Origin of the sequence: Streptomyces sp. NPDC021093, assembly GCF_044333135.1 — a bacterium.
GTDB lineage: Bacteria > Actinomycetota > Actinomycetes > Streptomycetales > Streptomycetaceae > Streptomyces.
The window spans coordinates 286,172-328,504 of sequence record NZ_JBIRQJ010000012.1; the positions used below are offsets into that span (position 1 = coordinate 286,172).

The 42,333-nt window shown below is 70.5% G+C and carries 31 protein-coding genes (1 of these 31 running past the window's edge); 17 read left to right on the forward strand and 14 right to left on the reverse strand.

Annotated features, from left to right (window positions below):
* The 4 genes in view from ACH4SP_RS33920 to ACH4SP_RS33935 are tightly spaced (each overlapping or abutting the next) and all read right to left on the reverse strand, a layout consistent with a single transcriptional unit that may run on beyond the window.
* Nucleotides 1-192: the 5' portion of a hypothetical protein gene (locus ACH4SP_RS33920; protein WP_398420732.1), read on the reverse strand. It extends 495 nt beyond the left edge of the window; the window shows 192 of its 687 coding nt (coding positions 1-192); its start codon is at nucleotides 190-192; its stop codon lies beyond the left edge, outside the window.
* Nucleotides 189-749, reverse strand: a complete 561-nt coding sequence (locus tag ACH4SP_RS33925) for a hypothetical protein (protein WP_398420733.1) — start codon at nucleotides 747-749, stop codon at nucleotides 189-191. Before ACH4SP_RS33925 ends, ACH4SP_RS33920 begins: the two co-directional genes overlap by 4 nt.
* Entirely contained in the window at nucleotides 746-2,824 is a 2,079-nt protein-coding gene (locus ACH4SP_RS33930) for a hypothetical protein (RefSeq protein WP_398420735.1), read from the reverse strand. Before ACH4SP_RS33930 ends, ACH4SP_RS33925 begins: the two co-directional genes overlap by 4 nt.
* The gene (locus tag ACH4SP_RS33935; protein WP_398420737.1) at nucleotides 2,824-3,303 is read right to left on the reverse strand and encodes a hypothetical protein; all 480 of its coding nucleotides are present in this window, start codon (nucleotides 3,301-3,303) and stop codon (nucleotides 2,824-2,826) included. Before ACH4SP_RS33935 ends, ACH4SP_RS33930 begins: the two co-directional genes overlap by 1 nt.
* 789 nt (nucleotides 3,304-4,092) lie before the next feature.
* Between ACH4SP_RS33935 and ACH4SP_RS33940 the strand changes: the two genes are divergently transcribed.
* Together ACH4SP_RS33940 and ACH4SP_RS33945 are read left to right on the forward strand one after the other, a co-directional pair.
* Nucleotides 4,093-4,878, forward strand: coding sequence for a maleylpyruvate isomerase N-terminal domain-containing protein (locus tag ACH4SP_RS33940; RefSeq protein ID WP_398420738.1), 786 nt, complete (start codon nucleotides 4,093-4,095; stop codon nucleotides 4,876-4,878).
* A gap of 250 nt (nucleotides 4,879-5,128) precedes the next feature.
* Nucleotides 5,129-5,413 (forward strand): transposase family protein, encoded by a 285-nt coding sequence (locus ACH4SP_RS33945; RefSeq protein ID WP_398420740.1) that lies wholly within the window; start codon nucleotides 5,129-5,131, stop codon nucleotides 5,411-5,413.
* Nucleotides 5,414-5,678: 265 nt separating this feature from the next.
* Here ACH4SP_RS33945 and ACH4SP_RS33950 read toward each other — a convergent pair whose 3' ends face one another.
* Genes ACH4SP_RS33950 through eccCa (ACH4SP_RS33970) form a run of 5 tightly spaced genes read right to left on the reverse strand, consistent with a single transcriptional unit; the run spans nucleotide 5,679 to nucleotide 15,901 of the window.
* On the reverse strand, nucleotides 5,679-6,035 hold the full coding sequence (locus tag ACH4SP_RS33950; RefSeq protein WP_398420742.1) for a hypothetical protein: 357 nt from the start codon (nucleotides 6,033-6,035) through the stop codon (nucleotides 5,679-5,681).
* The gene (locus ACH4SP_RS33955; RefSeq protein ID WP_398420744.1) at nucleotides 6,032-10,777 is read right to left on the reverse strand and encodes a putative T7SS-secreted protein; all 4,746 of its coding nucleotides are present in this window, start codon (nucleotides 10,775-10,777) and stop codon (nucleotides 6,032-6,034) included. The genes ACH4SP_RS33950 and ACH4SP_RS33955 overlap by 4 nt, the downstream gene beginning before the upstream one ends.
* Nucleotides 10,777-11,466 carry a hypothetical protein gene (locus tag ACH4SP_RS33960; RefSeq protein WP_398420746.1) on the reverse strand — a complete coding sequence of 230 codons (690 nt, stop codon included), beginning with the start codon at nucleotides 11,464-11,466 and terminating at the stop codon, nucleotides 10,777-10,779. Before ACH4SP_RS33960 ends, ACH4SP_RS33955 begins: the two co-directional genes overlap by 1 nt.
* Nucleotides 11,463-11,900: an SseB family protein gene (locus tag ACH4SP_RS33965; RefSeq protein ID WP_398420748.1), complete on the reverse strand. Its 438-nt coding sequence runs from the start codon at nucleotides 11,898-11,900 to the stop codon at nucleotides 11,463-11,465. Before ACH4SP_RS33965 ends, ACH4SP_RS33960 begins: the two co-directional genes overlap by 4 nt.
* Nucleotides 11,901-11,941: 41 nt before the next feature.
* A complete protein-coding gene (eccCa, locus tag ACH4SP_RS33970; protein ID WP_398420750.1) occupies nucleotides 11,942-15,901 on the reverse strand; it encodes a type VII secretion protein EccCa in 3,960 nt (1,319 codons plus the stop codon).
* Nucleotides 15,902-16,175: 274 nt separating this feature from the next.
* Between eccCa (ACH4SP_RS33970) and eccD (ACH4SP_RS33975) the strand changes: the two genes are divergently transcribed.
* On the forward strand, nucleotides 16,176-17,846 hold the full coding sequence (eccD, locus tag ACH4SP_RS33975; RefSeq protein ID WP_398420803.1) for a type VII secretion integral membrane protein EccD: 1,671 nt from the start codon (nucleotides 16,176-16,178) through the stop codon (nucleotides 17,844-17,846).
* Nucleotides 17,847-17,903: 57 nt separating this feature from the next.
* Here eccD (ACH4SP_RS33975) and ACH4SP_RS33980 read toward each other — a convergent pair whose 3' ends face one another.
* Both ACH4SP_RS33980 and eccE read right to left on the reverse strand, forming a co-directional pair.
* Complete coding sequence (locus ACH4SP_RS33980; RefSeq protein WP_398420752.1) at nucleotides 17,904-18,581, reverse strand: hypothetical protein; 678 nt, start codon at nucleotides 18,579-18,581, stop codon at nucleotides 17,904-17,906.
* Nucleotides 18,578-19,666 (reverse strand): type VII secretion protein EccE, encoded by a 1,089-nt coding sequence (eccE, locus tag ACH4SP_RS33985; protein WP_398420805.1) that lies wholly within the window; start codon nucleotides 19,664-19,666, stop codon nucleotides 18,578-18,580. The genes ACH4SP_RS33980 and eccE overlap by 4 nt, the downstream gene beginning before the upstream one ends.
* A 204-nt stretch (nucleotides 19,667-19,870) precedes the next feature.
* Here eccE and eccB point away from each other — a divergent pair, with 204 nt between their 5' ends.
* The 6 genes from eccB to ACH4SP_RS34015 all read left to right on the forward strand — a co-directional run bounded on the left by eccB (nucleotide 19,871) and on the right by ACH4SP_RS34015 (nucleotide 25,471).
* On the forward strand, nucleotides 19,871-21,382 hold the full coding sequence (gene eccB / locus ACH4SP_RS33990) for a type VII secretion protein EccB (RefSeq protein ID WP_398420754.1): 1,512 nt from the start codon (nucleotides 19,871-19,873) through the stop codon (nucleotides 21,380-21,382).
* Nucleotides 21,379-22,686, forward strand: coding sequence for a type VII secretion-associated serine protease mycosin (gene mycP / locus ACH4SP_RS33995; RefSeq protein WP_398420756.1), 1,308 nt, complete (start codon nucleotides 21,379-21,381; stop codon nucleotides 22,684-22,686). The genes eccB and mycP overlap by 4 nt, the downstream gene beginning before the upstream one ends.
* A gap of 158 nt (nucleotides 22,687-22,844) precedes the next feature.
* On the forward strand, nucleotides 22,845-23,237 hold the full coding sequence (locus ACH4SP_RS34000) for a hypothetical protein (protein WP_398420758.1): 393 nt from the start codon (nucleotides 22,845-22,847) through the stop codon (nucleotides 23,235-23,237).
* Nucleotides 23,238-24,035: 798 nt separating this feature from the next.
* A complete protein-coding gene (locus ACH4SP_RS34005) occupies nucleotides 24,036-24,752 on the forward strand; it encodes a hypothetical protein (RefSeq protein ID WP_398420759.1) in 717 nt (238 codons plus the stop codon).
* A gap of 22 nt (nucleotides 24,753-24,774) precedes the next feature.
* Nucleotides 24,775-25,140 carry a WXG100 family type VII secretion target gene (locus ACH4SP_RS34010; protein ID WP_398420761.1) on the forward strand — a complete coding sequence of 122 codons (366 nt, stop codon included), beginning with the start codon at nucleotides 24,775-24,777 and terminating at the stop codon, nucleotides 25,138-25,140.
* Nucleotides 25,141-25,171: 31 nt separating this feature from the next.
* Nucleotides 25,172-25,471, forward strand: coding sequence for a WXG100 family type VII secretion target (locus tag ACH4SP_RS34015; RefSeq protein ID WP_398420763.1), 300 nt, complete (start codon nucleotides 25,172-25,174; stop codon nucleotides 25,469-25,471).
* Nucleotides 25,472-25,798: 327 nt separating this feature from the next.
* Here ACH4SP_RS34015 and eccCa (ACH4SP_RS34020) read toward each other — a convergent pair whose 3' ends face one another.
* Nucleotides 25,799-29,935 (reverse strand): type VII secretion protein EccCa, encoded by a 4,137-nt coding sequence (gene eccCa / locus ACH4SP_RS34020; RefSeq protein ID WP_398420765.1) that lies wholly within the window; start codon nucleotides 29,933-29,935, stop codon nucleotides 25,799-25,801.
* Between the two features lie 530 nt (nucleotides 29,936-30,465).
* Between eccCa (ACH4SP_RS34020) and eccD (ACH4SP_RS34025) the strand changes: the two genes are divergently transcribed.
* From eccD (ACH4SP_RS34025) to ACH4SP_RS34050, 6 genes are all read left to right on the forward strand, one after another.
* Nucleotides 30,466-32,085: a type VII secretion integral membrane protein EccD gene (gene eccD, locus ACH4SP_RS34025; RefSeq protein ID WP_398420766.1), complete on the forward strand. Its 1,620-nt coding sequence runs from the start codon at nucleotides 30,466-30,468 to the stop codon at nucleotides 32,083-32,085.
* Nucleotides 32,086-32,277: 192 nt separating this feature from the next.
* On the forward strand, nucleotides 32,278-32,568 hold the full coding sequence (rpsO, locus tag ACH4SP_RS34030) for a 30S ribosomal protein S15 (RefSeq protein WP_362416654.1): 291 nt from the start codon (nucleotides 32,278-32,280) through the stop codon (nucleotides 32,566-32,568).
* A 391-nt stretch (nucleotides 32,569-32,959) separates the two neighbouring features.
* Nucleotides 32,960-35,170, forward strand: coding sequence for a polyribonucleotide nucleotidyltransferase (locus tag ACH4SP_RS34035; protein ID WP_398420768.1), 2,211 nt, complete (start codon nucleotides 32,960-32,962; stop codon nucleotides 35,168-35,170).
* A gap of 2 nt (nucleotides 35,171-35,172) precedes the next feature.
* Nucleotides 35,173-36,552: a M16 family metallopeptidase gene (locus tag ACH4SP_RS34040; protein ID WP_398420770.1), complete on the forward strand. Its 1,380-nt coding sequence runs from the start codon at nucleotides 35,173-35,175 to the stop codon at nucleotides 36,550-36,552.
* A 23-nt stretch (nucleotides 36,553-36,575) separates the two neighbouring features.
* Nucleotides 36,576-37,328 (forward strand): 4-hydroxy-tetrahydrodipicolinate reductase, encoded by a 753-nt coding sequence (gene dapB / locus ACH4SP_RS34045; protein ID WP_398420772.1) that lies wholly within the window; start codon nucleotides 36,576-36,578, stop codon nucleotides 37,326-37,328.
* Between the two features lie 17 nt (nucleotides 37,329-37,345).
* Nucleotides 37,346-37,837, forward strand: coding sequence for a hypothetical protein (locus tag ACH4SP_RS34050; protein ID WP_398420774.1), 492 nt, complete (start codon nucleotides 37,346-37,348; stop codon nucleotides 37,835-37,837).
* A 62-nt stretch (nucleotides 37,838-37,899) separates the two neighbouring features.
* Here the strand turns inward: ACH4SP_RS34050 and ACH4SP_RS34055 are convergent, their stop codons facing one another.
* The gene (locus tag ACH4SP_RS34055; RefSeq protein ID WP_398420776.1) at nucleotides 37,900-38,451 is read right to left on the reverse strand and encodes a hypothetical protein; all 552 of its coding nucleotides are present in this window, start codon (nucleotides 38,449-38,451) and stop codon (nucleotides 37,900-37,902) included.
* A gap of 131 nt (nucleotides 38,452-38,582) precedes the next feature.
* Nucleotides 38,583-38,822: a hypothetical protein gene (locus tag ACH4SP_RS34060; protein WP_398420778.1), complete on the reverse strand. Its 240-nt coding sequence runs from the start codon at nucleotides 38,820-38,822 to the stop codon at nucleotides 38,583-38,585.
* 496 nt (nucleotides 38,823-39,318) lie between these two features.
* Between ACH4SP_RS34060 and dapA the strand changes: the two genes are divergently transcribed.
* The gene (gene dapA / locus ACH4SP_RS34065; RefSeq protein ID WP_398420780.1) at nucleotides 39,319-40,218 is read left to right on the forward strand and encodes a 4-hydroxy-tetrahydrodipicolinate synthase; all 900 of its coding nucleotides are present in this window, start codon (nucleotides 39,319-39,321) and stop codon (nucleotides 40,216-40,218) included.
* 133 nt (nucleotides 40,219-40,351) lie between these two features.
* Nucleotides 40,352-42,037, forward strand: a complete 1,686-nt coding sequence (locus ACH4SP_RS34070) for a ribonuclease J (RefSeq protein WP_398420781.1) — start codon at nucleotides 40,352-40,354, stop codon at nucleotides 42,035-42,037.
* Nucleotides 42,038-42,333 lie beyond the last annotated feature (296 nt).

Consider the following 42,333-nt stretch of genomic DNA (forward strand, 5'->3'; position numbering starts at 1 on the left):
GGAGGAGCATGCGGTGGTGGCTGTAAGCACCGCGCAGGACGCGAGGAGCGCCGACAGCCGGACCGTGTGGCGCCGGTGCTTGTGCGGGTGGGCGCTCATCCGCTCTCTCGTGCGGTCCGTGCCCGCGGTGCCGTGGTCCGCGGATGCGTCGATCGTCTGGTCACCTTCCCGTTCCACTTGTTCGCTGGTCATACCGTGCACCCCAGTTCCTTCTTGAGGGCGAGGGTGTAGGCCTTGCCGAAGGCGAGGATGTCCTTGCGGCGTTGGGCGGTGTCTTCGGAGCCGGAGTAGAAGGCCAGGTAAGGGCGTACGCGAGGAGTTTTCGGTCCGTTGCACTTGGTGTCGATGACGATCGACCGGTCGCCCAGCACGGTCATGTCGAAGGGAAGTCCCTTGACCACTTCGAGGTTCTTGAACTTGTACGACTCGATCGGATCTCTGGGGTCGAGGAACTTCTCGCTACGAGATACGTTCGCGTAGATCGTGTCCTTCTTGTCGACACGCAGGTCGCAAATGGCTGGCATGCTGGTACTGGTGAGATCTGTTCCTCGGAACTTCTGCTCGATGCTCTTGCCGTCAGGGAGCGTCGGCGCCATGACGTCCGGATTCATGGTGATGTGGCAGAACTTCTTAGGGATGGTGTAGTCGCGTCCCTGCGAGGAGCAGGATGTCGTGGCTGCGAGCACCGCGCAGGACGCGAGGAGGGCCGACAGACGGACCGTCCGGTGCTTGTACGAGGGAGCGGTCACCGCTCTCTGCCCGCGCGGTCCGCTCCCGCGTTCCCGTGGTCCGCGGAATCGCTGATCACCCGGTCCGTGCCCTGGGGGGAAGCGAATTCTTCCTGCCCCTTCGCCCACTCGCCGTTCTCCTGGCGCCAGACCTCTGCCAGCTTCGCCAACTGGGCAGTTCGCCTTGCGGAGTTGCTCTGTCGCTCCTCCGTGGCCTCCGAGCCGATCCGATCCCCCTCCTCCTGCGCCCAGTAAGCCGTGACCACGTCCACCCCGCGCTGTGCCATGTCACCACCGAAGACATTGGCCGCGCCGCCCACCGCGTGGTAGGCCCACCTCTGCTTCCACGAGACGTCCCGCAGGTCCTCGTCCTGCTCGGCGTTGATCGTCAGCTTCCGTGCTTCCTCCAGGAAACCGACCGTCGCACCCGCGCTGCGCAGACTCTCGCCCGGGTGTTCCTTGTTGGTGTGGATCTCGGCGGTCATCGCGTTGTTCATCTGCTCGTTGAGGACCGCGTAGGAATCCTGGTTCCGGGACACCTGCTTCGTCACCTCCAGGAGCTCGCCCTTGTCGAGCGGGGACTGCAGCGGCGCGCTCATCGATTTGTGCACCGTCTCCCCGTGATTCCCCATCGCCCACGCCATGTCCTTGCGCAGTTCCGGCGGGAAGTCGTTGCCCGTGCCCGCGAGGATGCCCAGGGAGCGCTTGAAGGCCGCGTCCTGCTCCGCCGTGTGCGGTACGGGATTCACGCCCTGCGTCTCCGGGTCGCTGACGCCCGACACCGCTGCGAACATGGCCGCCCCCGTCGCCTCCAGTGCCCTGTTCGGGCCGTCCTTCAGCGGGGAGTCGTCGAACGGCTTGCGTTCCTTCAGTACCCACTCCGCGTTGTCCTGCGGATCCTTGCCGTTGAAGAACTCGGTTGCCGCGTCCGGGCTGTTGGAGAGCGCCGTCATGAATCCGGTCATGGGGTCGCGGCCGAATTCCTCGTCCCCCATGAAGTTCATCTTCGGCATCGGCGGACCGCCCGTGCCGCCGCTCCAGTAGTTCCCCGGGAGCCTCATCTTCTTCTCGGTCTCGACCAGGGACTTCCCGTAACTGTTCAGGAACTTGTCGTCGTAGTCTCCGACCCGCATCAGGTTGCTCATCAGCTGGAAGCCCCACACCTGGCTGCCCCGGGTCTTGATCTGCTCGTTGCCGAGGCCCACCATCTCCCGCTCCCAGTTCTGCATCGCCGGGCTGTCGGAGCGGGTCGCGCCGGCGAGGGTCATGCTCAGGTTCTGCTGGAAGTCGCCGAGCTGGTCGAGCCGGGACCGCTGGAGGGTGCCGCCGTCGGAGCCGTCCGCGATGTCCGCCCAGAAGTCGAGAGTGCCACGGGGGCCCAGAATCGTGGCGAACCGTTCCTGGAAGAGCGGGTCGTCGCGGAAATTGCGCAGCGTCGAATTGACCCGGTCGAACTCCTCGCCCGTCAGGTCGTCGCCCTTCTTCTTGATCAGGGCGGCCACCTCGTCCGCCTTCTTCAGCGCCTCGGCGCCGGTGTCGCGGTCCGTGTACGAGGTGCCGGAGAACCCGAACTCCGCCTGGTCCACCAGGGCACGCAGCACCCGGGCCGCACTTGCGTCGCTCTCCGTCGCCCGGTTCAGGATGCGCTGCACGTCGTCCCGCAGGTGGTCGACGTCCTGCTGGGAGTGGTCCGCGACCTTGGTGCCCTTGGCGGCGCGGTCCGGGTGGATGTTCATGGAGACGGTGAAGCCGCCGCCGCCCGTGCCGCGCACCGTGAGGTTCTTCGCGGCGTTCCGCTGGATCAGTTCTTTGAGCTCGTCCCGGTAACCCACCAGTTCGTCGTGGGTGTCGCGCAGGATGCTGTGGATCGACTTCGCCTGGGTGTGCGCGTCAGTGAACTCGCCCGCCGTTTTGGTGATGAACTTCCGCGAGACGGTGGCGTTCACCCCGGCCCAGTTCGCCTTCGTCGCCTTGGCCTCCATGTCGTCCCGCGCCTGCGTTTCGAGCGTCTTGAGAGCCGAGACGACCTTCGCCCAGTCGCCTAAGTTCTTGCTCAGCGCGGAGAAGTTGCCGCCGTACAGTGCCTCGAAGTCCATCAGCCCTTGTCCCCCTCGCGCTTGCCGCCGTCGGCGAACCCCTCGTCCAGAACCGCGATGCCGCTGACGGCCTCCAGCACCTGGCGCTCGGCGCCCTTGTTCACCTTCTGGGTGAAGTTCATGTGGTTGGAGATGTGCGCACAGGCGTCGAGCAGCGTCTTGAGCTGCTTCTCCCACCGGTCCTGCACGTGATCCAGCCCGCCGCCCAGCGCGAAGCCCTGCGCCGTCAGGTCCCGGGCCGCGCCCTGGCTGCTCGACCAGGCGTCCCGTCCGTGGTTTCCCAACCCGTCGAACAGCTTGTACGCGCTGGCGCCGACCTCGGCGAGGTCGGTGTGCGTGGCCGCCAGGTCACCCTGCCCGCCCGCACCCCCAGCACCTCCGCCTCCACGGCCTGCCTCCGGGTCCGCGTTGAGCTGCATCCCGACCGGCGGCTGTGCTAATGCCTCGGCCTTCAGTTGCTGCCACTCGTCCCACGCCATGCGCCTGTTCCCTTCGCCCGTTCCTTCCTGAGCCTGACTCGGGCCAACATAGTCCGTTGATCAACAGTGGTTCGGGGCAGGATTCGACGTCGAGGGCTGAGGGGGAGGACAGTCGTGGTCGGCCATCGTGGTCGCAATAGTGAACATGGACCACTTCAAGCCAGGACGCGTGGAGCAGGGGCGTAGTAAACGGCTTGAAGTGGCCGACCATCAGCGATTCTTCTGCCCTAAGCATGGGTTGGCGGTGTTAGGGATGTGAGCAGGGTGGCTCCACCGTGATGAATGTAACTTACATGCAATGCGATAGCAATCGACAGGAACAAAGCAAATGGGCGGGTTGCTGAGTAGCGGGAAACGTGAAGTCCGGGGTGATGGAGGGGCATGGGTGCGGTGTGATTTGACGGACCGTTAACTCACTTTGTGTCCGGCGGCGTTGGGGTGTCGGGGGGCGGTGCTGCGTGCGGAGGTCATGCGTCGGAGGCCTGTCACGACCACGCGGCCGAGCGCGGCCCAGTGCGCCTGAGCGCGACTGAGTACCTCGAAAGGCCCGGAAGCCAGGACGAGATGACGGCAGGAATGAGCCAGGCCCGAAGGTCTCGCGTCGGGTCCATCGGTGCACGACCTGTGGGCCTGACGCCCCTGAAATGCGCCCGTGCCCGTCTTGGCTGAGACTCGCTCGATCCGAGCAGAACACCGCGTCGTCCGAGGGTGCGGGGCCCGCACTGGGCCTACCCCGCCGCCAGTGAGAATCGCTGTTCGATCATCGGAACGTGGTGATGGAGAGGCAGCGTGACCACGCCACTTGAGTTCGCCGCCCTCCTGCGACTGATCGACGAACGGTCGACCGCCTTCCGCGCCGCGGTCGCCGCCGCGCCCAGCCTCGACGCGCAGGTGCCGACCTGTCCTGAGTGGACGCTGTTCGATCTGGTGCAGCACCTGGGGGAGGGCCGCCAAGCCTGGGCAGCCACGGTCGCCGCAGGCCCTGCCGCCGCCAAGTCCGCACCGGAGGGCGCCCCGGCTGCACCCCAGGGCCGCGAGGCCCTGCTGGACTGGTCGGCTGCGTCGACGCAGCAACTGCTGGACGCGCTGCGGGAGGCCGGCCCGGATCGTGGCTGCTGGACGTGGTGGGGCGCGTCGCAGTCGCCGCAGACGTCCGGCGCAGTCGCCCGGTACCAGTTCCAGGAGATCGCGGTGCACACCTACGACGCCCAGCTCGCCGTGGGCGCCCCGCATCCGCAGTCGCTGCCGGACGAGGTGGCACTCGACGGCGTCGACGAGTTCCTGTCCACCTGCTGCGCAACGACGAGCCCCTGGCCGCACAAGCCTGCCGCGGTCGCCACCCACGCCACCGAGGGCCACTCCTGGCACCTCTCACTCTCCTCCGACGGCGCCCGGATCACCCACCTCCCCACCACGGCTGTCGGGGAGGCCCCGAACGCGCCCGACGCCTCCCTCCAAGGCACGGCTGGCGAACTGGTCCTGGCCCTGTACGGTCGCACCCCGGTGGACTCCCTGAAGCTCGACGGCAACCGACGCCTGCTCGACCTGCTCTGGGCCTGGGAGCCGGAAGCGTAGAACACCGGGTCCGGGCAAGGCCGCCAGCAACTTCCCACTGCTCGGCAGCACACCAGGGCGGGTGTCACCCCGAATCATGTGCCGGTACGGCCCCCCGCCCGCACCATCCCCATCAACTCGGCAGCGTCACCCACGACTTGACCCCGCGATGCGGAGGCAACGCCTCACCGACACCCACGAAGCTGCGCAACCTCATCCGCGACATTAAGTCCGGCAAGGTCGACCACCTCCTCGGACTGTGATCCGTGCCTTGCCGACTCTGCCCGGATCGGCTCAGGACCTCACCGCCGCGCGAGAGCACGGGATCATCGAAGCCCTCATCGATGCGCACCTCAAGCGCTGGGCGGACAAGGCATACCAAGGAGTCGGCGGACCCGTCCGGGTGCCCTTTCGAGGCCGCCGCCTCAAGGGATGGAAGCGCCGCCACGACACCGCCCACGCCAAGATCCGCTGCCTCGGAGAACGAGCCATGGCCACCCTGAAGGGCTGGTGCCTCCTCCGGGGACGCCGCTGCAGCATCAACCGGATCAACTAACGCAGTGAAGGCCGTCCTCGTCCTTCACCACGTTCTTACCTGAGGTTGAAGAACGCTCACCGACTTTCACCGTCCCCACAGTGCTGACCTCTCCGCGCGCCCGTCTCCCCGGCCGACGCGGTGGATCGGATGTGGATCGTGGACGGCACGCTGGACTCGGCCCGCGACCGGGGCAGACCACAACTACGGGATGGCTGTGCCGCACCCTGAAAGCCCCACAAAGTGTCGGCGGCGCAGATGGCTCCCGGTACAACGCCCGGGCAGGTCAGGGATCGAGCCCGTCCGTCGCCGCGCGCAAGCCGTCCAGCGCCTCCTGGGCCGTGCGGCGCAGGAGGCTCCAGGTCGGTGACTGCGCCATCGCGTCGTTCGTCCACTCATTGCCAGAGGCATCGGTCATCGCGGCCAGGGCGTCGTCCACCGGCTGCAGCAGTGCGGTGACGGAATCGGGCAGCAGGCCTTGGGACACGAGACCCGGAACGACACGAAAGGCGTCGTCGAATTCCAGCGCCAGCTCGTCGGGACCGACCCCCCATCGCCCAAGGTGTTCGAGCTGCTGGTCCGCTCCCCAGGCAAGGCGGTTCAGCGCCTGCTCGAGTTGGCCGATGGCCACGTCGGCTTTCACCTGATGATCCCTTCTGCGTCGCCCCCGAGGTTGCCTTCCCACCCCTTGACGCGCCAATACGCTCCCTCGCCGTGGTGGCCCCCACCGGGGTGCCAACGGAGCATGCGGCCGGTGGGGTCACCGCGGTCATTGTATTCGCGCAGCACCCAGCCCTGCCCGGCGTGTCCACCGCGGCCCAGGGCTTCCTCGCGCCATCCGGGATTGTTGACGACTGCCCCTCTGACCTGGTCGGGCGTTACCCCGCCGGACAGCATGTTGGGGTTGTTCATGATGTCGTCGACGTTCTGGATGGAGCCCACCGGCCCGGCTTCTTCGCGAAGTTGCCCCTGCAGGCGTTCGCCGTTGGCCGCGTTGTGCGGTCCGTCCGGTCCTGTGCGCCATGCATGGGGACACTCCACGGGCGCGAGCCCCAGCGGGTCGCTCCAGCCGAGCGGATTGCGTACGTAGACCGACGGGTTCGGACCGGGGGCGAGTCCCAGCGGGTCGGCAGAGACGTAGCGGGCGCTCTCCGGGTCGTAGTAGCGGTGGAAGTTGTAGTGGAGCCCGGTCTCGGGATCGAAGTACTGGCCGGGGAAGCGCAACGGCGTGTAGGCGCTACTGCCCGCGGGCCAGGTCGTTGTACCCCACAGCGTGCTGCGGGCATGCCAGGCGACCTCTCCTTGCTCGTCGACGAGCTGGCTCGGTGTGCCGACCAGATCCGTGACGATCGCGAAGAACCTTGAGGCAACTTCGTCGGCGGGCTTCTGTGCCGAGGTGATGCGTTCCGTCTGGCTGAGCGGGCGCGAGCCGCGGTGGTCCCATGTGAGAGTGACCGGCCTGGGCAACTGGGCCGACACGGTCGTCTGTTCGCACAGCGTGGTGCCGTCCCAGGTGAACACGGTGCGTTCGATCACTGTCGAGTCGTCGTCGCTCATGCGCAGCTTCGCCGTGCGTCGGCCCAGCGCGTCATATGTGTAGCGCCACCGGACGCCGTCAGGGGTGACGACGGACCTCAGCCGGTCCTCGGCGTCCCACTCGTACCGCCACGTATCCGGTTTGCGGGACAGGCGGGATTTCTGCCGCAGGGTGATGCGTCCCAGCGCGTCGTGCTCGTAGCGGACCGAACCGGCCCGGACGAGCCGGTTGCCCCTGTATACACGGCTGCCCGTGGCCTCGTGACCGGGATGGTTTGCGGGCCAAGATGCCGAGGACTGGTTCCCCGCGGCGTCGTAAGCGTACGTCTCGGTCCAGTTCGCCGAGTGAACAGCCGTGACTCTGCCAACGCTGTCCAGGTCGAATCGGCGTGAGCCTTCGAGCAGGTCGTCGACGGCTGTGAGGACACCGTCGGTGCGGTAGGTGTGGGCGCGCCGTTGGACGAGCCGGTGGTCGGGCCCGCCCGTGACCGAGTGTGCCACCAGCCGACCGGCCTCGTCGTAGGTGCTGGACAGAGTGGCGAAATGGCCGACGGTGCGGGCTGTTTCGCGGCCGACCGCGTCGTACTGGAAGTCGATGGTTTGGCCTGCGACGTTCATCTGGGAACAGTTGCCGGCCGGATCGTAGGACCAGGTGGTCTGTGCGCCGCCCGGTGTTGTTCGGCTGACGCGACGTCCCCGCCCGTCGTAGGTGAAGTTCAGTGTTCGTCCGTCGGTCGCCTCCGCGCGCAGTTGCCCGAGCCGGTCTCGCAGCAGGGTCAACGAACTGTCCGGGCTCTCGGCCTGGGCGAGTTGATCGGTGAAATCGTATGCGTAGGTGGTGACGTCGCCGGCCGCATCCTTGCGTTTCACCTGGCCCATGGCGTTGCGCTCGTACGTGATGGTTCTGCCGAGCGCGTCGGTGCGGCTCGTCAATTGTCCGGCCGCATCGTGGACGTAGCTGAGGGTCCGACCGTCGAAGTCCGTCTCCGTGGACAGCTGCCCCGCCCGGTCGTAGGTGTACTGCCAGGTGAGGCCGCGAGGGTCGGTGACCTGGGTGAGGCGCAACTCGTGGTCGTGGGTGAACTCGTGGCGTCCTCCGTCCGGATCCGTGCGGGCAGTGACCACGTCAAAGTGGGTGTACTCGAAGAGGGTGACGCCGCCCGTGGCGTCGGTATGACGGGTGCAGTTGCCTTCGCCGTCGTACGACCATGAGTTGGTGGATCCGTCCGGGGAGGTGCGGCGGGCGAGCAGTCCCTCGACCGTCCAGTCGAGGCGAGTCGTCGCGCCAAGGGCATCCGTGATCGCCGTCGGGCGGCCGAAGGCGTCGCGGGTGTAGCGGGTGACCGCGCCCAGGGGGTTGGTGATCTCCAGTGGCAGGCCCGCCGAGTCCGTACGGACATGGCTCGTATTGCCGAGGGCGTCGGTGACGGAGCGGAGGCGGCCCGCCTCGTCGTACGAGAAGCGGGAGGTGGACCCGGACGGGTCGGTCACCGTTGTGCGGTTGCCGCGCTCGTCGTACTCCTGGCGGGTCGTCAGGCGGTCCGGGCCCGTCACCCGCACCGGCAGCCCGAGCGCGTTGTACTCGGCGGTGGCCTCCCGGCCGTCCGGGCGGACCACTCGGGTCACGCCGCCCGTCTCCGTGTCGTACTCGAAGCGGGTCGTGCGTCCCAGCGGATCCGTGCGGGAGAGGAGACGGTGGCGGCGATCGCGTTCGTAGCGGGTGATAGATCCCAGCGGGTCGATCTCGGCGACGATTTGATGCACGTCATTGACCAGGTAGCGGTGGACGGCTCCGGATCCGGTGGTGGCCGTCGTGATGCGCAGGCCCGTTTCCGGGTCGATGTCGTCGTACGTGACGCGCAGCGCGACGTGGCCCTCGGTGCCGCCCTCGGCTATGCAGCGGTCCTGGTCGTCGTACGAGTAGTCGTATTGCCTGGTGTTGGTGTCGGTCCAGGAGGTGACGCGGGCGTGCTCGTCGTACGTGAAACGGAGCGGGAGGCCTGAGGAGTTGGTGACCGAGGTGAGGTGGCCTTCGGTGTAGCCGTACCGGACGATCTCCTGGTCCGAGCCGTCGGGAGCCGCACCGGCCAGGTGCAGGGCGGTGATGCGGCCCTGCTCGGCGGTGAGCAACAGATGGCGGCCCGCGCTGTCGACGATGGCGGTCGGGACGGATTCGTCCGTGTACTCGAAGGTGATCCAGTTGCCGTTGCGGTCGTCGATCTGGGTGAGGAGGGCGAGGTGGGGGCCGGTGGTCGTGAAGTGCTGGACCCGGCCGGTGTCCGGGTCGGTGACCGTGTAGTTTCCGGCGGCGTCCGTGTCCAGGGGGCGGGCCGGGCCGTGAGTGGGAAGGACAGGCACGCCGGGGGCGGGGTGCGGGTAGGGCAGGAGGAGGCCGTCCTCGCAGACCAGGACGACGCCCTCGGAGTCGATCTCCAGGCGCTGGTCTGCGGTCGACGACCAGGAGGGACCGAACCAGCGGCCCGCCCGGTAGTCGGAGGCCACCCGGCGGGTGAAGGCCAGCGGGAGAGTGCCGGGCAGAGTGATGTCCGTCTGGGGGAGGTACATCACGCCGGTGGCGAGGTCGATGGGGTCCGTGGGGTCGTCCTTGAGGGGAGCCTTGGGACGGGTCGGCGCGTTGGGGTCGGCCTGCAGCGGCCCGCGTGCGGTCCCCGGCTGGCCGAGACCGTCCGGGCCGGCCCCCCTGCCCATGTCCTGCGCCACCTTCCGCGCCGTATTCGCCCCCTTCAGCCCCATCCCCGCACCCTTGGTCCCGATCAGTTCCGGCACCAGCGTGCCCAGGAACTCGCTCGGGTCCGCCTTCGCGGTGTCCCACATGCCCTTCAGTGCGCGGTCCGGGTGGGCCGCGGTGGTGGCCAGGCCGGCCAGGGTCATGTTGGTGGCTTTGTAGTACTCGGCCGGGTGGGAGAGGTTGTACGGGTCGGTGGGGTTGACGCTGCGGACGAAGTTCGTCAGGCCGATGACGCCCTTGGTGATGCCGCCCGCGAAGTGCGTCGCCTCGACGTTCAGCCCCATCATCGCGTCGGTGCCGTCCAGCTTCAGCCGGTCCAGGCCCGTCGGTTCCTTCGGGGCGTGGGCGAGGGCCGCGGTGATCGCCTTCTGCGCCGTTTCGGCGGCGCTGTCGCGCTGGCTGCGGGCGGCGGTGAGGATCTCCTGCGCGCGGGTGGTCTTCGCGGTGCCCGGGTCGACGAAGGGGGCCGGGCGGGGCGGCGGGTTGGGGTCGTTGCGGGCCGCGTTGTAGGCGACGCGCTTTTCCTCGAACGTGGCGTGGGCCGTCCGGGACTCCTCCTGGCCCTCCTTGTGGAGGGCGATCGCCTCCCGCGCCTGACCCTGCGCCCAGATGATCGTGGTGACGTACGACTCCAGGGCCTTCGCCGCGTCGGTGCAGGCGTCCGCCGCGTGCAGCCAGTCGGTGGGCAGAGGTGCGAACTTCTGCCGGAACGTATCGGCGGCCACACCCTTCCAGTGGCTGGAGTCCAGCTGCTTCATGCCCGCGCCGACCCGGCCGAACGCGGCGGCGAAGTCCCGCAGGTTCTTCGCCGTCGCCCGGACATCGGCCGGTTTCCCGTGGATCAGCTCGGTGGGGTCCTCGGTCTGGCCGAGCTGCTGCTCGCGGACCTCGGCGCCCAGCTCGGACGCGACGCCGTCGCCCCAGTCCTTGAGGGCGTCGCCGGCCTTCTCCAGGCCGACGTGCTCCAGGCCGTCGCCGGCCTTGTCCGTTGCCCAGTCGACGCCCTCGCCGAGCTTCTCCTTGCCCCAGTCGACGCCTTCGCGGACCTTGTCGTACCCGTCCCCGAGCGCCTTGCCGAGCCCGTCCACGAAGTCCGACATCAGCGTCCGCCCCCACCCTGTTGGTCCCCGCCCTGTTCGGCAGCGCCCGGCTGCTCCGGTTCGTCACCGCGCTGCCGGGCCACCCCGGCCTCGGTCGGTTCGAACAGGTCGCGGGCCTTCTCCCGCGCCGCGTCCCGCTCGCCCTCGTCGATCAGCCCGGTCCTTTCCATCCAGTCCGCGTTGGTGGCGGTCACGTCGTACCCGGTGTTCTGCCAGGTCTCCTCCACCTCGGAGTGCGCCTTGAGGAAGGACCCCGGGCTCCAGTCGGCGCCGCTGAACTGGTTCTGGCTGCGGATCTCGTCCCAGCTCTTCTCCTTGACCTGCTCCTCGGTCAGGTGCGGATTGCCGTTCATGCCGTTCACGGCGAACTTGAACGTGTCCTTGACGTACTGCTCCTGCTCGCGGAAGGAGCCCGCCGAAAGCCCGACGCCGAGCGCGAAGTCGTTGCCGCGCATCATCAGCGCCCGTACGCCCCACTCCCAGCGCTCGCAGAAGGTCTTGAACTCCGCCGTCAGCCCGCCGTGCCCCAACTCCAGCCCCGACAGGGTGAGATCGGAGAACCCCCGGCCCATGGTCGCCTCGCCGACCATGCTCTGTTCCTTGAGCTCGGCGAGCGCCGCGTTGATCCCGGACGCGATCAGCGCGAGTGCGGGCTGCGCCGCCGCCAGATCCGGCTCTTCTCCGCTCACCGAGCACCCCCGAGATCCACCGCGACCTCGTCCGGTACGACGCCGGACACCGGCGGGAACAGCGCCCCGTCCTCGCTGCCCGCGTCCAGCGCCACCCCCGCGGGCACCCCCAGCGCGGGCACCATCACGTCCAGAAGCCGCGCGCCGTAGACCGTCCGGTACGTCCACTCCCGCCCGGCGTCCCCCTGAGCGAACGCGAACCGGGCGAGCGCCGCCTCGTCGGAGAACGCGCAGATCCACCGCACCCCGCCCCACTCGGCGGTCCACAGGCTTTCTAACGAGTCGAGCGGAACCAGTACCGCAGTGCGCCGGAACTCGCCCAGCAGCGCGGCGAATCCCCGCTTCGCAGCGGTGACAGCGGCCGCGTCAGACGCGGAGTCAGACGCGGAGTCAGATGCGGAGTCATCCGCGGAGCCATCCGCAGAGTCGGACACGGCGTCGGACGCACCAGCAGTGCCCCCTGCCCCGGCCCCCCTCACCCGTCCACCAACCCCGTCTGCACCAACGGCTTCCCCCGCCTCCGCGAGACGAAGATGCCCCGTCCCGTCGGCATCGGGCGCGGGCGTACGCCCTGCAGTACGTCGCCCTCGTTCGGGTCGCCGGAGAGGACGACGCCCTGGGCGCCCAGTTCCTGCATGCGCTGCATGAAGGGTTCGTACGCGGCGCGGCTCGCGCCCGCCGTGTTGCGGGCGATGACGAAGCGGACGCCGACGTCCCTGGCGAAGGGGAGGAGTTCGGCGAGAGCGGCGAGCGGGTTGCCGCTCGACGTGGCGACCAGGTCCCAGTCGTCGATGATCACGTACACGTTCGGACCCTGCCACCAGCTGCGGTCCCGCAGCTGCTGCGCGGTGACGTCGGCGGACGGGGTGCGGCGCTTCATCAGGCCTTCGAGCGCGTCCACGTGGTGCTCCATGTTGTTGGACATGGGCACGTACTCGGCGAGGTGCGCGGGCGGGGTGACGTCGAGCAGGCCGCGCCGGTTGTCGATGACGAAGAACTGGCAGGCGGACGGGTCGTAGCGCTCCGTCAGCTGCTTGATCACCATGCGCAGCATGTTCGTCTTGCCGGTCTCGCTCTCGCCGAACACCAGGAAGAACGGGTCCTGGTCGAAGTCGACGAAGACCGGCTCCAGGAGGTTCTCGTCGATGCCGAAGGCGATGCCGCGCTCGGGGTGCGCGTTGCCGTGCGGGAGGGAGGAGAGCGGGAGCTCGCGCGGCAGGAGGCGTACGGCGGGGGCGCCGGGGGCCGTCCAGTGCCGGGCCACCTCACGGTTCATGGCGGTCGACGCGTCGGAGAGCTCGCTGTCCGAGTTGATGCCGTCGATGCGCGGCACCGCCGCCATGAAGTGCAGCTTCTCCGGCGCGATGCCGCGCCCCGGCACGCCCGGCGGCACGTTCACGGCCACCTTGCGGTCGATCTCGGAGTCCATCGTGTCGCCGAGCCGCAGCTCCAGGCGGTTCATCAGGAGGTCCTTGAGGTTGGCACGCACCTCCATCGAGCGGGACGCGGTGAGGACGAGGTGGATGCCGTAGCCGAGTCCGCGCGCCGCGATCTCCAGGACGAGCTGCTCCAGCCCCTCGTACTCCGTACGGAAGTTGCCCCAGCCGTCGAGGATGAGGAAGACGTCGCCCCAGGGCTGGTCGGCCACCGATATCTCGCCGCGCGCCCGCATCCTGCGGTACGTGGCGATGGAGTCGATGCCCGAGGAGCGGAAGTACTCCTCGCGGCGGGCCATGATCCCGTACACCTCTGAGACCGTACGGCGGACCTTCTCCGGGTCCAGGCGGGAGGCGATCCCGCCGACGTGCGGCAGTCCCGCGACCGCCGAGAGTCCGCCGCCGCCGAAGTCGAGCCCGTAGAACTGGACCTCGTGCGGGGTGTGGGTGAGGGCGAACGCCGTGACCAGGGTCCGCAGCAGGGTCGACTTGCCGGACTGGGGGCCGCCGACTATCTGCATGTGGCCCGCAGCTCCGGAGAAGTCCCGGTAGAGGGTGTCCCGCCGTTGCTCGAACGGCTTGTCCAGTACGCCGAGGGGTACGACGAGCCGCCCCGCGCCCTCGTACCCGGGCTGCGTCAGCCCGCGCCCGGGTACGCCCGCGAGGCCCGGCAGCAGCTCGTCCAGCGTCGGCGGATTGTCCAGCGGCGGCAGCCACACCCGGTGCGCCTCCGCGCCGCGCCCTTCGAGGCGCCGCACGATCACGTCCAGGACGGTGTCGGCGAGCGCGTCGTCCTGGGCGGGACCGCCCTCGCTGCGGGAACCCGCGGCGGGCGCCAGATAGCGCACCGGCACCGGGGCCGCGGTGAACAGCGCGGGCGCACGGTCCACCCGGAGCGTGCCGCCCGCCGCGGGCCGCTCGGAGCCGGTCCGGTAGACCCCCGACACATAGGCGGCCTTGAAGCGGACCATCTCGTCCGTGCCGAACTTCAGATAGCCCGAGCCGGGGACGTTGGGCAGCTGGTAGGCGTCCGGGACGCCGATGGCCGCCCGCGACTCGGCGGCGGAGAAGGTGCGCAGGCCGACACGGTAGGAGAGGTAGGTCTCCAGACCGCGCAGCCGGCCCTCCTCCAGGCGCTGCGAGGCGAGCAGCAGATGGACGCCCAGCGAGCGGCCGATGCGGCCGATCTGCACGAACATCTCGATGAAGTCCGGCATCGCGGTCAGCAGCTCGCTGAACTCGTCGATGACGAGGACGAGGGAAGGGATCGGCTGGAGCGGGGCGCCGGCCGCGCGCGCCTTCTCGTAGTCGTGGATGTTGGCGTAGTTGCCCGCGTCGCGCAGCATCTCCTGGCGGCGGTTGAGCTCGCCGCGGATCGAGTCGCCCATCCGGTCGACCAGGGTCAGGTCGTCGGCGAGGTTGGTGATCACCGCTGCGACGTGCGGCATCTGCGACATTCCGGCGAAGGTCGCACCGCCCTTGAAGTCCGCGAGGACGAAGTTGAGGGTCTCGGAGGAGTGTGTGACGGCCAGCCCGAGCACGAGCGTGCGCAGCAGCTCCGACTTGCCGGAACCGGTGGCTCCGACGCACAGGCCGTGCGGGCCCATGCCCTCCTGCGCCGCCTCCTTGAGGTCGAGCATCACGGGCGTGCCGTCCTCGCCGACCCCGATCGGCACCCGCAGCCGCTCCGCCTGCGAGCGCGGCCGCCAGGTGCGCGCGACGTCCACGCCCGCCGCGTCGCCGAGGCCCAGCAGGTCCGTGAACTCCAGATTGGCGAGCAGCGGCTCGTCGTCGTCCCCGCCGGACGCCATCCGCAGCGGGGCCAGCTGCCGGGCCAGCGCCTCGGCTGCCTCCCGGCTCAGACCGTCCGGCGCACCGTCGTACACCATGCCGTGCCCGGACTCCAGACGCAGCGCATCCGGCCGTACGACGACGGAAAGGCCGCCCCGCGCCCCGGTCATCTCACCCGGTACGACCTCGACGACGGTGACCCCCTGCAGCCCCTCGGGGGAGGCCAGCCGCGACATCGGCGGCACGGAAAGACCGTCGATCACCACGACGACGTGCGGCTCCTCAAGCAGCGGCTGCCCGCCCGGCTGGAACCTGGGCCGCCCGTCGAGCCGACCGGCCAGCAGGTCCTCCAGCTCCTGGACACCGGTGGCGACCAGCCGGCGGCTGCCCGCCCCGTCCCCGTCTCCCGCGGCCTGTGCGTGCGGCAGCCACTTCGCCCACTCCCACTCGGGGGCGTGCCTGCGGTCCGTGGCGACGGCGATCACCAGGTCCTCGGGGGAGTGCAGCGCGGCGAGCGAACCCACCACGGCACGCGCGGTGGACCGTACGCACTCCGGGTCGCCACTCACCGTCAGGTGGTAGAACGCCCGCAGCGAGACCGCCATCGGCAGCCCGTCCAGCGTGCTGTGCACGTTCAGGAACTGCTGCATCGCCCCGGCGGTGAGCGGTTCCAGCTCGTCGACGGGCGCGGTCTCCGGCGCGATCAGCGGAGTGGCGAGCTGCTGGCTGCCGAGACCCACGCGCACCTGCCCGAAGTCCGGGTCGGCCGGCCGCCGCTCCCAGACCCGGCTGCCCTCGGCGACCAGCGCCCACAGCTGCTCGGGGGAGGGGTGCAGGTAGTACTGCGCGTCACGCTGGAGCCGGGCGGTCTCCAGGACCGTACGCCGGGTCCGGGTGAGGTACTTCAGGTAGTCGCGCCGCAGGTCGGCGAGCTCACCCTGGGTGCCGCGCCGGTAGCGCACCAGCATCGCGACCGCCATGGCGACGGTCGCCGCGACCATCACCATGCCCATGATCTTCATGATCGGGTTCGGGGTCATGAAGAAGAACACCACCGATCCGCCCATGCCCAGCATGGGGAGGATCTGCATCAGCGCGCCCTCCTGCTGACCGCGCGGCAATTCCGGCGGCGGTTGCAACTGCACCTGCTCGCCGGGAATTTCGGATGGCAGCGCACGAGGCGGGCGCTTGACGACTATCTGGCTCACAACTCCCCAATTCCCCTACCGGACCGGAGTCGTTCCTCCTGGCAGCTCATGACGGACGACTCTGCCCGCGGGGATCCTAACTTGCGCACCGGTACCCGGGTCGGCGGTAGGGTGGCGCCCGGCGAGTACGCACCCGCGAACAGCGGGAGCAAACAGTGCGGTTGAGGACAACTGGGAATTCGTCGGTCGATCCGGTGCCGTGGGTGGTCATTTCGGACACCTGGTGTGCAACTGGGTGCAACCGGTGTGCACCTGGCGTGCGGCCGGTGTGCGGATGCCGTGCGGCTGCCGTATGGCTGCCGCGGAGCCGGTGCACAGCCGGCCGGCCTGCCCCGGGCGTGCCACCGGCGTGCGCGCAAGGGACCGGTCCCGACCACATCGTGAGAACCTGCGACGGGAGCAGAAGTTGAGTACGACGGTCTCAGCGCCGACGGCCACAGGCGGCCACCCGGGTGGAGCGAACGGCCGGTCGGCCCCCGCGATCACCACCACCGCCACGAGCGGCACCGGCTTCTGCCGGGTCACGGTCGTCGCCCCCGACGGCCGCATCGACGTGGCACTCCCCGACGACCTCCCCGTCGCCGACCTTCACCCCGAGATACTCCGGCTGTCCGGCCAGAGCCCCGCCGCGAGCGCCCCCGTCGGCTACCACCTGGTCCGCCGGGACGGCACCGTCCTGGACGGCGCCCGCACCCTGGCCGCACAGCGCATCCTCGACGGCGAGCTCCTCTCGATGCGCCCCTTCTCGGAGTCCCTCCCGCCGGCCGTCTTCGACGACGTGTCCGACGCCGTCGCCACCGCCGTCGCCCGCGACCGCACCCTGTGGAACGACCGCCTCACGCGCGGCGCGGGCCTCTTCGGCGGCGCCGTGCTCCTCGTCCTGCTGGCCTTCGTCCTCTGGAACGCCGACCCCCGCCACGACATGCACGGCCTGCCCGGCATCCTGGCCGCCGTCACCGGCACCCTCCTGCTGGCCCTGGCCTGCGTACGCGCCCGGGTGTACGACGACCGCGCATCGGCGGTCGCCCTGGGCACCGGCGCACTCGTGCACGCGGCCGTCGGCGGAGCCGGACTGCTGCCGCTCGGTGCCGGTGAGGGCATCGGCCGGCTCCAGTTCCTGCTGGCCTGCGCCACGGTGCTGATCGCCGCCGTCGTCCTGGTGATCGTCTCCCCGTACGGCGACGGCCCCTTCGTCGCGTTCGCCGTCGCCTCCGCGCTCGGCCTCCTCGCGACCTTTACCGCGATCCTGACCGACCTCAAGCCGGTCGAGACGGCCGCGATGCTGCCGCCGTTCGCGGTCGGCGCGCTCGCCTTCCTGCCCAGCCTCTCCACCCGGTTCGCCCGCCTGCCCATCGGCTTCGAACCGCCCCGCACCACCGTCGGCGACTACAGCACCGGCGCCGAACCCGCCCCGCAGGGCCCCGTCGACGCCGACCGCATCGCCGCCCAGGCCCGCCGCGGCCACGAACTCCTGGTCGGCCTGGTGGGCGGCTTCTCGCTCGCCACTGCGGGCGCCGCCGCCGTACTCGGCTTCTCCGGCGAGACCTGGGCACAGGCACTCGCCTTCGCCACCGGCCTCGCCATGCTGATGCGCGCCCACCTCTTCCGCTACACGGCCCAGGTCGGCTGCGCGCTGGCCGCCGGCCTCGCCGCCCTGGTCCTCCTCGGCCTCGGCCTGTGCCTGAACCCGCCGCACACCCTGATCCTCGAAGCCCTCGCGGGCGACACCACGGGCCTTGACATCCGTACGATCTGGCTCACGGCGGCGATCGCCGCGACGGCCGCGCTGATCACGGCGACGGGCCTGATCGTCTCGGGCAAGGGAGTCACCCCGTTCTGGGGCCGCTTCCTGGAGATCGCCGAAACCTGCGTGCTGCTCACCCTGCTGCCCCTGTGCCTCGCGGTCTTCGACGTCTACCACTCGATCCGCGCGCTGACTTCCTGAGACGGAGACGGAGACGGAGACGGAGACCGAGGGGCGGGGACTCGCACACCCCGCCCCTCAGTCCATCCTGCGCGGAGGTCCGAGCAGCGCGGCCTCGTCGCCGGACGTCGTGGTCGTCACCAGGTGCCTCTCCCGCCCCGCGCACCACAGGGTGACCCCGTCCCCGAGGCCGGGCAGCGCGTCGGTCTCTTCCGGGGCCAGCCCCAGCAGCCCGCCGATCCGCCGCGCCTCGTCGGGCGACACCCGCTGTACGCCGACGAGCGCCGACCCCCGGATCAACCGGGGCGCCACCGGACTCAGATACGGCAGCAGCGTCAGCACCGACTGCCACGCCGCGCGCACCACCCGCCCGCGCGGCGGCCGCATCCCACAGTCCCGTACGACCAGAACGGGCCTGCCCTCGGCGGCCCCCAGCACCGGCACCCGCCCCACATCGAACAGCTCGGCCCCACCCGCACCGACCGTCGCTCCCCTCCCCTCCCACACCTGCGCCCGCGCCGTCTCGACGGCCACCCGGACCCCGGCCGCCCCAGCGCGGAGCGCCAGGACCTGAGCGGTCCACAGACCGCCGATCAGCAGTACGTCGTACGGGGCGGCCCGGTGCACTCCGAGCAACAGCGCCCGCCCTTCGGCGTCGTCCCCGACGGACACCCCGTCGTCCCCGACCGGCAGGGCGTACGAACCGCCGAGCCCCTCCCTCGTACCCGTACGCCGAGCCCCGAACAAGCTCCTCACCGCGCACCTCCCAGCGGCAGCGTCGCGAGCACGCCCGGCAGCTGTTCCCGGTCCAGCCGTACGAGCCCCACCCGCGCCTCCCTGGCCGCCTGCTCCCACTCGCGCCGCACGGCGACGAGTTCACCCTCGTCCCGGCAGCTCACCCGGACGTGTGCGGACACCTCAACCGCCCGCCGCGACGCACTCCGCCGTACGGTCAGCCCGACGGTGGCCGTACGGCCGGGCAGCGCCGAGACCAGCCGGACGGCGCCTTCCGGTGCGCCACCACTGCCTGCCCCTGCTCCTGCCCCTGCTCCTGCGACCAGATAGGTGGTGTGCAGCAGCCCGCCTCCGCGCCACATCCGAGAGGACTCGGCACCAGCCCCATCAGCACCCCCAGCGGAATCCGAAGCAATCGCGGCAGCCACAGCCGAGTCGAGCCCCTCCCGATCCAGTACCTCCGCGCGCAGCCCCGCGCCCGCGATCCGGCTCGCCACCTGGTCTGCGGCCCGCACCAGACACCGCTGCGCCCCGCCGAGACCACCACCGCGCGCCGCCACGGCCTCCGCGCACCGCTCCGGATCCAGCCGCAACGCCACCCAGGTCAGCCGCAGCGCGGGCGACCCTCCACCGGACGGAGTCGTCCTCCGCACCTGCTGCACCTGCCGTACCTGCTGCACCACCTGCGCCGAAGCCAGCACGACCCCGTCCACCTCCAGCGCGTCCGCCAGCAGCGACAGCGGCAACTCCCGCGCCCCGCCAGCCGGACGCAGCCCAGGACCGCTCGCCTCGACCCGTACGACCGCCGTCAGGAACGTCCCGTCGCCCACCATGCCGACGACCCGCCGCCCCCGGTCCTCGTACGCGTACGAACGCAGCCCGCGCACCCCGAAGACGTCGTCACCGGAATCCGGCCGCCGGGCCCCCGCCCGTACCCGTACGCGAAATGAGACAGCCGCCGCGAGCCACTCGCAGGCTCCCCGCCCCCGCCGTCGCAGCACGGCCGGGGCCAGCCCCGCGAAGGCGAGCGCGAAAGCCGGCGCCCACCACGGAGAGCCACCCACGACCCCCGCCACCGCCACCGCGAGCGCCATCTCGCAGAGCACCAACTCCCGTACCCCAAAAGGCCTGTTGGCCCCACGCGCCCTCTTCCCAACCACCGTCCCCGCCTCCCGTCGCCCGCCGCGGCCGTAACTCCCGCTTCCGTACGGGAGTTGACGGAGCGTTCACCCTATCCGAGCTGTGAGTGACGGATTTCACGGACGGAACGGGGTCCGACGGCTACGACAGGGGAGAGTGGCGGCGGCCCGATGGCATCACGACGAGACGAACTCAACGCGTACACCTTCGCGAAACGGAGGCTGATCGCACAGTTCCTGCGCCCCACCCCGACCGGCTCGGACGAACACGCTCCACGCCCCCTGCGCGCGGTACTGCCGGGCGTGCTCGTCGGCGTGGTCGGACTGGCGGGGTTCGGGGCGTGGGGGTTGTTTCAGCCGGTGGCGCCGAGGGGTTGGGACGAGACCCGCGCGCACGTCATCATCGCCAGCAGGTCCACCGCCCGCTTCGTGGTGCTGGACCTCGACGGGGTCCGAAGGCTCCACCCGGTCCTGAACATGTCCTCCGCCCGGCTCCTCGTCAACAACGGTGCGGACCGCATCGTCAAGGTCGACGACCGGATCCTCGACGAGAGCAAGCTGGTACGGGGCCCCGCACTCGGCATCCCGTACGCCCCGGACCGCCTGCCCGAGCCGGCGTCGGCGGCCGCGCCCAAGACCTGGGCCGTGTGTGAACGGCCGGGTCACGGCGGCAGCCGAACCGTCCAGAGGGCACTCTTCGTCCTCGCGGGGAAGGAGCGGTCGGCCCTCGGCGACCGGCGTCGGCTGCACGGCGGCCAGGTCCTGTACGTCGTGGACCGCAATCGTGTCCAGTACGTCGTGGACGAGGCAGGCACCGCGTACCGGCTCACCGTCGACTCCGGCCTCCTCGCTCAGGTCGTTGGCCCCGGGCGCGTACCGCAGCAGGTGTCGGAGCGGTGGCTCTCCACGCTGCCCAAGGGCGGCACGATCAAGTTCCCCACTCCCGAGGGGGTGCCCGGCACGCTCACCCGTGCTCCCCGCGTGCAACCCCACTACAACAAGGTCGGAACGGTCGTGGTGACCGGCACCGCCGGAGGGCGGCGGCAGCACTACCTGGTACTGCCCGACCGGGTCGCCCCCGTCTCGGACCTCATGGCGAAACTCCTGGTCAACAACCCCAAGCTGGCCGCCCTCCACCCGCAGGGCAGCGCGATCCGGTCGGACGGCGGCTTCGCGCCGGGCGCGCCCTTCCTGCCACCGGGCCGGGGGAAATGGCCGCAGGCCACGTCCTGGGCCGTCAACTCGCCGAACCCCGCCCTCGGCAGCCGCAACACCGTATGCAGCGTGCTGCGCGCGGTGAACTCCGCCAACGGGGCGGCCACGCTGGGGACTTGGGCGGGCACCGGCTTCCCCCTGCCACTGCCGACCGGGACCACCACCGTGTACGTCACTCCCGGATCCGGCCAGTACTTCCGGCAGTTCAAGGGCACGCAGCCCGGGACCGGCACGGACTACCTGCTCACCGACACCGGCCTGCGCCACGCGATGCAGCGCAACGGGGACACGGCGAAGGGCACGGTGCGACCGGACAAGGGCGCGGCGGCCGCCGCCCCGATGACCGCCGCGCAACTCCTCGGATACGGAAGGGTCCGCCCCGCACTGATTCCGGCCGCGTGGTCGGAGCTGGTGCCGGCGGGGCCGAGACTGTCCACGGGGGCGGCGCAGCAGCCGCAGGGCTCATGAAGGGCTCTCGTACGGCGGGCGCACGCCGATTCCGTGCGTACCGGGGCCTCGTCCGCTGCGCGGCGACCGTCGCGCTGGTCACTCTCTGCGCGCCCGCCGCGCGGGCCGAGAGCGATCCGACCGGCGACACCGGACCGTGCACCTTCCCCAGCAAGCCGTACGAGGGCCGCCCGTGGCCCCTGCAACGCGTCCTGCTGAACGAGCTGTGGGAGCAGGCCACCGGCGAGGGGGTCACCGTGGCCGTCGTCGACACCGGCGTGGACATCGAGAACCCGCAGCTCAGCGGGGCGGTGAACACCTCGGAAGGCCGCAACTTCCTCGCGGAGGAGGGCAGGAGGAAAGGCGGTGCGGTGAACAGCACCCGGCCCGGCGCGATGAACGGCACCACGGACCCCGTCGGCCACGGCACCAAGGTCGCGGGCATCATTGCCGCCCGCCCGCACCCGGGGACCGGCTTCGTGGGCCTCGCTCCCGGCGCCACGATCCTCCCCCTCGTACAGAACGACGCCGAGGGCAAAGGCGACGCGGACATGCTGGCGGAAGCGATCGACTATGCGGTCGGCGAGGGAGCCGCCGTCATCAACATCTCCCAGGACACCGTGGACCCGGTGGACCAGAGGAGGCCGTCCCCCAAGCTGCACGCGGCGATCACAGCGGCCCTCGGCCACGGCCGCGTGGTCATCGCATCGGCCGGCAACGACGGCCTGGGCGGCGCGGTGAAATCGACCTACCCGGCCTCCCACCCCGGCGTGCTCGCCGTCGCCTCCTCCGACCGCAACAACGAGCGTGCGTACTTCTCCCAGTCCGGGGACTTCGTCGGCATCGCCGCTCCCGGCACGGACATCGTCTCCACGGTCCCGGGCGGTGGCCACTGCACGGACAGCGGTACGAGCTTCTCCGCGCCGTACGTCGCCGCGGTCGCGGCCCTCCTCAAGGAAAAGCACCCCGAGTGGAGCGGGCCGCAGATCGTCACCCAGATCCAGCAGACCGCGGAACGCTCCGTCCCCGGTCACGACCGCCTGGTCGGCTGGGGAGTGGTCGACCCGGTCCGGGCCCTCAAGGAGGACGAGCCCGCCCCCGGCACCCGGCCGGTACCGGACGGCGGCCCTCCTGAGGCACAAGCGGCACTGCTCCCTCCGTTCCGGCAGGGCGAGACCCCGCAGGAACGGGCCGTGCGCCTGGCCACGTACACCTTCGTCGGCACCGGCACGGCGGTCGCGGTGATGACGGGGGCCGCGGTCGCCCTGCGCGACGCGAGGCGCCGCGGACGCCGGGGGAGCCCCCGAGCCGACATCACCCGCTGAACGAGTGTCGCAATGCCAACCCGCCGAAGCGGTGATCCCGGGCAACACCAGCCTCTGACCAGCGACTTGGCCGGATCTCGGCGTCCGGTCCGATGGCACGCTCAACTGATCAGCAGCCACGCGGAACGGCCCCCACAGGGCAGGAAGAGAGGAGCGCCGTGCTCGACGGAGGCAGCGCGACCGGCAGCAGTGACCTCGAACGCGGAGTGGGCGCCCTGAAGCGTTTCCGCTCCCGTGTGCACGCGATACTGGCCGCCTTCGAGGACAGCGCGGCCGGCCCGCGAAAGGTGGCCGCCCACACGCTCACGCGGGCCCACTTCGGCGCCCCCGGCACGGCCTTCCCCGAGGCCGACGAACTCCACGCGCAGTACCGCCGTGTCCACACCGGCCTGGTGAAGCTCTCCCGTTCCCTCACCGAACAGATCGACTGCCTGAGCATCGGCGTGCACGGCGCGGAGATCGGCTTCGACAACCTGGAGGAGGAACTGCGCCGCCGCTTCTGGCGGATCCGCTCCGGTACGGAACGGCAGGACCCGGGGACCGGCGCATGACGCACTTCGAGTCGTACGGGCTGAACACGATGATCGACCTGGTGGAGGCAGGCGACCCGAAGGCCCTGGCGGGTGCGGCGGAGGCCCTGGGCGGGGTGCGGAAGGCGTTCCAGGAGGCGGCCAGGGAGCTGCGCGGCCACCTCGGGTCAGTGGAGTGGAAGGGGGAGTCCGGCACGGAGTTCCGCAGGTTCGGCGGACGCCTCGCGGACCACACGGACGACCTGGGTACGTACGCGAGCATCGTCGGCGCACACCTCACGGAGGCGGCGACGGGCCTGACGGCGGTACGCGGCGCGATGCCGCCCAGGGCCGCGACGGCCGGCACCGGCCTCCCCGCGTCGGAACCGCACCGCCAGGAGGCGATCAACCAGCTGAACCGGCTGGCTTCGTACTACGCGGTGTCGGGCGCGAACCTGGCCGCGCAGGAGCCGCCCCGATTCGAGGAGAGGCTGGACGCGGCGGTGCCGAGGCCGACGGACGGTGGGGGAGCGGCGGGGCCCCCGGGGGCCCCCCGGGCCCCCCCGCGCCCGCCGCACCACAACCCCGAAAAACCACCCAACCCCCCGCGCAACGGCGAACCGGGGACCGGCTTACGCCCCCCCGGGCCGCCGGGGCGGGGCGGGGGGGGGGGGGGGGGGGCGGCGGCGGGGGGGGGGGGGGGGCGGGGGGCCCCGGGGGGCCCCCCGGCCCCCCCCCGCGACAGGTGGCAGCACGTCCGCTGCACCACCGGGCAGCCACGGCGGAACGGGATACGGCGGAACGGGATACGACGGCGCCGGGCGGCGGGCGGACGCGGTCATGACCACCTCCGCTCCGGCCGCGTACGCCCCGTACGACACGCACTCCGCGCTCGACACCGCAGGCACCCCACCCGGCCCGCATACGGGACACGCACTGCCCCCGGCCGCCGCATCGGCAGAGCTCCCGACGACAACCGCCATGGAACTCAACAGCGTTACCCCTCCCACCACCGGTCCCTCCGGCATCCCCGCTCCCACTGCACCGCAGCCCACCCCATCTCCCCAGTCCCAGCCCCAGCCCCTGCCCCTGCCCCCGGCGGCCGCCTTCCCCGGCCCGCTCGCCGGGATCTCCGGTGGAACCCCGCTCGCCACCCCCGTCGGCACCGTGCTCCACACTCCCGCCGGAACCACCGGCCGGGCCGCCACCGGTGGGCCTGCCGTCGGCAGCACAGCCCCCCGCCCGCCCTTCGCCGCCGGCCTGCCGGGAGTGGTCGGCGGCTCCCCCGTCCGAGGGGTCCCGGCTCCGAGAAGCGCCACGGGCGGCCCCTTCACCCAGGGCGGTGCGGGACTCCTGCGCCCCGGGACACCGGCCACGGCACCCGCGCTCGCACCCGCATCTGCCCCCCGCACCTCCCAGGGCCCGAAACGGACCAACAGCACCCCGCCGTCCGCCCGTTCCGGGTCCAGGCTCCGTCACCCGACGGAGGACGAGGCGACCTGGACAGCAGGCCAGCAGCCCTCCGTACCTCCCGTCGTCAACCGCCCGCCCCACTGAGGCCCACCGAGGAGCCCCACCCATGGCAGTCCAGAAGGTCAATGACGTAGCCCTCGCCAAACTCCAGACGGAACTCACCAAGAACTTCGACAGCGTCAAGGGCCAGCTCCAGCGCCTGCACGCCACGATCGACGGCCTGGAAGGCCAGTGGCAGGGCATCGGAGCGGGCGCCTTCAACTCGAAGCAGGCCCAGATCAACCAGAACATGGTCCGCATCGGCAGGCTCCTCCTGAAGTTCCAGGAGGCGATCGAGGCGGCGCGCAGGATCTCCGGCAACACGGAGGACGAGGTACGCGCCGCCATGCGGGGCATCGACGTCACCCCGGGCCACGCGGGCTCGGCCCCGTCCCCCGCCACCACCCCCACCTCGGCCCTCAGCAGCTACTGACACCCCCACTCAGAACAGGAAAGGGAGCCCCATGTCCCCCAACGACGGAAGCATGCTGGTCACTTACGCAGCCCTGGACGAGGCGGCACGCACGATCAGGTCCCAGGCGGACAGGCTCGACGAGAGCCTGGAAGCGATCAAGGCGAAGATCGGCTCGGTCTCCCCGCTCTGGTCCGGCGAAGCCCGCGAGGCCTACAACGCCGCCCAGGCGGACTGGGACCGCGAAGCGAAGTCGATCCACACCTCGCTCCTCCAGATCGCCCGCGCGGTCAAGGAAGCGGCCCCGGCCTACCAAGCGGGGGACAGGCGGGCGGCGCAGGGCTTTCTGTAGCCCCGGGCAAGTCGTGGGCCCGGCTCCCCCGGCCACGGAGGTGGGGCCCGGCTCTCCCCCCCCCGGGTCACGGCGGTCGGGCCCGGCTCCCCTCCCGGGTCACGGCGGTGGGGCCCGGCTCCTCCCCCCCCGGGGCCACCGAGGTGGGGCCCGGTCCCTCCAGTCACGGAGGTGGGGCCCGGCTTCCCTCCCGGGTCACGGAGGTGGGGCCCGGCTCCCCCCGGGTCACGGCGGTCAGACCCGCTTCCCTCCGGTCACAGCGGTGGGGCCCGGCTCCCTCCCCGGGTCACAGCGGTGGGGCCAACTCCTCCCCCTTGCCCCTCCGCGTCACAGCGCTGGGCCCGGCTCCCCGTCCCCCACCCACCCCGTCTGCACCAACGAAGCCCCCCGCCTCCGCGACACCACCACTCCCCGCCCCGGCGGCAGCGCCCGCGGCCGTACGCCCCCGAACACATCCCCCTCGTTCGGGTCCCCGGACAGCACCACCCCCTGCGCCCCCAGCTCCACCATCCGCTGCACGAACGGCTCGTATGCCGCCCTGCTCGCCCCCGCCGTGTTCCGCGCCACCACGAAGCGGACCCCCACGTCCCGTGCGAACGGCAGCAGTTCCGCCAGCGGGGCCAGCGGGTTGCCGCTGGACGTCGACACCAGGTCGTAGTCGTCGACCACCACGAACACGGTCGGCCCCTGCCACCAGCTCCGCTCCCGCAGCTCCCGCGCCGTGACGTCCGCCGACGGTGCCCGCCGCCGCATCAGTTCCACCAGTGCCTCCACGTGGTGGTCCATGGAATGCGACATGGGCACGTACTCGGCGAGGTGCGACGGCGGCGTCGCGTCCAGCAGTCCGCGCCGGTTGTCGATGACGAAGAACTTGCAGTCCTCGCCCTCGTACCGCTCGCTCAGCTGCCCGATCAGCAACCGCAGCAGATTCGTCTTGCCTGACTCGCCCTCCCCGAACACCAGGAAGAACGGATCCCGCTCGAAGTCGACGAACACCGGCTCCAGCCGGTCCTCGTCGATGCCGAAGGCGATCCCCTCCGCCGGTCGCGCACCGCCCGCCGGCAGCTCCCGTACCGACAACTCCGTTGGCAGCAAACGCACTTGAGGGGCGGCGGCCACTCCTGCCCACCGCTCCGACACCTCCCGCACCAGCGCCGCCGTCGCCTCCGCGAGATCGTCCCCCGACCCCGCCCCGTCCCCCGACCCCGCCCCGTCCCCCGACCCCGCGCCGTCCCCCGCGCGCCCCCTCGGCACCGCCGCCATGAAGTGCAGCTTCTCGGGGGTCAGGCCCCGGCCCGGGACCCCGGCCGGCACCTGCGCGGCGACCCGCCGGTCCAGCTCCGAGTCCATGACGTCGCCGAGGCGCAGCTCCAGCCGGTTCATCAGGAGGTCCTTGAGCTGGGCCCGTACCTCCATCGAGCGCGAAGCGGTCAGTACGACATGGATGCCGTAGCCGAGCCCGCGCGCCGCGATGTCGACCACGACCGGCTCCAACGCCTCGTACTCCGTACGGAAGTTGCCCCAGCCGTCGATGACCAGGAACACATCGCCCCACGGCTGCCCCGCAGCCGGTCCCTCGCCCCGCGCCCGCTCGGCCCGGTACGTCGCGACGGAATCCACGCCCGCCGCCCGGAAGTACTCCTCGCGCGCCGTCAGCACGCCGTGGACCTCCGCGACCGTACGACGCACCCGCTCGGGGTCCAGCCGGGACGCGACCCCGCCCACATGCGGCAGCCCGGCCACCGCGCGAAGTCCGCCACCGCCGAAGTCCAGCCCGTAGAACTGCACATCACGCGGCGAGTGCGTCAGCGCGAACGCCGCGACGAGCGTCCGCAGCAGCGTGGACTTCCCGGACTGCGGCCCGCCGACGATCTGCATGTGCCCGGCCGCCCCGGAGAAGTCCCGCCACAGGGTGTCCCGCCGCTGCTCGTACGGCTTGTCGACCACCCCCAGCGGCACGCGGAGCAACCCACCGTCGAGCCCACCCACTCCCTCAGCACCCACTCCCTCAGCACCCCCACCCGTCAACTCGCCCAGCCCCGGCGGGCTCTCCAACGGCGGCAGCCACACCCGGTGTGCCGCCGGACCGCGTCCCTCCAGCCGCCGCACGACCACATCCAGTACGGAATCGGCCAGCGCCTCGTCCTCGACGGCCGTCCGCGCCCCGGGCACCACCGGCCCGGAGCCCGCCCCAGCCCCTACCTCCCTCCCCTCTTCCTCCTCCACGTACCGCACCGGCACCCGCGCCGCCGTGAACAGCACCGGCCGCCGCTCCACCGGCCGCTCGCCCGAGTCGGCGGCCTCGCGCACGTCCGCCGCACTCCGGTACGCCCCCGACACGTACGCCGCCTTGAACCGCACCATGTCGTCCGTGCCGTACTTCAAGTACCCCGACCCCGGCACATTCGGCAGCAGGTACGCGTCCGGCACCCCCAGCGCCGCCCGCGACTCCGCCGCCGAGAACGTCCGCAGCCCCACCCGGTACGACAGATACGTCTCAAGACCCCGCAGCCGCCCCTCCTCCAACCGCTGTGAAGCCAGCAGCAGATGCACCCCCAGCGACCGGCCGATCCGCCCGATCTGCACGAACATCTCGATGAAGTCCGGCATCGCCGTCAGCAGCTCGCTGAACTCGTCAATCACCAGAACGAGTGAAGGGATCGGCGCCAGCGCCGACCCACCGCTCCTCGCCAGCGCCGACCCACCGCTCCTCGCCCCGGCCGGCCCACCGCTCCTCGCCCCCGCCGCCCGCGCCCGCTCGTAGTCGTGCACGTTCGCGTAGTTGCCCGCATCCCGCAGCAGCTCCTGCCGCCGGTTCAGCTCGCCCCGGATCGAGTCACCCATCCGGTCGACGAGCGTCAAGTCATCGGCCAGATTGGTGATCACGGCCGCCACGTGCGGCAACTGCGCCATCCCCGCGAACGTCGCCCCGCCCTTGAAGTCCGCCAGTACGAAATTCAGGGTCTCCGACGAGTGGGTGACCGCCAGCCCCAGCACCAGTGTCCGCAGCAGCTCCGACTTCCCCGACCCGGTCGCCCCCACGCACAGCCCGTGCGGCCCCATCCCCTCCTGCGCCGCCTCTTTCAGGTCCAGCAGTACGGGCGTGCCGTCCTCACCCACCCCGACCGGCACCCGCAACCGGTCCGCCCGCGCCCGAGGCCGCCAGACCCGTGCCACCTCCACCTCACCGGCATCCCCCAACTCCAACAGATCCGTGAACTCCAGCCCCTCCAGCAGCGGTTCACCCGAATCCCCACCCGAAGCCACCCGCAACGGCGCCAACTGCCGGCCCAGCGCCTCGGCCGCCACCCTGCTCAGCCCGTCCGCCACCCCCTCGTACGCGACCCCGTGCCCCGACTCCAGCCGCAGCACCCCGCCCCGCACGACAACCGACAACCCGCCCCGCGCATCGCCCGCACCCAGCTCACCGGGCACGACCTCGACCACGGTCACCCCCTGCAGCCCGTCGGCCCCGGCCAGCACGGACCCCACCGGAACCGTCGCCCCGTCAAGCACCACCACCACATGCGGCCGGTCCGTCACCGCGGGCCCCTCCGCCCGGAACCGGGGCCGCCCCTCCAACAACCCCCCGAGCAACCCCTCCAGTTCGGCCACCCCACTGGCGACCAACCGCCGACTCCCGGCCCCATCCGGCTCCCCACGCACCTCCTGCGCATGCGGCAGCCACTTCACCCACTCCCACTCCGCCGCACACCGCTCACCGGCGGCAACGGCCACCACCAGGTCACCGGGGGAGTGCAAGGCGGCCAACGCCCCCACCACCGCACGCGCCAACCCCCTCGCTCCGGCCTCCTCCCCACTCACCGTCAAGTGGTAAAAGGCCCGCAGCGACAGAGCCATCGGCAGCCCGTCCACGGTTCCATGCACATCGAGGAACCGCCGCAGAGCCCCCGCCGTCAGCGGCTCCAGCTCATCCACGGGCGCGGTCTCGGGCGCCACCAGGGGAGTGGCCAGCGCCTGACTCCCCAGCCCCACCCGCACCTGCGCGAAGTCCGCGTCACCCGGCCGCCGCTCCCACACCCGGCTGCCCTCGGCGACGAGCGCCCACAGCTGCTCGGGCGACGGATGCAGGTAGAACTGCACGTCCCGCTGCGCGCACGCGGTCTTCCGTACGGCCCGCCGCACCTGCGCCAGATGCAACAGATAGTCCCGCCGCAGCTCGACGAGCTGCCCCTGAGCGCCGCGCCGATGCCGAACCAGCATCGCCACAGCCATGGCCACGGTCGACACGACCATCAGCCCGCCCATCACCTTCATGATCGCGTGCTCCCCCAGGAACAGGAAGACGACCGAACCCCCCATCCCCAGCATCGGCAGGAGCTGCATCAGCACCCCCTCCTGCTGCCCGCGCGGCAGCTCCGGAGGCGGTTGCAAATGCACTTGCTCCCCGGGCACACCGGGCGGCAGAACCCGAGGCGGACGCTTCACGACGATCTGGCTCACGGATCCCCAATTCCCCTACCGAACAGGCGTGTTATTCCCGCAATCGATCACTCGCGGGCACACCCGCCGGGGATCCTACTGGCGCCAGCACCTTCCCCCTGTCGATGCACAAGCGAACAGAATTCGCACACCAGAGGCGCTGGACCGCGCATCCTCCCCGGCTGTTCCGCCGTTGGGCAACGGGTAGTGCGACGCGCCCAGCTCGTCCGGACAAACTCAGCCCGTCGAGGGGGTACCCCCTGGTCCTTAAGACCTTGGGGGAGTTCGAGGACGCGCGGACGCAGTCCGTGCACCGGGCGCAGCCCGGAACCCCAGCCCCCACCGGCGCAAGCCGTGATGCTTCCCAGCCCCGCGGCCAGCGCCACGCGGCGGAGCCGCAAATGTCGCAGCGGTGAAGGGGCGGGGAGGGGCCGGCGCCGCAGGCAACACCAGCCACCCACCACTCCGCACATCCCCACCGACCCACGCCACAAGCAACCCGCACCACCCATCGCCCGGTGCCCGCGCCCCCCCCCGAAGGAGAACCGGAGTTGACCACCCCACCCCCCACCACAACCCTCCCCGCCCCCCGGGCACCCCTATCCACCCCCACCCCCACCCCTGCCCCGACCTCCACCGGCTTCTGCCGCCTCACCATCACCGCCCCCGACAGCCGCATCGACGTAGCCCTCCCCGACGACCTCCCCCTCGCCGACCTCCACCCCGAGATCCTCCGGCTCGCCGCCCAGCGCCCCGCACCGCACGCCCCCGTCGGCTACCACCTCGTACGCCGCGACGGCACCGTCCTCGACAGCACCCGCACCCTCGCCGCCCAGCGCGTACTCGACGGCGAGATCCTGGCCCTGCGCCCCTTCGCGGAGTCCCTCGCGCCACCCGTCTTCGACGACGTGTCCGACGCGGTCGCCTCGGCCGTCGCCCGCGACCGGACCCTCTGGAACGACCAACTCACCCGCACCGCAGGCCTGTTCGCGACCTCCGCCCTGCTCACCCTCCTCGCGTTCTCCCTCTGGAACGCGGCCCCCGGCCACCACACCCACGGACTTCCCGGCGTGCTCGCGGGAACCGCCGCCGTACTCCTCCTCGCTCTCGCCGCCGTACGTACCCGGGTGTACGACGACCAGGGCTCGGCCGTCGCCCTCGGCACGGCAGCCCTCGCGCACGCAGCCGTCGCCGGCACGGCCCTCCTGCCGACCGCCCCCGGAGAAGGCCCCGGCCGCGTCCACCTCCTCCTCGCCTGTGCGGCCGTCCTCCTCGCCTCCGTACTCCTGGTCCTGGCAGCACCCCCCACCCCCACCTCACCCCCAGCCCTCGCCCCCACATCCACCCCCACATCCACCCACCCCCCGACCGACGCCCCCTTCCTCGCGACCGCCCTCGCCTCCGCCACCGGCCTCCTCCTCGTCTTCACCGCGACCCTCGCCGACCTCGAACCCGCCGAAGCCGCCGCCCTCTGCGCCCCGCTCCTGGTCGCCGCCCTGGCCTTCCTGCCCGGCCTCGCCGCCCGCTTCGCCCGCCTCCCGGTCGGCTTCGCCCCACCGCCCACCGCGGTCGGTACGTACGACACAGGCGCAGGCACAGCCCCCGAAGCTCCCGGCCCCAGCAACGGCCCCAGCACCTCCCACCCGGCCCCTGAAGCCGCCACCGCCACCGACACCGACGCCCACCGCATCGCCACCCGCACCCGCCGCGGCCACGAACTCCTGACCGGCCTGCTCGGCGGCTGCGCCCTCCTCGCCGTCGCCGCCGCCGCGGTCCTCTCCTTCTCCGGCGGCGTACGCGCCCAGGCCCTCGCGTTCGCCCTCGGCGTCGCCCTCCTGATGCGCGCCCACCTCTTCCGCCACACGGCCCAGGCCGCCTGCGTCCTCGCCGCAGGCCTCGCCGTACTCCTCCTGCTCGGCCTCGGCCTCTCGCTCCACCCGCCGCACCTATCCGCGGCCGCACTGGACCTGCGTACGATCGGAATCACCGCGGTCACCGCCGCCACGGCGGCCGTCCTCGCCGCGATCGCCCTGATCGTGCCGAGCAAGGGGGTCACCCCCTTCTGGGGCCGCTTCCTGGAGCTCGCCGAGGCCTGCGTCCTGCTCACCCCGGTCCCGCTGTGCCTGGCCGTCTTCGACGCCTACCACCGGCTCCGGTCCCTGGGCCCGTAACCGCCACCGGCCCGCACCGCGCAAACCGCCTGGTACTCTGACCTACGGCCGTTTGTGTACGCGCCCATCGGAGTCTCCCCGGAGCTCCAAGGGCTGCGCCCAGCGGACCTACGCCTCCCGAGTAACGGAAGATCCCCCTGAGAACGAGACCAGGGGCACTCGGTGGCAATCACTTACACACGAGGAGCACGCATGGCGCTCGACGCCGCTGTCAAGAAGCAGATCATGACCGAGTTCGGCCAGAAGGAGGGCGACACCGGCTCCCCCGAGGTCCAGGTCGCCATGCTTTCCCGCCGCATCTCGGACCTGACCGAGCACCTGAAGACGCACAAGCACGACCACCACTCCCGCCGGGGTCTGCTGATCCTGGTCGGCCAGCGTCGTCGCCTGCTTCAGTACCTCGCCAAGAAGGACATCCAGCGCTTCCGTGCGCTGGTCGACCGCCTCGGCATCCGCCGCGGTGCGGCCGGCGGCGCCAAGTAGGACGCCACGAAGGGAGCGGTTCCCGCCACTGGGAGCCGCTCCCTTTGCCGTACGTACGGAGCTTGTACGTGCGCGACGTACCGGACCCCACTTAGTCTGGTACGCGAAGCACCTGCGCGAAGCAGCTCAAGCGGCCTTCGCGCGCAGAAACAACGCAGTAACCGCAGCACAGCGGTATCGCAGCACAGCGGTATCGCAGTAACGCAGAAACAACGAAGAGCGAGAAGCGCGACGCGTCCAGAGCGCCGGTCCTCGGTAGTGGCCCCCGGAGAAACACGACCCCGGGTGCTTCGATCGAAGACCGGCCCGCTACCCAAGACGGAGCGCGTGCTTCTCCGCCACCGTCCGCCGACCACACGGGTCAGGGGACGAAGACGAGGAGAAAACGCTAGTGGAGAACGAGACCCACTACGCCGAGGCCGTCATTGACAACGGTACTTTCGGCACCCGCACCATCCGCTTCGAGACGGGCCGCCTGGCCAAGCAGGCCGCCGGCTCCGCCGTCGCGTACCTGGACGACGACACCATGGTGATGTCGGCCACGACCGCGTCGAAGCGCCCCAAGGACCAGCTCGACTTCTTCCCCCTCACGGTGGACGTCGAAGAGCGCATGTACGCCGCCGGCAAGATCCCCGGCAGCTTCTTCCGCCGTGAGGGCCGGCCCTCCGAGGACGCGATCCTCACCTGCCGCCTGATCGACCGGCCGCTGCGCCCCTCCTTCAAGAAGGGCCTGCGCAACGAGATCCAGATCGTCGAGACGATCATGGCGCTCAACCCCGACCACCTGTACGACGTGGTCGCGATCAACGCCGCGTCCTGCTCCACGATCCTGGCGGGCCTGCCCTTCTCCGGCCCGATCGGCGCCACCCGCGTCGCCCTGATCAAGGGCCAGTGGGTCGCGTTCCCGACGCACACCGAGCTTGAGGACGCCGTCTTCGACATGGTCGTCGCCGGTCGCGTCCTGGAGGACGGCGACGTCGCGATCATGATGGTCGAGGCCGAGGCCACCGAGAAGACCATCCAGCTGGTCAAGGACGGCGCCGAGGCCCCGACCGAAGAGGTCGTCGCCGCCGGTCTGGAAGCCGCGAAGCCCTTCATCAAGGGTCTCTGCAAGGCCCAGTCGGACCTCGCCGCCAAGGCCGCCAAGCCCACCGGCGAGTTCCCGGTCTTCCTCGACTACCAGGACGACGTCCTGGAGGCCCTCACCAAGGCCGTCAAGTCGGAGCTGTCCCAGGCGCTCACCATCGCGGGCAAGCAGGAGCGCGAGCTCGAGCTGGACCGCATCAAGGAGATCGCCGCCGAGAAGCTCCTCCCGGCCTTCGAGGGCCGCGAGAAGGAGATCTCCGGTGCCTACCGCGCGCTGACGAAGAAGCTCGTCCGCGAGCGCGTCATCAAGGACAAGGTCCGCATCGACGGCCGCGGCGTCACGGACATCCGTACGCTGGCCGCCGAGGTCGAGGCCATCCCGCGCGTGCACGGCTCCGCCCTGTTCGAGCGTGGCGAGACCCAGATCCTGGGCGTCACCACCCTCAACATGCTGCGCATGGAGCAGATGCTGGACACCCTCTCCCCGGTGACCCGCAAGCGCTACATGCACAACTACAACTTCCCGCCGTACTCCGTCGGCGAGACGGGCCGCGTCGGCTCCCCGAAGCGCCGCGAGATCGGCCACGGCGCGCTCGCCGAGCGCGCGATCGTGCCGGTCCTGCCGACGCGCGAGGAGTTCCCCTACGCGATCCGCCAGGTCTCCGAGGCGCTGGGCTCCAACGGCTCCACCTCGATGGGCTCGGTCTGCGCCTCCACCATGTCGCTGCTGAACGCCGGTGTGCCGCTCAAGGCCCCCGTCGCCGGTATCGCCATGGGCCTCATCTCCGAGGAGATCGACGGCAAGACGCACTACGTCGCGCTGACCGACATCCTCGGCGCCGAGGACGCGTTCGGCGACATGGACTTCAAGGTCGCCGGTACGAAGACCTTCGTCACCGCGCTCCAGCTCGACACCAAGCTCGACGGCATCCCCGCCTCGGTCCTGGCCGCCGCGCTGAAGCAGGCCCGTGACGCGCGTCTGCACATCCTCGACGTGATGAACGAGGCGATCGACGTTCCGGACGAGATGTCCCCGAACGCGCCGCGCATCATCACCGTCAAGATCCCGGTGGACAAGATCGGTGAGGTCATCGGCCCCAAGGGCAAGATGATCAACCAGATCCAGGAGGACACCGGCGCCGACATCACGATCGAGGACGACGGCACCATCTACATCGGTGCCGCCGACGGACCGGCCGCCGAGGCCGCCCGCGCCACGATCAACGGCATCGCCAACCCGACCATGCCGGAGGTCGGCGAGCGCTACCTGGGTACGGTCGTCAAGACCACCACCTTCGGTGCGTTCGTGTCGCTCATGCCGGGCAAGGACGGTCTGCTGCACATCTCGCAGATCCGCAAGCTCGCCGGCGGCAAGCGCGTGGAGAACGTCGAGGACGTGCTCGCGGTCGGCACCAAGGTGCAGGTCGAGATCGCCGAGATCGACTCCCGCGGCAAGCTCTCCCTCATCCCCGTCATCGAGGGTGAAGAAGGCGAAGAGAAGAAGGACGACGCCTAAAAGTGACGTCCCGTAGTTCCGTGACGACGGCCCGCACCTCCTCGGAGGGGCGGGCCGTCGCCCGTACCCAAACGCTTCTCAAGGGCGAGAACGGCATCGGTACGGTCCGCAGGACCACCCTCCCCGGCGGCCTGCGCATCGTCACCGAGACCCTCCCCTCCGTACGCTCCGCCACCTTCGGGATCTGGGTGAACGTCGGCTCCCGCGACGAGACCCCCTCCCTCAACGGCGCGACGCACTACCTCGAACACCTCCTCTTCAAGGGCACCGCCAAGCGCAGCGCCCTCGACATCTCCTCCGCCATCGACGCGGTCGGCGGCGAGATGAACGCCTTCACGGCGAAGGAGTACACCTGCTACTACGCGCGGGTCCTCGACACCGACCTCCCCCTCGCGATCGACACGGTCTGCGACATGCTGACCGGCTCGCTGATCCGCCAGGAGGACGTGGACGCCGAGCGCGGCGTCATCCTCGAAGAGATCGCGATGACCGAGGACGACCCGAGCGACTGCGTGCACGACCTGTTCGCGCACACCATGCTCGGCGACACCCCCCTCGGCCGCCCGGTGCTTGGCACCGTCGACACCATCGACGCGCTCCAGGCCGACCGCATCCGCCGCTTCTACAAGAAGCACTACGACCCCACCCACCTGGTGGTCGCGGCCGCGGGCAACATCGACCACGCCACGGTCGTACGACAGGTCCGCCGCGCCTTCGAGAAGGCCGGCGCCCTCGGCAGCCCGGACGCGACCCCGGTCGCCCCGCGCGCGGGATCCCGTACGCTCCGCACGTCCGGCCGCGTCGAACTGCTGAACCGCAAGACCGAGCAGGCGCACGTCGTCCTCGGTATGCCGGGCCTGGCCCGCAACGACGAACGCCGCTGGGCGCTCGGCGTCCTCAGCACCGCCCTCGGCGGCGGCATGTCGTCACGGCTCTTCCAGGAGGTCCGCGAGAAGCGCGGCCTGGCCTACAGCGTGTACTCGTACACCTCGGGCTTCGCCGACTGCGGCCTGTTCGGCGTGTACGCGGGCTGTCGCCCGAGCCAGGTGCACGACGTACTGAAGATCTGCCGCGACGAACTCGACAAGGTGGCGGCCGACGGCCTCACCGACGACGAGATCCGCCGCGCGGTCGGCCAGCTCTCCGGCTCCACGGTCCTCGGACTCGAAGACACCGGCGCGCTGATGAACCGCATCGGCAAGAGCGAGCTGGCCTGGGGCGAGCACCTGTCGGTCACCGACATGCTCACCCGCATCTCCGAGGTCACCCCGGACGAGGTACGGGAAGTCGCCCGCGACATCCTGGGACAGCGGCCGTCCCTCTCGGTGATCGGCCCGCTCAAGGACAAGCAGGCCGCCCGTCTCGACGAAGCGGTCTCGTAACTCCCTTAAGGAACCCCTGAATCATGAGCAAGCTGCGCGTGGCGGTCCTCGGTGCCAAGGGCCGCATCGGCTCCGAAGCCGTACGAGCCGTCGAAGCCGCCGAAGACCTGGAACTCGTCGCCGCCCTCGGCCGCGACGACACGCTGGACACCCTCAAGGACTCCGGCGCCCAGGTCGTCGTCGAACTGACCACCCCCGACTCGGTGATGGCCAACCTCGAATTCTGTGTACGCAACGGAATGCACGCCGTCGTCGGCACCACCGGCTGGACCGACGAGCGCCTCGCGCAGCTGAACTCCTGGCTCGACGCATCCCCCTCGACCGGCGTCCTGATCGCCCCGAACTTCTCCATCGGGGCCGTCCTGACCATGAAGTTCGCGCAGATCGCCGCGCCGTACTTCGAGTCGGTCGAGGTCATTGAGCTGCACCACCCCAACAAGGCCGACGCCCCCTCCGGCACGGCCGCCCGCACCGCCCAGCTCATCGCCGCCGCCCGCGCCGAGGCGGGCAGCGCCCCGATGCCGGACGCCACGGCCACCGCCCTGGACGGAGCCCGTGGTGCGGACGTCGACGGCATCCCCGTCCACTCCGTCCGCCTGCGCGGCCTCCTGGCCCATCAGGAAGTCCTCCTCGGCGGCGAGGGCGAGACCCTCACCGTCCGGCACGACTCCCTCCACCACAGCAGCTTCATGCCGGGCATCCTGCTCGGCGTCCGCCGCGTGGTCACCACCCCCGGCCTCACCTTCGGCCTGGAACACTTCCTCGACCTGAACTGACGGCGGCACCCACAGCCATGCGCGCAAAGATCACGTACTTCATCACGGCAGCCGTCCTGGTCGTCTTCTTCGTCCTGGTCGGCGGCCGCGCCGTCGCCATGATCAAGCTGGGCACCCCCCTCGGCATCGGCTTCGGCATCGCCGCGCTGATCATCCCGCTCATCGGCGTCTGGTTCCTCTGGAAGAACACCGAGTTCGTCCGCAGGGCCAACAAGCTCGCCGCCCAGCTCGAAGCCGAAGGGGCCCTCCCCGTCGACGAGTTGAGGCGCACCCCGGCCGGCCGCATCGACCGCGACTCCGCCGACGAGGTGTTCGCCAGGCGCCGCGAGGAGACCGAGGACGCCCCGGACGACTGGCGCTCCTGGTTCCGCCTCGCCATCGCCTACCAGGACGCCAGGGACACCCCGCGCGCCCGCAAGGCGATGCAGCACGCCATCGCCCTCCACGACGGCAAGCCTTTTAGGGGCGCGGGGAACTGCGCGACCAGCCCCCCACCGACCCGCACATGAGCACATGAGTAAGGGGCGACCTCCAGGAGGTCGCCCCTTACTCGCGCTGTCCGCGTACCGCGCTATGGCTGCCGGTACTCGTCGCCCCACACCTCAACCGTGTCCGCCGCCCGGTCGAACGCCTCGACCCGCGACAGGAAGTCCGCACTGTGGTCGGTGAGCAACGGCGGCAGCTGCGCCCCGTTGTGACGCTCCATGACCAGTGCCTGTCCCTGTACGGTCCGGGGCAGCCCGAGCCAGCGCACCGGCTGCTGCACGGTCCGTACGTTCGAGGTCTGGCTCCACGGCACCGTCACGGTGCTGAAGAACCCGACCCGCCGCAGACCGGCCCGGCTGACCCACACACCGAGACGCAGCATCCGCAGTGCACAGGCGATGGCGACCGCTCCGACGCAGAACACGATCAGCGCACCCGTCACCTCGGCGGCGAACGCGATGATCATCGCCGACAGCAGGATGAACGACGCGAGCAACAGCAGCAACGCCGCCGCCCCGACCCGGTAGGGGCCGGGCCGGTACGGTCGCCGCCACTGGTCGTGGTCGTCGTACGGCAGCGCAATGTCGTCCGCGCCAGCTTCAAAAGCGCGGTCGGCCGTCAGGAAAGGCAGGGGCACGACTGGTCCTCACTCACAAGCACGCTCGATTGGGCTGTGCCCGGTGAGGCTACCGAGCGGGCTCCCGCCGGGCCACCTCAGGGGGTCCGGAAGAGTCCTGACGGGCGGTGAGGTCCGTGCGGCGTGCGAGGTCAGCGCCCCTGGGAGGCCTCGGACTGCTGGGCCTTGCCCGGAGCGTTCCCGGGATCGAGCGCGGGAAGCCCGAAGAGCAGTGAACCGACCAGCCCGGCGACCACGGTCAGACCGACCAGCGACCGGTGGAGGACCTGTGCCGTGCTCGGGCGTTCGGGCGGGGGAGGGGTGACATTACTGCGGAAGCGGTCGGCCTCGGCCACGAAGGAGAACGGGACGGCTTCTCGCCGGCGAAACATGGGTGTCGCTCCTTTTGGTCATCAAACGAATGCGTCTGTGATGCCTTGCACAGGCACCTCTACAGAGACAGACGTTCAAGCCCGCCACTTGGTGCCCGATTTCCCCGAATTACTCAAAGAATGTCCTGACGGTCCGTCCGGGTTTCTCCACCCGTCCCGGTCCGCAGCGTGGACGCCGCTCTCAGGCACTCCGCAGTGCGAGACCGAGACGGTCGGCGAGCGGACGGAGACCCGGTGGGCGCGGTTCGTGCCGCGGACCCGCGCGGCCTTCAGCAAGAACGGCCACGTCGCTCCGTAACGGACTGCGGGCACAGATGTACGGATGGGCCGCACGAGGTGTCCGTATTGCGACGTTTCGAGAAGTTCATCTAGGCTGATCAAACGGACCCGGCACTGCTTGAACCCCCGAGCAGGCAGTGCCGGTGTCCCCTTTACCCCCTCTCACCGGTCCCCCCGAGGGGACACCCCGCGCTGAGCAGCGAGTAGCGTGTTACCCATGGCTCCGATCTCCACTCCGCAGACCCCCTTCGGGCGGGTCCTCACCGCCATGGTCACGCCCTTCACGGCGGACGGCGCGCTCGATCTCGACGGCGCACAGCGGCTCGCCACCCATCTGGTGGACGCAGGCAACGACGGTCTCGTTGTCAACGGCACCACCGGCGAGTCCCCGACCACCAGCGACGCGGAGAAAAACGACCTGGTACGGGCGGTACTGGAAGCGGTCGGTGACCGTGCCCATGTCGTCGCCGGAGTCGGCACCAACGACACCCGCCACAGCCTTGAGCTGGCCCGCGCCGCCGAGCAGACCGGCGCCCACGGCCTCCTCGCGGTGACGCCGTACTACAACAAGCCCCCGCAGGAGGGCCTGTTCCGGCACTTCACGGCGATCGCCGACGCCACCGGACTCCCGGTGATGCTGTACGACATCCCCGGCCGCAGCGGCGTCCCGATCAACACCGAGACGATCGTCCGTCTCGCCGAGCACCCCCGGATCGTCGCCAACAAGGACGCCAAGGGCGACCTGGGCCGCGCCAGCTGGGCCATCGCCCGCTCCGGCCTCGCCTGGTACTCCGGCGACGACATGCTCAACCTGCCGCTCCTGTCGGTCGGCGCCTGCGGCTTCGTCTCCGTCGTCGGCCACGTGGTCACCCCCGAGCTCCGCTCCCTGCTCGACGCCCACCTCAGCGGCGACGTCCAGAAGGCCACGGAACTCCACCAGAAGCTGCTCCCGGTCTTCACCGGCATGTTCCGCACCCAGGGCGTCATCACCACGAAGGCCGCCCTCGGCCTGCAGGGACTACCCGCAGGCCCACTGCGCCTGCCGCTCGTCGAGCTGTCCGCCGACGAAACCCACCAGCTCAAGATCGATCTCGCCGCAGGCGGGGTACAGCTCTAAACACCGACTTCACAACTGAACAAGCACCACACGGCAAGACCGAGCAACACCCCGTACAGACACAACATGTGCACGACACGACATGCACGCCACGACCCCCGAGGCCCGTGGCGTGTGTGGTGAGGAGAGTCTTTTGAGTCATCCGCATCCCGAACTGGGCGCCCCGCCGAAGCTCGCCAAGGGCGGCCTGCGCGTCACCCCGCTGGGCGGTCTCGGCGAGATCGGCCGCAACATGACGGTCTTCGAGTTCGACGGCCGTCTGCTCATCGTCGACTGCGGCGTCCTCTTCCCCGAGGAGGAGCAGCCCGGCATCGACCTGATCCTGCCGGACTTCACGTCCATCAAGGACCGCCTCGACGACATCGAGGGCATCGTCCTCACGCACGGCCACGAGGACCACATCGGCGGAGTTCCCTACCTCCTCCGCCTCAAGCCCGACATCCCCCTCATCGGCTCCAAGCTGACCCTCGCCCTGATCGAGGCGAAGCTCCAGGAGCACCGGATCCGCCCGTACACCCTTGAGGTCGTCGAGGGCGACCGCGAGCGTCTCGGCCCCTTCGAGTGCGAGTTCGTCGCGGTCAACCACTCCATCCCGGACGCGCTGGCCGTCGCCATCCGCACCCCCGCGGGCATGGTCGTCGCCACCGGCGACTTCAAGATGGACCAGCTCCCGCTGGACGGCCGCCTCACCGACCTGCACGCGTTCGCGCGCCTCAGCGAAGAAGGCATCGACCTTCTCCTCTCGGACTCCACGAACGCCGAGGTCCCGGGCTTCGTCCCGCCCGAGCGCGACATCTCCAACGTGCTGCGCAACGTCTTCGCGAGCGCCGAGAAGCGCATCATCGTCGCGAGCTTCGCCAGCCACGTGCACCGCATCCAGCAGATCCTGGACGCCGCCCACGAGTACGGCCGCCGCGTCGCCTTCGTCGGCCGCTCGATGGTCCGCAACATGGGCATCGCCCGCGACCTCGGCTACCTGAAGGTCCCCGGCGGTCTGGTCGTCGACGTCAAGACCCTCGACGACCTCCCCGACGAGGAAGTCGTCCTCGTCTGCACCGGCTCGCAGGGCGAGCCGATGGCCGCCCTCTCCCGGATGGCCAACCGCGACCACCAGATCCGCATCGTCCCCGGCGACACGGTCATCCTGGCCTCGTCCCTCATCCCGGGCAACGAGAACGCGGTCTACCGCGTGATCAACGGCCTGACCCGCTGGGGCGCCAACGTCGTCCACAAGGGCAACGCCAAGGTCCACGTCTCGGGCCACGCCTCGGCCGGCGAGCTGCTGTACTTCTACAACATCTGCAAGCCGAAGAACCTGATGCCGGTCCACGGCGAATGGCGCCACCTGCGCGCCAACGCCGAGCTGGGCGCCCTCACGGGCGTCCGCAAGGACCACATCGTCATCGCCGAGGACGGCGTCGTCGTCGACCTGATCGACGGCCGCGCCAAGATCGTCGGCAAGGTCCAGGCCGGTTACGTGTACGTCGACGGCCTCTCGGTCGGCGACGTGACGGAGACCCACCTCAAGGACCGCCGCATCCTCGGCGACGAGGGCTTCATCTCGGTCTTCGTCGTGGTCGACAGCTCCACCGGCAAGATCGTCGGCGGCCCGACCTTCCACGCGCGCGGCTCCGGCATCGACGATGCCGCGTTCAACGCCGTCACGCCGAAGATTGAGGAAGCCCTCGCACGCTCGGCGGCCGACGGGGTCATGGAAGCGCACCAGATCCAGCAGCTCATCCGCCGCTCGGTAGGCAAGTGGGTGTCCGACACCTACCGCCGTCGCCCGATGATCCTTCCGGTCGTCGTCGAGGTCTGACCGAGGTTTCACTACCTCATCTCCTGGAGCGGGGCACCTCGATTTGCGTCGGGGCGCCCCGCTCCAGTACGTTTACGACTCCACCTCACCGGGAAGCAGCGCACGTTCGCGTGCCTGTCCGACCAAGTGGGGGTGGGAATTCTGACTCAGAACTTCTGATAAAGTCGGAATCGCCGGAAAGGGAAAACGCGAAAGCGAAGGACCTGGAAAGCACCGAGGAAGTCGGAACGGAAACGGTCTGATAGAGTCGGAAACGCAAGAACAACAGAAACACCGAACGAAAACGTCCGGAGGAA

Coding starts and splice junctions, on each gene's coding strand:
- ACH4SP_RS33930 (WP_398420735.1), bottom strand. CDS start 2,824: ATGGACTTCGAGGCACTGTACGGCGGCAACTTCTCCGCGCTGAGCAAG.
- ACH4SP_RS33935 (WP_398420737.1), bottom strand. CDS start 3,303: ATGGCGTGGGACGAGTGGCAGCAACTGAAGGCCGAGGCATTAGCACAG.
- ACH4SP_RS33955 (WP_398420744.1), bottom strand. CDS start 10,777: ATGTCGGACTTCGTGGACGGGCTCGGCAAGGCGCTCGGGGACGGGTAC.
- eccD (WP_398420803.1), top strand. CDS start 16,176: ATGCCGTGCGGCTGCCGTATGGCTGCCGCGGAGCCGGTGCACAGCCGG.
- eccB (WP_398420754.1), top strand. CDS start 19,871: ATGGCATCACGACGAGACGAACTCAACGCGTACACCTTCGCGAAACGG.
- mycP (WP_398420756.1), top strand. CDS start 21,379: ATGAAGGGCTCTCGTACGGCGGGCGCACGCCGATTCCGTGCGTACCGG.
- ACH4SP_RS34005 (WP_398420759.1), top strand. CDS start 24,036: ATGACCACCTCCGCTCCGGCCGCGTACGCCCCGTACGACACGCACTCC.
- ACH4SP_RS34010 (WP_398420761.1), top strand. CDS start 24,775: ATGGCAGTCCAGAAGGTCAATGACGTAGCCCTCGCCAAACTCCAGACG.
- ACH4SP_RS34015 (WP_398420763.1), top strand. CDS start 25,172: ATGTCCCCCAACGACGGAAGCATGCTGGTCACTTACGCAGCCCTGGAC.
- rpsO (WP_362416654.1), top strand. CDS start 32,278: ATGGCGCTCGACGCCGCTGTCAAGAAGCAGATCATGACCGAGTTCGGC.
- dapB (WP_398420772.1), top strand. CDS start 36,576: ATGAGCAAGCTGCGCGTGGCGGTCCTCGGTGCCAAGGGCCGCATCGGC.
- ACH4SP_RS34050 (WP_398420774.1), top strand. CDS start 37,346: ATGCGCGCAAAGATCACGTACTTCATCACGGCAGCCGTCCTGGTCGTC.
- ACH4SP_RS34060 (WP_398420778.1), bottom strand. CDS start 38,822: ATGTTTCGCCGGCGAGAAGCCGTCCCGTTCTCCTTCGTGGCCGAGGCC.
- dapA (WP_398420780.1), top strand. CDS start 39,319: ATGGCTCCGATCTCCACTCCGCAGACCCCCTTCGGGCGGGTCCTCACC.